Raw genomic sequence first — 55,791 nt, 5'->3', positions numbered from 1 at the left:
TTCGCGGCACGGCGTGCACTGTCCGCAGCTTTCATGCTTGAAGAACGCCGCCAGACGGGCAATCGCCTTGATGATGTCGGTGGACTTGTCCATGACGATCAGGCCGCCTGTGCCGAACGACGATTTCTTGTCGCGCATGCCGTCGAAATCCATGATGGCGTCCATCATGTCCTCGCCCTTGATGACCGGGCACGACGCACCGCCGGGAATGACCGCCAGCAGATTGTCCCAGCCGCCGCGAATGCCGCCGCCGTGCTTTTCGATCAGTTCGCGGAACGGAATGCCGAGGCCTTCTTCCACGACGCAAGGCGTGTTCACGTGACCGGAAATCTGGAACAGCTTGGTGCCGACATTGTTCGGCCGTCCGATTGACGAGAACCACGCCGCGCCACGACGCAGGATCGTCGGCGCAACGGCGATCGATTCCACGTTGTTCACGGTCGTCGGGCAGCCATAGAGGCCCATATTCGCAGGGAACGGCGGCTTGAGGCGCGGCTGGCCCTTCTTGCCTTCGAGGCTTTCGAGCAGAGCCGTTTCTTCACCGCAGATATAAGCGCCAGCGCCGTGGGTGACGAAAATGTCCATGTCCCAGCCGCACTTGTTGCCCTTGCCCAGCAGACCGGCTTCGTAGCATTCGTCGATTGCCGCCTGGAGGGCTTCACGCTCACGCATGAATTCGCCACGGATGTAGATATAAGCCGTGTGGGCGCCCATGGCGCAACCGGCGATCACGCAGCCTTCGATCAGGGTATGCGGATCGTGGCGCAGGATTTCGCGGTCCTTGCAGGTGCCGGGCTCGGATTCGTCGGCGTTGACGACCAGATAATGCGGGCGACCGTCGCTCTGCTTGGGCATGAACGACCACTTGAGACCCGTCGGGAAGCCAGCGCCGCCGCGGCCGCGCAGGCCCGACGCCTTCATCTCCTCGATGATCCAGTCACGGCCCTTTTCGATCAGCCCGCTGGTGTTGTCCCAATGGCCGCGCGCCATTGCACCCTTCAGGGAGCGATCCTTGAAGCCGTAGATATTGGTGAAGATGCGATCTTTATCAGCCAGCATGTCTCACCTGTTTCCGTTCGTGTTTGCCAATATCGAAGTCATCATACCGGCTTCTTTCCGAATACCTTGATGTATTCCTCGACGCCGCCCTTGGCCAAAGCCTTGGCCTGCTTCATCCAGTCTTCGCGGTCGATGCGACCGTGGAAGCTGAGATAGCCGTCGACCCAATCGCGCTCGGCCTTCTTCCACGCAGCGACCTGCTTGAAGGTGAAAATGCCAAGCTCGTGCAGGGTCTGCTCGATCTTCGGACCGACGCCCGAGATCAGCTTGAGGTCGTCGACCACTTCCGGCCGCTCCATGGGCTGCGGACGGTTCTTGTCGTCGAGTTTGTATTCCTGCGTGGTTTCGACGGAAGCGGCCTTTTCGGCTGCATTCGAAACCTTGACCTCCGAAGGCGACTTGAGCGCCGGAGCGGTTTCAGGCGCGTTGGTCACGGGCTTTGCCGCGTTGGACGGCGGAACATTCGCGGCTTCTGCCTTTGCCTTGGCTTCGGCTTCCGCCTTTGCCCTGGCAGCGGCGGCATCGGATGCCTTGCGGGTTTCGAGGCCGATCTTCTTGTAGTCCAGTTCTTCCGTCAGCGACGTCAGGCCATTGAGCGGATTGGACGTTTCACGGTCGATCTGCGGACCCGGCTTGACGGTGTCGCCCTTGCCGGCTTCAAACGCGTCGATGATTTCGGCAAGGCGTTCCGGCGTCAGATCTTCATAGGCGTCCTTGAAGATCATGACCATCGGTGCATTGGCGCAGGCGCCCTGGCATTCCACCTCTTCCCACGACAGCGTGCCGTCGGCATTGAGCTCGAACGGGTCGTGGTTGATCTTGTGGCGGCAGACATCCATCAGCGCTTCCGAACCGCGCAGCATGCAAGGCGTGGTGCCGCAAACCTGGATGTGGGCGCGCGTGCCGACCGGCTTGAGCTGGAACTGCGTATAGAAGGTCGCAACTTCCAGAACGCGGATCAGCGGCATTTCGAGCATGGCTGCAACGTGTTCAATGGCAGCTTTCGTGACCCAGCCATCCTGCTCCTGCGCACGCATGAGCAACGGAATGACGGCCGACTGCTGACGGCCTTCGGGGAATTTTGCAATCGTCTTGAGCGCCCAGACCTGATTTTCCGCGTTGAACGCGAAAGCGGCAGGCTGGACGGCATCATCTGCGAGACGGCGAACGGACATCAGCGGTCAACCTCACCAAACACGATATCGAGCGAGCCAAGAATTGCCGACACGTCAGCCAGCATATGGCCGCGGCACAGGAAATCCATGGCTTGAAGATGGGCAAAGCCCGGAGCGCGCAGCTTGCAGCGATAAGGCTTGTTGGAGCCATCCGATACGAGGAAGACGCCAAATTCACCCTTCGGCGCCTCAACTGCTGCGTAAACTTCACCGGCAGGCACGTGGTAGCCTTCCGTGTAAAGCTTGAAGTGATGGATGAGCGCTTCCATCGAGCGCTTCATCTCGCCGCGCTTCGGCGGCACGATCTTGTTGTCGGCGTTGGAAACCGGACCGACGCGTTCCTTGCCGAGGAGCAGGTCAACGCACTGGCGCATGATCTTAGCCGACTGGCGCATTTCTTCCATGCGGATCAGGTAGCGGTCATAGCAGTCGCCGTTCTTGCCGACAGGAATGTCGAATTCCATCTCGTTGTAGCACTCATATGGCTGCGACTTGCGCAGATCCCATGCTGCACCCGAACCGCGAACCATGACGCCCGAGAAGCCCCATGCCCAAGCGTCTTCCAGCTTCACGACGCCGATATCGACGTTACGCTGCTTGAAAATACGGTTCGGCGTGATGAGATCGTCGAGATTGTTGAGCGTCTTGAAGAATGGATCGATCCATTTGCCGATGTCTTCGACGAGTTGGTCCGGCAGGTCCTGATGGACGCCGCCCGGACGGAAATAGGCTGCGTGCATGCGCGCGCCGCAGGCGCGTTCATAGAACACCATCAGCTTTTCGCGTTCCTCGAAGCCCCAGAGCGGCGGCGTCAGCGCGCCAACGTCCATGGCCTGCGTGGTGACGTTGAGAAGGTGGTTCAGGATACGGCCGATTTCCGAATAGAGAACGCGGATGAGCTGGCCGCGCTTCGGCACGTCGATGCCCAGCAGGCGTTCGACGGCGAGCGCATAGGCGTGTTCCTGGTTCATCGGCGCCACGTAGTCGAGGCGGTCGAGATAAGGCAGGGCCTGAAGATAGGTCTTGGCTTCCATCAGCTTTTCGGTGCCGCGATGCAGCAGACCGATATGCGGATCGACGCGCTCGACCACTTCGCCGTCGAGCTCAAGCACCAGACGCAGCACGCCGTGCGCGGCAGGGTGCTGCGGACCGAAGTTGATATTGAAATTGCGGACCTGAGTCTCAGCCATGTTCAGCTTCCTGTTTGGCTGCAAGAGCCGCCAAGAACTCCTCGCCGGTCATCCGGTGGGTGTCGTTGGCAAAATCGTAATTCGCAGGCTTGTTATCGATGAAGATTTCTTCGGCAAAATGAAAACGTTCCGGCTCGGCAAAAGCCTGCATCGAAACGACCGTCATTCCATCATGGACACCGCGCCAGAACAGCGACGAACCGCACTTCGAGCAGAAGCGGCGTTCGCCCCATTCCGAAGACGAATAGGTCGAGAGGGCAGCTTCGTCTTCGATTTCGACCGAAGTGCCGCAGTTGACGGCCATGAAAGCACCGCCGGACCAACGCCGGCACATGCTGCAATGGCAGACATCCATTTCCATCTTTGCCGGAACAGCGGTGAACTTCACCGCTCCGCAAAGACATTGACCGTTCAATCTCTCGCCTGCGCCCATGAGTATGTCCTCAGTTCGCCTTGGCTTTCTCGTCGCCCGGCAGAACGTAGTCCGTTCCTTCCCATGGCGAGAGGAAGTCGAAGTTGCGGAACTCCTGACGCAGCTGCACAGGCTCGTAGGCGACGCGCTTCAGCTCGTTGTTGTAACGAACTTCAACGAAACCGGTGAGCGGGAAGTCCTTGCGCAGCGGATGGCCTTCGAAACCGTAGTCGGTCAGGATGCGGCGCAGGTCCGGATGGCCGGAGAACAGCACGCCGTACATGTCGTAGGTTTCGCGTTCGAACCATTCGGCGCCGACAAAGACCGGAACCGCGGAAGGCACCAGCGTGTCCTCGTCAGCCTGAACCTTGACGCGGATGCGCTGGTTCTGGCGCGGAGACATGAGCTGGTAGACGACATCGAAGCGCTTGGCGCGCTGCGGATAGTCGACGCCCGAAATATCCGTCAGGTTGACGAACTGGCACTGCACATCGTCGCGCAGGAAGGTCAGAACGCTGATGATGCTGGCAACCGGAACCGACAGGGTCAGCTCGCCATAGGCAAGCTTCGCCTCTTCGATCGCATCGCCGAGACGTTCCTTGATGTAGCCGGAAAGTTCACCGAGAGCTTCTTCGCTCATGATCAAATGTCCTTTTCTTCGGCCTTAGCGTTCAATGGTGCCGGTGCGGCGGATCTTCTTCTGCAGCATAAGAATGCCGTAGAGCAGAGCCTCAGCGGTCGGAGGGCAACCCGGAACGTAGATATCGACCGGAACCACGCGATCGCAGCCGCGCACCACCGAATAGGAATAGTGGTAGTAGCCGCCGCCATTGGCGCAGGAACCCATCGAGATGACGTAACGCGGCTCCGGCATCTGGTCGTAGACCTTGCGCAGGGCGGGCGCCATCTTGTTGGTCAGCGTGCCGGCGACGATCATCACGTCGGACTGACGCGGTGATGCGCGGGGAGCGATACCGAAACGTTCGGCGTCGTAGCGCGGCATGGAAATGTGCATCATTTCCACGGCGCAGCATGCCAGACCGAAGGTCATCCACATCAGCGAGCCGGTGCGCGCCCAGGTAATCAGAGCGTCAGCGGAGGTGACGATGAATCCCTTGTCGGAAAGCTCGCTGTTCAGATCGTTGAAGAATGCATCGTCGGAACCGACAGGCTTGCCCGTGCGCGGGTCAAGAATGCCCTTCGGCTGCGGAGCCACGAGCGTTGTGTTGGCTGAGGTCAATCCCATTCCAGCGCTCCCTTCTTCCATTCATAAATGAAGCCGATGGTCAGAACGCCAAGGAACACCATCATCGACGCGAAGCCGAACCAGCCGATTTCACCGAAGGACACGGCCCACGGGAAAAGGAAGGCGACTTCCAGATCGAAGATGATGAAGAGAATCGACACCAGATAGAAACGGATGTCGAACTTCATACGGGCGTCATCGAAGGCATTGAAGCCGCACTCGTAAGCAGAAAGCTTTTCGGGGTCGGGCTGTCTGTAAGCGACAAGAAACGGCGCAACCAGAAGGGCTACGCCAATTACCATCGCGATGCCGAGGAAGATGACGATCGGCAGGTAGGAACTTAAAAGCTCGTTCATGGTCCTTTATCCGGCTTGAATACGAGGCTGCGCCGCCTGTCATAAGCTTTTTGGAGCTGACGACCATGCGACACATTGCATCTGTTGCAACCCCGTCGCCCCAAGCAGCTTCAAAAGGCATGCCGTGCGAACTAAGCGCTTTTCGCCGGGACGGTTATCGCAGCGCGTGCGCAAGCGCAACCCCTCCGGCACGATCTATTGGGCAAAGTCGAACCAAGATGCTTAACAAGCCATGCATCCGGCCCGCTTATCCCCCTTAAAACCCCTATAACATGAAAAGATCATAATTTCGTGAGGAAAAGTCGCCCGGTCCGCGCTGTCCGGCAATCCTCCGCGAGAATCAATTGCCCACGACTTCGTGGGTGGAAACCGGCGATCCAGTCCCCCGCCTGAAAATGCGCTTACGGACCAGCGGAGGCCGCCGCCCCCACCAGTCGGCCCGGCAGATAGAGCACGAGCGACGCGGCTCCCTTGATCGCCGAAGCGCCGTCCGCCAGCACCGCCTGCCCCGTCGTCCGGGTCTCGCGCCCGTTCAGGGCGTTAAGCGAGAGCGTGCCGTCGCTGACCAGAGCCATGAGCGACGGAGAGGATGCAAAGACATTATGCGCGCCGCCATCCAGATCGGTCGCGTCGATCACCGCGATCCCGTATTTCTGCAGTATCGGAATGCTGGTGCCGTCCCCTACCCGCGCATGGCCACCGGTGATGAAGGACGAGACGCCGAGCGCCCGATCGCTGCGCGATGTCATCACCGCTGTCGGACGCGGCATTGGGTCGATGTCCCTGATCTGCTTTTCAAAGACGTCGAGATCGATATCCGGCGCCGCGAGCAACAGCGCGGTGATGCGGCGCAGCACATACTTTTCGCCACGCAGGGACAGGGTTCTCAAAGCCTCCATGGTGACGAAGCCGCCCATCGAGTGGCCGACGAGCACAATGCGCTCGGCCTTGCTGCGGGCGACAAGTTCGAGCAACCGGGCCAGACCATCCCGCGCAAAGTCCGCGCTGTCTCGATCATAGACATAAAGGCCCAGATCGCCGCCGGACGGCCAGGCATATTCGACCGCGACCGACTTCATCTTGTAATCATGGACGAACTGCGCGGTGCGGAATGTGCTGTCGGCAAAATTATTGTTGTAGCCATGCACGAAGATCAGGATTTCCCTGTCCTTCGGCCCCTGCTTCGCAAGGGCGGCATTCAATTGTGCGAGAAACTGCTCCGCATCCTCGTATGGCTGGAATGCGGTTGCCGCGAAATTTTTGGCCGGGTCGGGCTTGTAGCCGGTCGACTCGACCTGCCCTTTCACGTGGGCCGCCGGAATGCCGACATCGACCTGCGCGAAATTGAGCGTCTTGGAGCGATTTGAATTGTAGGGCTGCGAGAAATCGTCGGAGCGCTGGCGGCTCGTCGCAACATAGATGGGCACCACAGCCGCCGGTTTCGCCGGTTTGACGATGGCGGCTTGCGCCGCCGCCACCGATTGCGGGCTCGAATTGGGACCGTGCCACAACACGGCGCGCGGCGTGTCACAGCCGGCAAGAATCAAAAACGTTGCAAGCACACCAAGAAGAGCGTGTCGGGTCATCGTCGCAGCGATCCGTTCCTGTCATCCGGTTCCGCGCGATTGAAAACAGGAAATCGGGTCCTTGGCAATGCATGGTCAGGTGGCTGATTTTCCGCCGCCGCGATTTAAGGCGGAGGACGGCTTGCGTGAACGATGGAAAATTCCGTTCGCGTTTGCGGTGAAAGTTGGAATGGAAACATGCCTGATGGCGATGGCTTTGCGAAGCAATGCCTTCAGATCGCATTCGCACCGGCTATCATGGATGCATTGTCGGCCATAGCAGCGAAAGGAGATCACGCATGAGCCACTATCTGCTCGCCAGCGGCGATCTTCTTGTCATTGCGGCGATCATCCTGTCGGTTGCCTATCTGTCCTGGAAACAATTTTCCAAGTAGCAGGCTCACGGTTCGGCAATTCCATGATTTTCCTGAAGAAGGCGGTCCGGCGCCACTTTCGTGTCAACGTTCAATCTATCGATCTGTTGAGAGGAAAGTGGCGCGAGTGACGGGGCTCGAACCCGCGACCTCCGGCGTGACAGGCCGGCACTCTAACCAACTGAGCTACACCCGCGCATTTCTCGGCAGCCCTGAGGCTGCGTCGCACCGGCGTTTCCGTCCGGTGTGAGCGGTCGTTTAAGGGGTTCTCGGACAAGTGTCAAGCGCGTGTTTGGAGAAGATTTGCGATATTGGAAAAATCATTCACAGGACGTTTCAACGCCCGTTCAATTGCTGGAAATGCATGCTCTTTTTTTACGCATTATCCTGCGCAAAACCGCTTCGCATTTTTTGCTGGAAATGCTTGCTCTTTTTCTGCGCATTGTCCCACGCAAAACCGCTTCGCATTTTTTGCTGGAAATGCTTGCTCTTTTTCTACGCATTATCCCGCGCAAAACCGCTTCTCACTTTTGCTGGAAATGCTGGATGAAAAGAAGTGAAACGGCGGTGGGCGCCACTTTCGTGTCAACGTTCAATCTATCGATTTGTTGAGAGGAAAGTGGCGCGAGTGACGGGGCTCGAACCCGCGACCTCCGGCGTGACAGGCCGGCACTCTAACCAACTGAGCTACACCCGCGCATTTCTCGGCAGCCTTGCGGCTGCGTCGCACCGGCGTTTCCGTCCGGTGTGAGCGGTCGTTTAAGGGGTTCTCGGACAAGTGTCAAGCAAGGGTCATGAAGAAAGGATAAGAATTTTCGATTTTGCTGCGGAACGCCTGTTTTGCGGGCATTTTCAATGACATCAAACTTATCCACAAGCGCCGCCATGGCCCCGGAATCAGTCCGGTTTCCAGAATCATCGCCACCCGCGACGGAGCGTGCCGGTTTCTCCGCTACTAAAGCGCTAGAATCTCGTTGCTTGCTTTCAGGCAAGTGACGTAGTTCCCTGAAACCGGACCGGAGTTCAATAAAAAGACAATCATACCGACAATCGATCCCGGTCATATCCAGATGCCCGGCCCGGAAACTACTTCGACGGGCGCTTTATCTCTCTGTTTGTATGCATCGCATTTTTCCGAAGCAGGTTTCTACTTTCGGACATTTCAATTGAGTTTCGACATTGGGAGGAGAATATATGTCGGCTTATCGGATCACACGGCGCGCGGGCCTCGCGCTCGGCCTTTCCATCCTGTCAGCATTCGCACTTGGCAGCCCTGCCCGTTCACAGACATTTCCAGACCGGGTGGTGACCATGGTCGTGCCGTTTGCGGCTGGCGGCTCGACGGACGTGGTTGCCCGCGTCATCGCGGCAAAAATGTCGGAGATTCTCGGCCAGCAGGTTATTATCCAGAATGTCGGCGGCGGCGGGGGCAGCCTTGGCGCTGCGAATGTCGCGCGGGCCGACCCGGACGGCTATACGATTCTGATGGGCACCGTGGCGACGCACGCGCTCAATCCGCTGATTCTGAAGACCAAGCCCTATGACGCGGAAAAGGACTTCGCTCCGATCTCGCTTCTAGTGATCGTTCCCAATGTGCTAGTGGTCAATCCGGACCTTCCGGTGAACTCCGTCAAGGAACTTGTCGACCTGCTGAAAGCCGAGCCGGAAAAATACAGCTATGCCTCATCCGGCAACGGCACGCCGCTGCATCTATCCGGCGAGCTTTTCAAGAAGATGGCTGGCGTTTCGATGCAGCATATACCCTACAAGGGGTCCGGCCCCGCTCTCAATGACGTCATCGGCAATCAGGTTCCGATCATGTTCGACAACCTGCCCTCCTCCTCGTCACATATGAAGGGCGGTACACTGAAGGCCCTCGGTGTCACCACCAAGGAGCGCGCGCCGTCCTTCCCCGATGTGCCGACGATCGCAGAGACGATCCCCGGTTATGAGACCTATACATGGAACGCGCTGTTCGCACCCGCCGGAACCCCGCCCGAGGTCGTGGCCAAGCTCAATGAAGCCGCGAACAAGGCCATGGAAGATCCAACCGTGAAGGAGCGCATGAAGGAATTCAGCGCCACCATCGTCGGCTCGACACCGGAAGAACTCGCCGCGCATGTGAAGGCCGAAATCGCCAAATGGACGCCGGTCGTCAAGGATGCCAACGTCCAGATCGACTGACCGCCCGCGCCTATTCGCTGCCGGTAATGCGCCACGGGTGCAATACCGGCAGTTCATTCCACCTCCCAGATCCTGCCCGCTTCCAGAGCACCGAAGGACCAGATTCGTTCTCCCCTTGATTTAATACCGACCAGTTGGTATGATATAGTAAGGGAGCACGAAAATGGCACGCAAACAGAATCCATCGACCCGGTCCAATCTGCTTGATGCAGCGCTCGGCGTTATTCGCACCAAGGGTTATGCCGCAACGTCGGTCGATGACATCTGCGCCAGGGCATCGCTGTCGAAAGGCGCTTTCTTTCACCATTTCTCCAGCAAGGAAGATCTGGCCGTTGCCGCCGCCAATTACTGGTCGGAAACAACGGGCGCGCTTTTTGCGGATGCCGCCTATCACGCTCCCGAAGACCCGCTTGAGCGCGTGCTGGCCTATGTCGAGTTACGCAAGCAGCTCGTTCAAGGCGAACTACCTGACTTCACCTGCCTCGTCGGCACCATGACGCAGGAGGTCTATGAGACCAATTCCGTCATCAGGGATGCCTGCTGGGCCAGCATTTCAGGCCATGCGGACACGCTTGTCCCCGACATTGCAGCCGCGATGGAGCGCTATCCGGTTGCCGGTGATTTCACCGCCGAAAGCCTCGCGCTTCATACGCAGGCGGTTATTCAGGGTGCCTTCATCATCGCCAAGGCAAGCGGCGATCCGCAGCGTGCGGTCGAAAGCATCGATCATCTCAAGCGATATATAAGCCTGCTTTTCAAACAACCCGCCAACACCCGCTGAAAGCGACAATGGGAGGAAACCATGCCCAGCACTATCCGCCTGCACCGCGTATTCGCCACCAAGCCGGAAAAGGTCTATCGCGCATTCATCGAGCCGGATGCCATGGCAAGCTGGCTGCCGCCCTATGGCTTTGTCTGCTCCGTCCATGAGCTGGAGGCAAAGGTCGGCGGCAAGCACAAAATGTCTTTCCGGAACTTTACGACGGGCGAAAGCCATTCATTCGGCGGCACATATGTCGAACTCGTTCCGGGAGAAAGGCTCGTCTATACGGACAGTTTCGACGATCCGAACCTGCCGGGCGAAATGAAAGTCACGATCACGCTGAAAGCCGTATCGGTCGGCACCGAAATCAACATCGAACAGCAGGGCGTGCCGGATATAATTCCGGCTGAAGCCTGCTATCTCGGCTGGCAGGAATCCCTCGAAAAGCTGAAGAAGCTGGTCGAGCCTGAAATCACCCAGTAATCCCGTTTCAGGGATCACGCGCGGGGCTGGCGGCAGAGGCCGCCTGCCCCGCATCACCGAACGAATGAAATATCGGACAGAAAATTTCCCGTCTTCTTTGAGATACAACAAATCCGGTTCGCGCCTGTCACTCTAGAATGGCTCCAATGATGATGCGGCTGTCGTCATCATGCTTCGAAGCCTGACAGCCACGGAACAACAAGATGTCGGCAGAACCTGTTTCCCTCTCCCCCGTAATCGATGTCCGCACCATACCGCCCATTTCGCGACATGCGACGATCTTCGCGATGATCGACGCGCTCGAGCCCGGCGAAGCGCTGGAAATCGTCAACGATCACGATCCGGTGCCGCTGCGCCGCCAGCTCGAAAACCGCAATCCGGGCGCCTTCTCCTGGGTCTACAAGGAAACCGGCCCGCTATGGCGCGTCGAGATCGGCCGCCGGAAAATCCATCATGGCGCAGACCATGAATGCAGCTGCGGCAATCACTGAAGTCTTGCAGACCCATGTCCGGGACGAATTGAGATGATCGGCGCGACGCTTTCCCGTTGGACCCTGTCTTATTTTACTGCTTCGCTGGCTTTCCTCGTCTTCGGGCTTGGATTGATGGCGGGCGGTTTCGGCTTTCCGGTTCATGGGATTCGCGCCGCCGAAACGCTCATCGTCGTGCATGCCGTTTCCATCGGCTGGCTGGCCCTGCTGATGAGCGGCGCACTGCTGCAATTCGTCCCGGTTCTGGTGAACCGCCCCTTATGGGGAAGCGGTGCAAGCCTCCCCGCCTTGCTTCTGCTGGTGACGGGCCTTTCCGGCCTGCTTGTCGGCTTTGCGGGCATGGCGGGCCTGACGGAAAGTCCGGCATGGCTGCTGCCGGCCTCGGGCATGTTGCTGACCTGCGGATTTTCCCTCATTTTCGCAGTATTGGGCATGACGCTCTGGCTTGCCCGCCCGATCGCCCTGCCTGCGCGGTTCGTCGCGGCAGGCATCTGTTGTCTTCTGATAACGGCACTGCTTGGCAGTATTTTCACCTTCGCGCTGTCCGGCTTCACGGAGCAGGCCGTCCTGCTCGATATTGCGGGATCGGCATTGCCGGTTCACGCCGCGCTTGGTCTTGGCGGCTGGATGACCTTTACCGCCATGGGCGTCAGCTACAGGCTTTTGACAATGTTCATGCTGTCGCCCGACGCCGTGCGGCAAACAACCAGAATCATATGGTGGGAGGGCACTGCCGCCCTGACCATCCTTGCAGCCGGGATCGTCATTGCAGCGCTGGAAATGGGATCGACCGAGATTGCCGTCACGGCGGCTCTCGTTCCCGGCATTGCCTGCATCGCGCTTTATATCGTCGATATCCGCGCGATCTACCGGCAGCGCAAACGCAAGACGATTGAGCTGAACAGCGCGGCCAGCATTCCGGCCTTCATCGCGCTGGGGCTTTCGCTGCTGCTGGCCGTCGCCCTGTTCTGGACAGGCGTCTCCGACCGCATGATTGCCGGTCTCGTCTATCTGTTCACCTTTGGCTGGCTTTCCGGCCTGAGCCTTGCCCAGCTCTACAAGATCATACCGTTCCTGACCTGGCTCGAATGCTATGGTCCGGTGATGGGACGCGCACCGACGCCGCGCGTGCAGGATATGGTCAGCGAGGCGCGCGCACGCCAATGGTTCGCTCTTTATTATAGCGGCGTTGCGGTTGCGACGCTGGCCCTCATTGCCGGTTATCCGGCGGTGTTTCGCCTTGCCGTAGCCTTAAGTCTCGTCGCCATACTCGCATTGACCGTGCAATTCTTTCGCGCCCGGCGGCTTCTGGATGTACCGCATGGCCTGCGTCTGCCAAAAGGGGCAACCCTGCCGCATCTGATCTATGCCGGTGAACCAATCTTCAGGAGATCGAAATGACACTCTCAGTTCAGGACATCGCACACCATGTGCTGGACGTGCGCCCGCTGATCAAGGGCGGCGTGGAACCGTTCAACGCCATCATGGAAGCAGTCGATGGCCTTGCGCCGGGACAAGGCCTCCTGCTGATCGCGCCGTTCAAACCGGCACCGCTTTTCAGCGTCATGGAGCGGAAAGGCTTTTCCGCAAAGGCCGAGCCTCTGGAAAACGGCGACTGGCAGGTGCTTTTCAGCCCGGCGGCGGATGCTGCGCCGGAGTTGCAGTTTTCCGACAATGTCGTTTCGCCGGATGTCTGGCCGGAGCCATCGCGCTATCTCGACTGCTCGGACATGCAGCCGCCGGAACCCATGGTGCGCATTCTGGCCGAAGTGGAGGATATGCCCGCTGGTGCGGTTCTGTTCGCCCTCCTGCACCGGGAGCCTTTGTTCCTGTTTCCCGAGCTTGAAAAACGCGGCCATGCATGGGTCGGCAATTTCGATGAAACCGGCAATGCCTATCGCATCATGATCCGCGTCGGAGAACCGGGGTAGATGCCATGCAGCACATAGCCCATGCCCGAATGGAGCAGCAGATCATCGACAATCTGCGTCTGGTGCTCGATCCCGAACTCGGTTTCAACCTGATCGATCTCGGCATGATCTACAGCATCGACATAGATGATGGCGGCAAGGTCGATATCAGCATGACGACAACGACGCCCGGTTGCCCCGCAGCCGGTTTTCTGACCGATGCCGTGCGCGCCAGCGTCGAATCTGTCGAAGGCATTCGGGCGGTGAATGTCGAGCTGACCTATGAACCGGAGTGGATGCCCGAGATGGCGGCGCCTGAAGTACAGGCCCGATTTGGCGAGTAATCCAGGGTCACGCAACCCCTCATCGAGACCAGCGAATGGCGCCAGACTGTTCGCTGGTTTCTTTTTGGGCGGAACCCTTTGCCAAAAAGCCTTTGCGCCAGCGCAAACAAGGCGGAACATAAATCAAGAACTGAAGATAAGCTATTGATATTGCCGGGTTAATATTACCCGATTTTCTGCATCACCTTGATCGCAGTCAAGGACCATCCACACGGCCTTTTCTATAGTCGGCAAGACAGAGCAGGAAATGCTCGGTCCTATCGTAAAGGAGAGTATCGATGGTCGACCAGATGCAAATCAGCCGCCGCAGCATATTGGCGGGAGCCGCCCTCGCAGGGGCGCTTGCGCCGGTGCTGGCAACCACATCGGCCTGGGGACAGGGTGCGGTGAGAAAGGCAAGTGCTGCGGAGATTGCGGCGCTGCCGCGCCAGAAGGTGGAGTTGGTGGACCCTCCCTTCGTGCACGCCCACACCCAGGTTGCCGAGGGTGGCCCAAAGGTGATCGAATTCACCATGGTGATCGAGGAAAAGAAGATCGTCATCGATGACGCGGGAACCGAAGTTCACGCCATGGCATTCAACGGCACGGTTCCGGGGCCGCTGATGGTGGTGCATCAGGACGATTATGTCGAGCTGACGCTCATCAACCCCGAAACCAACACGCTGATGCACAATATCGATTTCCACGCCGCAACGGGTGCGCTTGGCGGCGGCGGGCTGACGGAAATCAATCCGGGGGAAAAGACCATCCTGCGCTTCAAGGCGACCAAGCCCGGCGTCTTCGTCTATCACTGCGCACCTCCCGGAATGGTTCCATGGCATGTCGTCTCGGGCATGAACGGCGCGATCATGGTGCTGCCGCGCGAGGGACTGCATGACGGCAAGGGCAAGGCCCTGACCTACGACAAGATCTATTATGTCGGAGAGCAGGATTTCTATGTGCCGCGTGACGAGAACGGGAAATTCAAGAAGTACGATGCGCCGGGCGACGCATATGAAGACACCGTCAAAGTCATGCGCACCCTCACCCCGACCCATGTCGTGTTCAACGGCGCCGTCGGCGCACTGACGGGCGACAAGGCAATGACGGCGGCGGTTGGCGAGAAGGTCCTGATCGTCCATTCGCAGGCCAATCGCGATACCAGACCGCACCTCATCGGAGGTCACGGAGATTATGTCTGGTCGACCGGCAAGTTCAACACGCCGCCCGATGTCGATCAGGAAACCTGGTTCATTCCGGGCGGTGCAGCCGGAGCAGCTTTCTATACGTTCCAGCAGCCCGGCATCTATGCCTATGTGAACCACAACCTGATCGAGGCCTTTGAACTTGGCGCAGCAGCCCACTTCAAGGTCACGGGTGAATGGAACGACGACCTGATGACATCGGTTCTGGCCCCGTCGGGCACATAAGGCCAATGCACGAAGGCGCTTCGCCTCCCGGAGCGCCTTTGGCAAACCTTCCCTAACTGTTGCTTTGCGAAGAAAGGCTCGGGGCTGCATCCGCCTGCCTCCCGGATGGATGCGGTCCCCTGTTATCCGATGAACAAATGCAAAGGAAAGAAGTGCCTGCGAGAGCTTGCGGTGGCCGTTCCGGCGGTTCTGCTGGCAGTTGTGGCGGGGCTGTTGGTCGTTGGCGCCGTGGGACGTCCGGGTCAATCGCTGCCGGGCGCGTCTGCGCTGCGTCCCGAAACGGTTGTCATTACGCCCCGCACCATGACCTATCGGGCCGATGGCGACTTCCAGAAGAACAATTATCCCGTCGATGCGCCGCTGACGACGCGCAGGCTGTCACGGCCATTCGAGATCATGAAATATCAGGTCGGCACGGCCGACTACGAACTCTGCGTGGAGGATGGCGCATGCCAGCCTGCCGAGGCCCTGCCGCACAATCACGATGCATCGGCTGCCGAGGCGCCGGTCGTCGGCGTGAATTACGATGATGCACTGGCCTATGCCGACTGGCTGTCGCGCAAGACCGGCGAAAACTGGCACCTGCCGACAGACGAGCAGTGGGCTTTCGCCGCAGGGTCGCGCTTTCCCGACGATGCGCTTGGTATCGAGGACGATGCCGCAAGTAATCCTGCAATCCGCTGGCTGAGGGATTATGAGAAACAAAGCGCCCGCAAGCTGGACAGAAACCCCGCGCGACGCCCCGCCGGTGCCTTCGGCGTCAACGAACTGGGAGTAGCCGACATTGCAGGCAATGTGTGGGAATGGACGCAGACCTGCCACCGCCGCGTCAATATCGATGCCTATGGCAAGCAGGTTGCGGAAGTGCCGTCGTGCGGCGTTTACGTGGTCAATGGCAAGCACCGCGCGGCGATGAGCTCGTTCATCCGCAACCCGAAAACCGGAGGATGCAGCGTCGGCGTCCCGCCCGACAATCTCGGTTTCAGGCTTGTGCGTGACAACCGCTGGTATGCCGTGGTGTGGAAGCGTATCCAGAACATAGGTGCATGAGCTGTGAATGCCCGGTCCCCGGCTGCGAAAACAATTCCAAGCCCGCTGTGCTGTGCTAAGGTGAACATGGGTCTTGGAGTGTGAGAAAATGCAATGTCCATGATAGATCGCGGACTTGTCAGGAAACTGTCCCTGTTCGCCAAAATGAGTGATGGCGAACTCGATAAGCTTGTTTCATATGCAACCACAAAGCGCGTTCTGCCGGGAGAGGCGATTTTTGAACAGGGCGACGATGCCGTCCTGTTCTATCTGCTCCTGCACGGGCGATTGAAGGTCAATCAGGTGACGCCGGACGGACAGCAGATCATCGTCCGCATGGTGCATCCGGGCGACCTTTTCGGCTTTGCGCGCGCCTTGCAGAGAAGCGATTATCCCGGCACGGCGGTCGCCGTGGCGGAAAGCATCGTTCTCGCCTGGCCAACCGAGCTTTGGGACTATTTCGTCGAACAGAATCCCGGTCTGGCGATGAATGCGATCCAGACCATCGGCAAGCGACTGGAAGAAGCCCATACGCGCATCCGCGAAATGTCGACGGAAGAAGTCGAGCGGCGTGTCGCGCACACGGTTCTGCGCCTTGCGCGTCAGGCTGGACGGAAAGAGGAAGACGGTATTCGCATCGATTTCCCGATCACGAAGCAGGATATCGCCGAAATGACCGGGACGACGCTGCATACGGTGTCGCGCATTCTCACCGGCTGGGAAGGACAGGGATTTGTTCGCGGCGGACGCCAGAAACTGACCGTTCTCAATATGTCGGGCATCAGGCGGCTGGCCGATGGCGAGCGATAGGGCGGCGGAAAACGCCTGAAAATCGAGCGAAAACAGCCGCCGAAATCCAAGCAAAACTCAATTAAAACAAATATTTAAAGAGATTTCTTTTCAAAGAGATTCGGGACGACGGGCAGCGCATGCGCGGCTCCCGTCTCCCTCGCCTATTGACCGAGGAAAAGGACGGCGGCAATCACGATGGAAGCCGCAACGGCGGACAGGGTGCCAGCGCCCTGCAAGGCTCCCATACGATAGAGAACCAGTGAAAAGCCGATGATCGCCGGTGTCGCGACCATGAGCCCGATCTGTGCGTCGGTCATTGAAATTTCCTTTGCTATGGTGGCGATACACTGGCCCGGTCAGTGCGTTTGTTCTTTGCCAAAACGCAAAGAAGCTCCCGATTGCGGGCGCTAGGCATGTTCCATGTCTGGAACCGAAGATTTGACCTTAGTTGCAACGGGTTCGGAGGATCGCCTCGAAGACGATCTCCTGCTCTGGATCCTGGTGTGGAGCGAGCTTGCCGCCTTCGCAATCCTGCTGACCGCTTTCATGGTGATGTCGATCATCGACGTGGAAGGGGTGACGCAGCTGCGTTCGCATCTGAGCCCCGCCCTCGCCGCAACCAACACCGTCGTGCTTTTGATGAGCGGCTGGCAGGCGGCAATTGCCGTGCGCAGACGCAACGATTTGAGCGGGGCTCGCCGTCCGCTTTTATATGCCGCATTTTTCGGTCTCATTTTCGTGGCGATCAAGCTCGTGGAATATTCGCATGAAATCGAGTTCGCGGGCGATGATGCCGCCGGTTCCTTTTTCGAGCTTTATTTTCTGCTGACCGGCTTTCACCTGATGCATGTGCTGTTCGGCTCGGTGGTGCTGGCGCTGGTCGCATGGCGGCCGACACGATCCAATGTCCTGCTGATCACGACGCTCTGGCACGCCATCGACCTCGTATGGCTTGTGATGTTTCCTGTCCTTTATCTTGCCTGAGGCCCACAGTGTCCGATCGCGCTCATTCGCTCACCCGAACATTCATTGTCCTCGTTGTCCTTGCCCTGAGCGGCGCATTCATCGCAGCCACCAGCGCAGGAATGCTCGCAGCCGTGGTCATCGTGCTGATCCTGGCCTTCGCGAAAGGCTGGTTCGTCATCCTCGACTTCATGGAGATGCGCGAGACGGACGGCCTTTTGAGGCCTGCCTTGCTGGCCTGGCCTGCGCTCCTGCTGGCGCTTGCGCTCGGACGTTCCACCCTTGTCCGCATCCTCTTCTAAACAACTGTTCCATCTCCCGTTCTGCGCTTTGCTGGAAACGCTCCAGTCTTTGCCAAATCGCAAAGAAGGCTTTCGCCCGACCGATAGAACGGTCCTGTCCCGTGATGCTGGCGAGGGGAATGACCAGCCACATTATCGACGGGGGAATTTGCCGGGCTTTGACCCCGGCCAATGAAAGGACGAAGGGATGGCAGAACGCCTAACCAAGACCGGCGCTCGAAACGTCTTCTACGGCGGGTCTATTTTCTTTTTCGCGATCTTCGTGGGGCTGACGGCGCACAGCCACTACTACATGAAAACGACATCCACGGATGAATCGACGCTGACGGCATCGGTTGCCCGCGGCAAGCACATCTGGGAGAAAAACTCCTGCATCAACTGCCACACGCTGCTGGGTGAAGGCGCCTATTTCGCGCCCGAGCTCGGCAATGTCTGGAAGCGCTGGGGCGGGGAAGAAGACCCGGAAGGCGCACGCGAGACGATGAAAGCGTGGATGCAGGCACAACCCACCGGGATCGAAGGGCGTCGCCAGATGCCCCAGTTCAACCTGAGCGAACAGGAACTCAACGATCTGGCTGATTTCCTTGAATGGACCAGCCGCATCAAGACGCAGGACTGGCCGCCCAACGAGGCAGGCTGAGCGCGGGATGAACGGAGTTACACACTATGAAATATGAAAGCCAAAAGGTTGCGATGCTCTATTTCTATGGAGCGCTCGTACTGTTCATCGCGCAGGTCGCATTCGGCGTTCTCGCCGGTACGATCTATGTCCTGCCCAACACTCTCTCCGAGCTGCTCCCCTTCAACATCGTCCGCATGATCCACACCAATGCGCTGGTGGTCTGGCTGCTGATGGGCTTCATGGGTTCAACCTATTATCTGCTGCCTGAGGAGACAGAAACCGAGCTTTACAGCACCAGGCTCGCCGTCATCCAGTTCTGGCTTTTCTTCGTCGCGGCAGGCATCGCCGTTGTCGGTTACCTGTTCCATATTCACGAGGGGCGGGAATTTCTCGAACAGCCATTCATCATCAAGGTCGGCATTGTCGTCGTCTGCCTGATCTTCCTGTTCAACATCACGCTGACGGCGCTCAAGGGCCGCAAGACGACCGTAACAAACATCCTTCTGTTCGGCCTGTGGGGCCTTGCCCTTTTCTTCCTCTTCGCCTTCTACAACCCGATCAATCTCGCGCTCGACAAGCTTTACTGGTGGTACGTCATCCATCTGTGGGTTGAAGGCGTGTGGGAACTGATCATGGCGTCGATTCTCGCCTTCCTGATGATCAAGCTCAACGGCATCGACCGCGAAGTCGTCGAAAAATGGCTCTATGTCATTGTCGGACTGGCCCTGTTTTCCGGTATTCTCGGCACCGGTCACCATTATTACTGGATCGGCGCGCCCGGTTACTGGCAGTGGATCGGTTCGCTGTTCTCTACGCTCGAAGTCGCCCCGTTCTTCACCATGGTCATCTTCACCTTCGTGATGACATGGAAAGCTGGTCGCAAACATCCAAACCGCGCGGCTCTTCTTTGGTCCATCGGCTGTTCGGTGATGGCCTTCTTCGGAGCGGGCGTATGGGGTTTCCTGCACACGCTGTCCTCGGTCAACTATTACACCCACGGCACACAGTTGACGGCAGCCCATGGCCATCTCGCCTTCTTCGGTGCCTATGTCATGCTCAACCTCGCGGTCATGGCCTATGCGATCCCTGAACTGCGTGGACGGGCGCCATATAACCAGATGCTCTCCATGGTGAGCTTCTGGGCGATGTGCACGGCCATGTCCGTGATGACATTCGCGCTGACCTTTGCGGGCGTCGTGCAGACCCACCTTCAGCGCGTGCTCGGAGAAGCATTCATGACTGTGCAGGATCAGCTGGCCGAATTCTACTGGATACGCCTCGGCTCCGGCGTCGTGGTGGTGATCTCGGCCTTCATGTTCATCTGGGCCGTGCTGGTTCCGGGCAAGGAACGCCGCGAAAACACTTCCGGCTTCGTACAGCCCGCCGAATGATCGACGCCAGGCCCCGCCATCAGGCGGGACTTCACCGCTTGATGCAAAGGAAAACGGCCATGAACTCCATTCTCAGAAATGTCGACAATACCGGCGTCTCAATCCCTGCCTACAGCGCAACGGGCAATGAATGCGCGCTTTTTGAAATGGCATGGACGCGCAAGCTGCCATTACTCCTGAAAGGCCCGACCGGCTGCGGCAAGACGCGGTTTGTAAGCCATATGGCCGCAAAGCTCGGCCTGCCGCTCTCGACAGTTTCCTGCCATGACGATCTGGCAGCCGCCGACCTGACGGGGCGTTATCTGCTCAAGGGCGGCGATACCATATGGGTTGACGGCCCGCTGACCCGCGCCGTGCGCGAAGGCGGCATCTGCTATCTCGACGAGATCGTCGAAGCGCGCAAGGACGTGGCCGTGGTCCTGCATCCGCTGACCGATGACCGCCGCCTTCTGCCATTGGAACGCACCGGGGAGCTGCTCGAAGCGCCCGACCGCTTCATGCTCGTCGTATCCTACAATCCGGGTTACCAAAACCTGCTGAAATCCCTGAAGCCCAGTACGCGACAGCGCTTCGTCGCCATCGAGTTCGACTTTCTGCCGAAAGAGCAGGAAATCGCGGTGGTGAGTGAAGAAAGCGGACTTGCTGCGCAGAAGGTCGCGCCGCTGGTGGCGCTGGCGCACCGGCTGCGCGGGTTGAAAGGCCACGATCTGGAAGAAGGTGTTTCGACCCGCCTGCTGGTCTACTGCGCCACGCTGATCGAGGCGGGCATGCCGCAACGCGAAGCGGCGCGCGCCGCAATGATCGAGCCCTTGACCGACGAGCCGGACGTGAAGGCCGCGCTGATTGAAGTTGCCGATGCAATGCTGAAATAGGCGGGCGCACCATGCTGGATTTTCTGGAACTGGAGGAAACCGTCGGCCGGGCGTGGCATCGCCTGATCGGCAAGACGGGATCATGGCCGCATTATCCCGAGCAAGCCGTGCAGCTTGGCGATATTCGCCAGAAACTTGCCATCTGCTTTCGCGGTTTTGGCGGCGACGTGGCCGTGCAGATCGCTCCCGCCCGCGCGCGAACCTCCGGGCACAGGCTGGGCTTGCGGCAGCGAATGGCCCTGGGTGAAGAAAAACTCAGCCAGCCATTGCGGGATGAAGCGACATTGATGCTGCCGCCAGAGATCGCGCTTTTTCCCGACCGCACGCTCAATTACGATCTTTACGTCTGGCTTGCCGGTTACATGGCGGTGATGCCGGTTGAGGTGAACGAGCTTCCCACCGATCCGCTGCGCCGCAATCTTGCCTCGCTTGCTGTCGCATCGGAAACGGTTGCGAAGACTTGCCGGGTATTTCCCGGCTTGCAGAAACGTTATGCGCGGTTGTGCGAAGCAGTGCTGGCTGCACGCCCCAAACGCCCGCTCCATGGGCTGGAGCGACAGGTGGAAGAACGGATTCTGGTGCTTCTGAAACAGGGCGCGGGACTGCCCGACGACAGCATCCCCACGATCTTTCCGCATTGCGCGCCCGCGAGCTATCTGCCTGCCCTGCCCGTCCCGCTATGGCCGGAATTGATAAGGCGCGAGGAAACCGCGCCGCGCGACAGCGACGACCACCCGGTGCCCGGCAGCAAGGTCGATGGCGTCGAAACCGGACGGCAAATCGCCAATCGCGAGAAGCAGGACCCGAGACTGGCCGACAGAAGCCCGTTCATTCTCAACCGCTTCGAAAAAATCCTGGCCATGGCCGAAATGGTGAGCGTCGACCGGCCAACCGACGATAGCGACGAGCAGAACGCCAAATCCGCCGATGAGCTTGACGATCTGACACTGGGTGAGCGCAAGGGCAGGCCTGCTGCCCGTTTCCGGTTCGACCTCGACCTGCCGCCGGAAGCCATCGACCGAACGGCTCTCACCGCCGGATTGACCTATCCGGAATGGGACTACCGTAAGGCAAGCTATCTTCAGGATCATTGCCACGTTCTGGCTGCCCCCGCGCAAGCTCGTGACGTGCCAATGGAACTCGATGATGAAGCAATGAGCCTTGTGCGACGCGTGCGCCGCCAGTTTGAGATCCTGCGTCCGGGCCGCGAATTGATGCGGGCGCAACTTGACGGCAATGATCTCGATCTTGATGCCGTGGTCCGTTCGCGATGCGACTTTGCCGCCGGTGGTCAGGGGAGCGACCGTGTGCACCTTATGAGCCGCCCCAAGGCAAACGACCTTGCGGTTACCATTCTGGTCGACGTGTCGCTGTCCACCGATGCTTGGATCGACAATCGACGCGTGCTGGATGTGGAAAAGGAGGCGCTTCTGGTTCTGGCCAATGGCATTGCAGCCTGCGGCGACCGCTGTTCCATCCAGACCTTCACCTCGCGCCGCCGTTCATGGGTGCGGGTCGAAACGGCGAAGGACTTTGACGAAGCCTTCGGACCGGCGGTCGAACACCGCATTGCGGCGCTGAAACCCGGCTTCTATACGCGAATGGGAGCAGCCATCCGCCATTCAACGGCAAAGCTTGCCGAACAGCCCAACCGCAAGAAGCTCCTGCTGGTGCTGACGGATGGCAAGCCGAACGATGTCGATCACTATGAAGGCCGGTTCGCCCTTGAGGACAGCCGCAGGGCAGTCCAAGAAGCGCGCGCCAGAGGCGTCAACGTCTTTGCCGTGACGGTCGACCGCGAGGCCAGCAGCTATCTCCCCGCACTTTTCGGCCGCAGAAACTATGCGCTCGTGGCCAGACTGTCGAAACTGCCATTCGCTCTGCCCGCGATTTACCGGATAATGACGGCATAGCGGGATTGATCGGCTTGCGCGATAGCGCGACGCCTATCCCCGCTCCGCATTGTGGGTTTCTTCCGAAGGCTTCCAGATTCTATAGCGGATTTCGAAACCGTCCTTCGCATAGATGACAATCGGGAGGCGGCTATTGTAGCGCAGCATGAAATTCTCGCCGCGCACCGGCACGAAATCGGTTCGCTTGCTGTCTTCCGGGCAGGCCATCAGCGTGCCGGACATGCGGTCGCTTGCCGTGAGGGTGAAATAGTCGAAGCCCCAGCCTTCAACGGTACTCGGGGTCAGACTTCCGCCAAACCAGCTTATATTGCAGTCCACTGTTGCGTTGCGCCCCGCGATGATTTCCACTTTTGCATCCTGTTCCTTTTCAAGCGGCGGAAGATGGATGACATAGCGGTAGGAACCGGACGGCGCGGCCGGAAAAGCCTGCAGGTTCCTTTCAGATTCAGTCTTTCCCTCGGCGCTTGCGACATGGGGAACGGCGAAACTGGCTGCGATCAGCCCTATCTGCAAGAATTGTCTGGCTTTCATGGTCATGCTCTCGTTTTCTGTTGCGTTCCCACTATCGCAATAATGAAGCGGAAGCTGTGGGAAATCTCACTCTTGCACGGTTTCAGAAACTGAATCCTTTTTCTCATCGGGCCGCCCGCCCAGGCGCTCGGGCAGATGCTCGGCCAGTCGCTGAATGACGAAGTAGAGACCGGGGGTGAGAAGCAATCCCAGACTTGTGGCGGCCACCATCCCGCCAAAGATCGTGACGCCGACAGCCTGTCTCGCGCCAGCGCCTGCGCCCGACGACAGGATGAGGGGCAGAATGCCGAGGATAAAGGAAACGGCTGTCATCATGACGGCACGAAAACGCTGTTCGGCACCGGCACGGGCAGCCTCCCCCGCCGTCAGACCGGCCTCGCGTTGTTCCTTGGCGAACTCCACAATCAGGATGGCGTTCTTTGCGGCAAGCCCGATCAGCAACACCATCGCGATCTGCACATAGAGGCTGTTCTGCAACCCGAAGAATGTGAGGCCCGCGACGGCCCCCAAAAGCGCAGCGCCCAGCGACAGGATCACGACTGCCGGCAAGGCCCAGCTTTCGTATTGGGCGACAAGGAAGAGATAGGCGAAGAGGAAGGCAAGCGCGAAGATGAGCGTCTCCTGACCGCTGCTTCTTCTTTCCTGGAAGGATAGTCCCGACCATTCGTAGCCATAGCCTTCCGGCAGGACTTCCGAAGCGACCTGTTCCATCGCCGCCATGGCCTGCCCGCTGCTGGAACCCGGAGCGGTTACGGCGTTGACCTGCGCCGAAGCTGCAAGATTGTAGCGGGTGATGACGAAGGGCGCCAAAACCGTGGTCAGCGACACCACGCTCCGCAGCGGGACCATGGCTCCGCTGCGGTTGCGGACATGGAGCTTGAGGATATCCTCGCTATGCGCGCGGAAGTCGGAATCGGCCTGCAGGTTGACCTGGAAAACGCGCCCGTTCAGCGTGAAATCATTGACGTAGCGCGAGCCGAAATTCGCACCGATCGCCGCATATATATCCGACACGCTGAGGCCAAGGGCTTCGGCGCGGGAACGGTCGACATCGACATAGATCTGCGGGACATTCGCGTTGAAAGTGGTTGCCGCACCAGCGATTTCGGGACGCTGATTGATGGAACCCAGCAAGGAGGCAACCACCTGCGCGATCTCCTGCGGAGGCTGGCCCTGCAAGGCCTGCAGCCGGAAATCGAGACCGCCAACCGCTCCCATGCCCGCGATTGCGGGCGGCGCGAATACGGCAACATTTGCGCCGGGAACCTGCGAGAATTTCGCGCGCAGGCCGTTGACGATGCTGTTGAGCTGCAATGCCCTCGTCTCGCGGTCCGCCCATGGCGTAAGCGCGGCAACGGCCATGGCGCTGTTGGGCGTGCTCGTTGACTGCAGGATGCTGAACCCGCCACCGTTATGACATCCTGAACGCCTTCGGTTTCGCTCAGCGTCTTGCGCACATTCTCGACGATCAGGTTCGTGCGGTCGAGCGAAGCCGCGCTCGGCAGCTGTATGTCGACAAAGAGAGCGCCCTGATCTTCATCGGGCAGGAAGGTTGCGGGAAGATTGACAAAGACGAAATAGGCCAGTGCAAAACAGGCGACGACGCCTGCAACCGGTATGACCCAGTGCTTCACCAGAACACCGACGATCTTGCCGTAGCCTTCGCGGGTTTTCTCCATGGAGCTTGAGAACCACGCCAGTGGACCCCTGCGGTAACCGCGCTGCCCGTGCCTGAGCAGAAACGCTGCAAGCGCTGGACTGAGCGTCAGGGCCACGAATGAGGAAAGTACCAGCGCCGACGAGATCGTGACTGCGAACTGCCTGTAAAGCTGTCCGCCGATGCCCTCCAGAAAAGCGGTGGGCGTGACCACCGCCAGCAGGACGAGCGTCGTGGAAATGATCGGCCCGGTGATCTGGTGCATCGCCTTGCGCGTCGCATCGATGACCGGAATGTCCGGCTCGTCTTCCAGCACATGTTTGACGTTTTCCACGACCAGGATTGCATCGTCCACCACAAGCCCGATGGCAAGGACGAGAGCCAGCAGCGAGATCATGTTCAGCGAATAGCCGACCGCAAACAGCACCGCCACCGCACCCAGCATGGAGACCGGTATGGCCAGCGCCGAGATCAGCGTCGCCCGCCAGTCCTGAAGGAAGATGAATGTGACCGCGAGCACGATCACGAAAGCCTCGAACAATGTTCGAGTGGTCAGTTGCAGGCTCGCCTCGACGAACCGTGTCGCATCATAGACGACATGATATTGCAGCCCCGCCGGAAATCTCGACGACAGGCGTTCAAGCTCTGCCTCCACGGCTGTCGCGGTCTGGATCGCATTGGCGCCGGGCGACTGGTTGATCTGCAGCATAGCCGATTCATGACCGGCAAAACTTGCTCTCGAAGCATAGTTGCGTGCGCCCAGTTCCAGACGCGCGATGTCGCGCAGGAACACTTTCGCACCGTCGGCCCCGGTACGAACGACGATGTTTCCAAACTCCTCCGTATCGCGAAGCCGCCCCTCGGCCACCAGCGTATATTGAAGCTCGGTCCCCACGCGCATGGGCGGCGCGCCAGCCTGACCGAGCGTCGCCTGGATATTCTGGCGCTGGATCGCGGCCGAAACCTCATCGACCGTTATGCCGAGCGCGTCCATGCGCTGCGGATTGAGCCAGACGCGCATCGAATATTCGGACGCGCCCACGACATTCATCTCGCCGACGCCGGGTACGCGGGCCAGCGCATCGACAATCGTGGTCGTGGCGAAATTTGTGATTTCAAGGGCGTTCAGGCTGTCGTCCGGTGAGTAGAACGCTATGGCCAACACGAAATCCGGCGAACGGGACCGGACCGACACGCCTTGCTGCGCCACCGCTGCGGGCAGACGGGAGATCGCCAGCTGCGCGCGGTTCTGGACATTGATCTGCGCCAGTTCAGGGTCGGTCCCCACTTCAAAAGTGACGGACAGCGAATACTGCCCGGCATTGGAACTGGTGGACGACATATACATCATGCCATCGACACCGTTGATTGCCGTTTCCAGCGGTCCGCCGACGACATCGGCGAGCACCTCCGCGCTCGCGCCCGGATAGGAGGCCGATACATTGACCGTCGGCGGCGTGATCTGCGGATATTGCTGGATAGGCAATGAAAAGATCGCAATCGCACCGGCGATGGAAATGATGATCGAGATGACGATTGCGAGGCGGGTTCGCCTTATGAATAGCTCGGAAATCATTGCCCCACCCCTGCACTGCCGGGGATCGGGTCAAGAGGAGATACGGCCTGCCCGTCTGCGATGCGCTGCAAGCCCTCGACGACAATCGTTTCACCGGCCTTGAGGCCATCCGTGACCGACCACCCATTGTCAATGCGTGTGCCCGTCACGATGGGTCGTCGGGAAACCGTGTTTCCTTCGTTGAGAACATAGACATATTTGCCCTGCCGGTCCTGCAACACGGACCCCATGGGGACCACCGGCAATTCACCGGCCGTTTCATCCATGAGATTGACGGCAACCACCTGCCCGGGAACCAGAATATGGTTCGGATTGGCAAACAGCGCCCGCACCGCCACTGTGCCGGTCTGCGCGCTCACCTCATTGTCGATGAACTGGATGGTCCCGCGTTCGCCATATTGCGTACCATTGGCAAGCGTCAGGCTCACCTTGAAGCTTTCCGGGCTGACCGTGCCACCTCCCGCTTCCTTCTGGCGAATGGCGATCAGCGCGCGGTCCGGGATGGAAAACACAACCCGCACGGGATCAAGCTGCACGATGCGTGCAAGCGGCCCCATGCTCGGGCCGACCAGATTGCCCACTGTGAAGAGCGAACGTCCTATCGTCCCGTCAATCGGCGATCTGACCTGCGTATAGGAGAGATTGAGCCGGGCATTGTTGAGCGCGGCTTCGGCGTTCCGCACATCCGCCGTGGCAATGTCGAACGCGGCCTGCGCATCATCGAGAGCGGCTTGCGAAACAGTATTCCGGTTGGCGAGGGTCCGCGTTCGGGAGAGTGTTTGCCGTGCGGCATTCTGGGCGGCTTCCGCCCGCGCAACCTGTGCTTCCGCGGACATGACCGCCGCCTGCATCTGATCCGGCTCGATTTCGAAAAGGAGGTCGCCTGCCTTGACCGCCGATCCCTGTTCAAACGCCTTTTCCTTCAGGAAACCCGTGATCCGGGCCTGAATATCGACCGCTTCAATCGCCTCCACCTGCCCGTTGAAACGAAACGGCGCGGTTGCGGGCGCCAATTCCACTTTGCGCACGACCACGGGAGGCGCTCCGCCAGCCGGAGCCTGCTGGGCGAGACCGGGCTGCACGGGCAAGGCCCAGAGCACCGTTACAAGGACAGCGGTAACAGAACGACGAACGAGAGACTTCTTCAATTGCGTGTCCTCCCTCCGGGACGGCATCGGTCGATCACTCACGCATTTCGGGTACTCAGGGCTATTCCGATATAGGCAACACCTGCGATCATCAGCGCAATTCCAGCGATTGATCCGGACGGCAGGTCACGCGTCAAAGGCCATTTCGCCACCAGTGCCGCACTGGCGGACCAGGCAATGAGACCGGACAGTGTAAACCACCACCAGCCGCCTGCGGGCCTGATTTTCCAGGATAGCGCCAGTTGAAGGAAACCATGGACGAACACGACGATTGCAATCAGCAAGGTGATGGCGAGCGCGCCCTTGAGGGGGTTCAGATAGATCATGATCCCGCCTATAAGCTCCACCACGCCGGACAGTTCCTGCCAGACGAAACCTGCCCAGCTTTTGATCCAGAGCGACTGGATTATCTTGACGATACCGATGGCCATCAGCACCAGCCCGAACATGGTGCTGGCTGCAAAGTCCGAGATTGCGGGCAAGAACAGGCAGAGTATTCCACCCGCAAAAAGCAGAATGCCGATACCGAGAAAACCTTTCCATTTTCTCTGTTCGACAGTCTTTCGTTCCATTAATTGCAGTTGCTGGATGTCCATTGCGGACCCCTCAATGTCAACAGGAGGACGTTACTGCGAATGTGAAAGTATGTGCATGTTTCGATATAATAGTATAGTCCGCTTGCAATAAAACCAGAGCGTGGTTCACCAATCGCCGTCTTCCAGTTTCAGCCAGCTCGTCGAGGTAATGCCGGAACGCAGGCTCATCTGCGCTACCAGCGCTTCGACCAGCCGGTCATCTTCCTTGCCCGCGAACAGCGTCGCCTCTATTTCGGTCTCGTTGCTTCCTTCGATGTGGTGACTCCGGATCGCGTGGAAGCGGAGTTTCTTCAGATCGAGCGTCTGGATCAGCAGCGCCCTGACCGGAATTTCGCTTTCCGAAGGACACCGGAATTTCACGAGATAAAACTGCTCGTTCTCGGGTTCGACGAAGGAATAGCGGTTCACGAGCACCGCGATCCTTGGCAGCGAAATGTTAAGGCAGACGATGAAAAAGGCCGTTTCGATGGCGAGCAGCCACATCCCGTAACCGGTCAGAACGCCAACCGCGCCGGTACTCCAGACCGTGGCTGCGGTACTCAGCCCCTTGATGCTCGCACCGTCCTTGATAATCAGCCCCGCGCCGAGAAAGCCGATGCCTGTCACAACCTGCGACCCCATTCGGAGGTCACTACCAAGGCCGAGCGAATAGGGCAGCGAAGCATAGGCCGCAGCGCCCAGCGCCACCAGGCCGTGCGTCACAAGGCCGGAATGGCGTTGTTTGATCTGGCGCTCCAGACCAATCACGCAACCGAGCAGAAGCGCCAGCCCGAGATTGATCATGATAGACGGGATTGCGACGACTTCCGTCATGCAGGTCCTTTATGCCTCGGGCGATCAGGCAGGCAATTGCCTCCATGAAGCAGAGATGTCCGCCCTTGCACCAGACATCCGCATTACAGCTGATTGTGCGCAGCCAGGGCCGCTCAACTGAACAGGAGGCAGTATAGGCATTCTTTGTGCAGATTAGGAAGACTTGTCATCTGTGCGATATCATATTTTTATTATAGTGCTTGAATTATTTCATCTAAAGTAGTTTCATCGAAAAATTCCGGACGCATTCTTTCCAAAATCGACTGAGGGGTCAGATTGCATGGGTTTGCTTGGAATACTACTCGGACTAGCCCTGCTCATGTGGTTTGCCTATCGCGGCTGGAGCGTCATTCTGCTTTCGCCGGTGGCGGCGCTGCTCGTCGCGCTTCTCTCCGGCGAGCCCCTTCTGGCCAACTGGACATCGAATTTCATGGGCGGAACGGCAAGCTTCGTCAGCCGATGGTTTCCGCTTTTCCTGCTTGGCGGCATTTTCGGAAAGCTGATGGATGACAGCGGCTCCATTACATCCATTGCAAGATATCTGACGGAGAAACTGGGTGTGAAGCGCACGATGCTTTCCGTCGTGCTTGCATCGGCAGTCGTCACCTATGGCGGCGTCAGCGTGTTCGTCGCCTTCTTCGTTCTCGTGCCCATGGCGCGGGAAATGTTCAAGGCGGCCAACATACCGGCGCGTCTGATGCCTGCGGCCATCGGGCTTGGCGCCTTTACGTTCACCATGTCGGCCATGCCGGGCACGCCCTCCACGAACAACGCCATTCCGATGCCCTATTTCGAAACCACGACATTCGCGGCGCCGGGACTGGGCATCATCGCCTCCATCATTACGCTGGTCTTCGGCATGTGGTGGCTGCAGCGCGCGGAAGCCAAGGCGCGGGCTGCGGGCGAAAACTATGTCGATGACACGGGCGATGTCGAAATCACAGAGAAACTCAGGGAACAATCGACCCTCTCGGGTGACTTCGACCCGGCCGAGTTCGAACACGGAGCGCGCGCGGCGGCGCTGCCACCCTTCTTCTTCGCCCTCCTGCCCTTGCTCGTTGTCATCGTCGTCAATTTCCTGATGGCGCTGATTATCCTGCCCCGTGTCGATTTCTCGTTTCTCGAGCAGGAGCCATGGAATATCGACGTCGGTTCTTCGATCGGCTTGTGGGCTGTCCTTATTGCACTGGCAGCGGCCATCGTTACGTTGCTGGTGGTCAATTTCAACCGGCTCCGGGCAATCCGGGAAAGCCTCGACGCCGGGGCCAACTCCTCGGTCCTGCCGATCCTCACCATAGCAAGCCTCGTCGGCTTTGGTGCGGTTGTGGCCGCCATGCCCGCCTTTACCGTGGTTCGGGATGCGGCGCTTGAGGTGCCGGGCGGTCCTCTCGTCTCATTGATTGTCGCCATGAATGCTCTCGCGGCTCTCACCGGGACCGCATCCGGCGGCATGGCCATAGCGCTCAACGCGCTGGGCGATGAATATATGCGACTTGCGATCCAGTATGGGATAAGCCCCGACCTCATGCACCGCCTCACCGTGCTCAGCGCTGGCACGCTGGACGCTCTGCCTCATAACGGTACGGTGCTTCTGCTCCTGCAGATCAGCAAGCAGACCCACGCATCAAGCTATTTCGACATGGTCATGACCGTGATTGTCGGTGTGATCATATCGCTTGCTGTCGTCTTCGTGCTCGGGTCTGTGTTTGGTTCCTTCTAAGCATAACCATTGTTGTTGAAAGGAAGCGAAAATGAAAAGGACATTTCTTCTTGCCGCCGCACTGTTTTCAGTGATGGCAAGCCCAGCATTCGCGCATCTCAACCCCGCCGAACACGGTTCGTTTGCGGCGGGCTTTACCCATCCCCTGTCCGGTGCCGATCATATACTTGCCATGGTCGCCGTCGGTCTTTGGGCCTCCATGCTTGGCGGGCGCGCACTCATCGCCGTTCCGTTAAGTTTCGTGGGCGTTATGCTGCTGGGCTTCGTAGCCGCCCTCGGCGGTCTGCCGATCCCCTATGTGGAGCCCGTCATCCTCGCATCCGTTATCGTGCTCGGCCTTCTCGTGGCCGTGGCATTCCGTGCATCGACGCCAGTTGCTGCACTTATCGTCGGGTTCTTCGCATTTTTCCATGGCTATGCGCATGGCGGAGAAATCGGCGGCGCTGCGTTTCTTTCCTATGGTGCCGGTTTTGCGCTTGCGACCGCTTTGCTTCACGCGGCGGGCATTGGCGTAGGGCTTGCAGCCGGACGCGCGCTGCAGGGATCCGGCGGACAGATGGCTATGCGAGTGGCTGGCGGCTTTGCGGCCCTCAGCGGACTTTACCTGATGGCAGGATGATGTGAGCGTCATCTTGCTGGATCATTCGAAGAGAAATACTGAACCTGAAATGCCAAACGATGGGCCGGTGCCGGAAATGCCCGCGCATTCTCCGGCGCTGCCCATGCTGCATCTCATGCGGCTGGTCAGTCCCAGCCAGCCGGTGGGTGCTTTTTCCTATTCACGCGGCCTCGAATGGGCCGTCCATTCGGGAACGGTTACGAATGAGGAAAGCTGTGCCGGATGGGTATTCGGCCTTCTGGAGCACAGCTACGCCGCACTTGACGGCGCTATTTTCTGGCGAATGGTTTCGGCGCTGATGCAGTACAATGAGGCCGAATTCCATCGTCTGAACGACTGGCTTGGAGCAAGCCGCGAAAGCAGTGAACTTGAACTGGAGGACCGCCGGATGGGCGAGTCCCTGCTCACATTGCTGTCGGAACTTGGTGTCGAGCGGGCCCGCAGCTTCGCTTCGGACCAGCGCGCGACCTATCCGGCGGCCTTTGCGATTGCAGCGTGTCACTGGAATATCGCGCCCGTCGATGCCCTGCGCGGCCTTATGTGGAGCGTGGTTGAAAGCCAGATCATGGCCGCAATCCGTCTCGTGCCGCTCGGTCATACGGCAGGCCAGAGGATACTTATCGCCGGCGCAGCGAAGATCGAGCGCGCCGTCGAAAAGGCCCGCACGCTCAATGACGATGAAATCGGCAACACGGCACCCGCGCTGGCCATGGCCAGCGCCTGGCACGAAACACAATACAGCCGCCTATTCCGGTCGTGACCGGAGCGTATGCCTGTATCGTTCGAGATTTTCTTCCGCCGTGGTCGCATCCGCCGGAGCAACTGGCACCAGAGCCTTGAAAGCATACTGGCCGATCAGCATGATCCAGGTCACAATCACGAATGTCGAGGTCAGCACCGGCATTCCGATCGGTTTCAGGAATATCGCGACCGAGGCCCAGACCCAGGTGGACACGACGGCGCCGAAGACGGCGTAGAGGAAGCTGCTCCAGCTGAAAACAAGGAAGAAGCCGCCCAGCGCCATTGCCGTCAACGCCGCGTTATAACCGAAAAGCCCGTCACGAATGGCCCCTTCCGGACCGCCGAAGGTGGCGGCGATCACCGCTCCTATTATCGCCCCCAGAAGGCCCATGAAGGCGCTTACCCGGGAGTGGATCGCGATGCCGACAAGCATGATGTAGCCGGTGATCCAGTTATCCTGAAAGAATATCTGCCCGATGGCCGTGCCGATCCCCATGTACCAGGTCGGAAGGTCATAAGGAATGGCGTAGGAAAACTGCTCCGGTGAAACCGGCTTCGCCATCGGCCCCGCATCTATGGCATCGAATTTGAGAATGGCGAACAGAAACAGCCAGCCGACCAGCACGAAGGGCATTGTCAGGGGCGCCACCTTGTGCGGTCCCAACAATGCGGCGATGCTGGTGAAGGCCATGGTGGTCAAGGCAGCGGCACAAATGACGTAAATCGTCATTGCGGGTGACGGCACTGCGCCGCTGCGGAAATCCTCACTGGTGAAGGCGACCAGCGCAAGGGCGACCAGAACGCCGTTGAACCCGAAAAGGCCGTCGCGGATGAGGCCCTTGTCAGCCTTGAGGATGATTGCCGTCAGCGTGCTGGACACAACCCCGAGCAGGCAGACAAGCGCGTAAATCCAGGAGTTCACCAGAATGGCGAACAGAATGACCAATCCGGATAGCGGGTTGTTCTGGAACACCACCTGCCCGATGCCGCGCAGCGTCCAGTCGATAAATCCCAGAGAAGGATGATCCCGCATTGCATTGAGCTGCATGGACGTATTCCCTTCTATATTGATCCAGAGCATTTCCCCGTTCAATCGAAGCGTCGGAAATGCTCCATCCGTTTGTTTCTACGCATTTCCTTACCCCGAAACCGGTTTCCACCTTCGGGAGACATGCTCTATTTCCTCCGCTACGGCATCGGCTCCCGAAATCGAAATCGATTTTCGGAAACACGATGCGCAGCTTCGACAGGTAGAGCTTCCTTGCGCAGTCCCGAGGGACACGAGGGCGCTCTAGAACAGGAAATAGCGTTGTGCCATCGGCAGGACGTCAGCCGGTTCACACGTGATCAATTCACCGTCCACCCGCACCTGATAGTTCTGCGGATCGACCTCCAGTTTGGGCGTCAGCCCGTTGTGGATCATGTCTTTCTTGCGGATATTCCGGATGCCCTTCACGGCAACGAGCTGCTTGTTCAGCTTCAGCTTTTCGCCGATGCCGTCATCCAGCGCCGATTTCGAGACGAAAGTCACGCCGGTGGAACCGAGCGCGCGCCCCAGGACCCCATACATCGGCCGGTAATGGACCGGCTGCGGCGTTGAGATCGATGCATTGGGATCGCCCATCGGGGCCGTTGCAATCATGCCGCCGATCATGACGAGGCTTGGCTTCACGCCGAAGAATTCCGTTTTCCACAATACGAGATCGGCCCGCTTTCCAACTTCAATCGAGCCTATCTCATGCGCAAAACCGTGCGTGATCGCCGGGTTGATCGTATATTTGGCGACATAGCGCTTGGCGCGGAAATTATCGTTCCGGCTGCTGTCTTCGCCGAGCGGGCCGCGCTGCACTTTCATCTTGTGGGCCGTCTGCCAGCAGCGCAGGGTGGTTTCCCCGATGCGGCCCATGGCCTGCGAATCCGACGACATCATCGAGAAGACGCCCAGATCATGGAGAATGTCTTCCGCCGCGATGGTTTCACGCCGGATCCGGGATTCAGCGAAAGCCACGTCCTCGGGAATTTTCGGGCTGAGGTGGTGACAGACCATCAGCATGTCGAGATGTTCGTCGACTGTATTGATGGTGTAGGGACGCGTCGGATTTGTTGAAGACGGCAGGATGTTTTCTTCGCCCGCCGCCGTGATGATATCGGGCGCATGACCGCCACCGGCGCCTTCCGTATGGAAGCTGTGGATGGTCCTGCCCTTCATCGCGGCAAAGGTATCCTTGACGAACCCGCTTTCGTTCAGCGTATCCGTATGGATGGCGACCTGGATGTCCTCCTCGTCGGCCACGTTCAGGCAATTATCGATGGCGGCGGGCGTCGTTCCCCAGTCCTCGTGGAGCTTCAGCCCGACAGCTCCGGCCCTTATCTGCTCGCGGAGGGGTTCGGGCTTGCTGGCATTGCCTTTGCCCAGCAGTCCCACATTGATGGGGAGCGCCTCCACGGCTTCCAGCATGCGGTGGATGGCCCATGGCCCCGGTGTAACCGTGGTTGCGAGCGTGCCGACCGTCGGCCCTGTTCCGCCGCCGACCAGCGTCGTGGTGCCGCTCGCCAGCGCTTCCTCGGCCTGCTGCGGCGCAATGAAGTGAATATGCGTGTCTATCCCGCCGGCGGTGAGGATCTTGCCCTCGCCCGCGATGACATCTGTGGCGGGACCGACGACTATATCGACGCCCGGCTGGATATCGGGATTTCCGGCCTTGCCGATCCCCGAAATACGACCGTTCTTGATGCCGACATCGGCTTTGATGATGCCCCAGTAGTCGAGGATGATGACATTGGTGATGACGAGATCGGCTGTTTCGGCCGCAGGTCTCTGTCCCTGCCCCATCCCATCGCGGATAACCTTGCCGCCGCCGAAGGTCACTTCCTCGCCATAGATGCAGCGGTCGTCCTCGATCTCGATGATAAGTTCCGTATCGGCCAGCCGCAGACGGTCGCCCTTTGTCGGGCCATAGAGTTCTGCATAGGCTTGTCTTGAGATGGTCCCCATCTCCCCCTCCTACAGCTTCCCGTTGATTTTTGCATTGAAGCCGTAGACCTCGCGGTCACCAGCCAGCGCGACCAGTTCGACTTCACGGTCCTGCCCGGGCTCGAACCGCACGGCGGTCCCAGCCGGAATATTGAGGCGGAAGCCCCTCGCCCGTTCCCGGTCGAAGTCAAGAGCCTCGTTCGTCTCGTAGAAATGATAATGCGACCCGACCTGTATCGGCCTGTCGCCAGTGTTCGCCACGGCGATGACGCGGGTTTCACGACCGTCATTGAGTTCGATCGTCCCGTCTTCGATGAAATATTCACCCGGTATCATGATCGTCTCCTCAAGCGCATCCCGATATGTTCAAGATGCGCGTTAAAGCAAAAGCCCAAACGTTCCCGGCAGTGCGGGAGATGTTCTACGGAATTGGATTGTGAACGGTCACAAGCTTGGTACCGTCCGGAAAGGTGGCTTCCACCTGAATGTCATGGATCATTTCGGGCACCCCCTCCATCACCTCATCGCGGGTGAGCAGGGTGGCTCCGTAGGACATGAGTTCCGCAACCGTCTTGCCGTCGCGGGCTCCCTCCAGAATTTCGGCGGAGATGAAAGCCACGACTTCGGGATAATTGAGTTTCAGCCCTCTGGCCCTTCGTCGTTCCGCAACCAGTGCTGCGGTGAAAATCAGAAGTTTGTCCTTTTCACGTGGCAATAGTTCCATTTGTAGGCCCTCTCAAAGTCATTATGTTGCCCATATGCGTGGTGCAGCCGCCGGTTTTCCCAATCCGGTTTCGCGGATGACTTCCCAGGCTTTGCGAAACAGTGCTTTGGCTTCCGACATGCGTCCACCGAGATAGCGACAGACGATCACCCGCTCGAGCTGCGATACCGAAAAGAGATTTTTTCCTGCATCGCCGAGTGCTTCGCGAATGCGCTGAAGTGTGTTTTCATGCGCCGGACCGGCATAAACCATCGTTGCGACGATGGGACTGGCGCAGAATGCAAAGGCCGCATTCATTGCCTGGTCGGCACCTTGAAGGCGAAACTGCTCGAACCAGATCGGCCTTCCGTCCCGAAATATTTCGACCCTCTGGCGAAGCTCGCCCGCATCGAAATTCTCCCGACAGGCGGGCCGTCCGAGACTGACAATGTCCCACCCAAGATAAACTGCGTCTCCGCTCAGGGAGACATGCGTGCTTATGGAAGCCTTCGCGCCATCAAAAACGATTGTTTCCTGCGGGAGATATTCGCATACGCCACCCTCACCCACATTGATCCGCGTGGTCTGGATACTGCGGCCCCGGTCGCTGCGATAGAACTTGGTAGCGCCCGGCGTCGTCAGGACGGCTTTGGAGCCCGGCCCGAGAAAACAGGAAATATCAAGGACATCCTCACCCGCAACACCACCGGGCGGATGAAGAAGATAGACATGTGCGCTTCCGTCTTTCTCGGGATAGAAGGGTTGCTGCACCGCGAGCGGCCCAACGTGGCGACGCCGCATCAGGCGCGTCACTTCATGACTATGCTCGAACCCCAGTTCAAGCTCGGCATGCCAACCCTTGCTCATGAATGCTTGCCACCTCTGCGTTCCCGTAGATTTCGATGCGTTATCGATGTCGAGCAATAAAACGAAGGCAGAATGCAATATTGAGGCAGGATAACCCCACACATCACCGTAGACAAGCTTAATTAGAGACTTGATTGATACGTCCGTCAACTTGATTCAATAGAACACCGCAAAATAACCCATAGTCGAGTTTATATGGATAAAGGGTCATGACGGATGCGAGCGTGTTCATTTTTTGAGCAATCCGCATTTTCGCTGGACAATAGAACGCTCTAACTATTTGTTTCCCCGCATTATCTTCTCTAGCGGATAGCCAATCGGTCAATCACACGTGCAGGCAGGTGAAGAGCCAGCGAGGCCTGCTCGAAAGTACCCTGGCCTGCTGCGAGGAATGTATCGTCCATGCCTGCATATTCGTCCGTGATAAGCCTGCGCAGCAGATGGCCCGAGCCCAGAAACTTGATCAGCGTATTTGAACTTGCAAACAGGCTGTGGCCGCCGCTGTCGACTTCGGAAATATCAAGAACCTGAATATTCTTGTTCTGCAGGAAAGCAATGTCGAAACCACTGCCGACCCGCGGCGCTCCACCGGCCAGCCTCCGGGAGATGTCCAGCGCCCGGTCGCGTCGGGATACGATGATGGTAAAGGGCTGGGGCAGATAATCGATATCGTCAATCTGGCTGCGGAAAAGATCGGGATCGAGATCGGGGGCAGCAAGAAGCACACCCTTGATGCGTTTCAGCACGTCGCGGCGCTTGTCGCCAGACAGCGTTCGCAAGGCTTCCATTACGACCACCGCGCCCATGGAATGGCCGACGATGACGATGCCGTTGGCTTTGGTCTGCGCCGCCAGCGCTAACGTTTCCGCCAATCCCCTGCGCGCGATGATGGCGCTGTCGCGGTCATACAGGTATCGCGTAAACGACGCGGCGGATGCCCACGAAAAATGAACCGGCACCGATGTGACGCCATAGTCGTGAACGATCTGCCCATTGCGAAACAGTCCTTCGGCAAAGTTGTTGTTATAGCCGTGGACGAAAATGAATATTTCGCGTTGCGCGGCGGGGCGGTTCGCCAGACGCCGGTTCAGCTCGGCGACCATTGCGCGCCGGTCCGGCAACGGCACATAGTTTGACGCCATGAAATGTCGGCGGGGATCGGGGTTCACCGATGATGTTTCAACATTTCCCGGACGGTGCATTTCAGGAATATGGACGTCTATGGTCGAGAGTTTCAGCGTTTGGGATCTGTCGCGGGAATAGGCAATAGCTGGATCGTCTATACGCTCCCGAACCGTCGCAACAGCGAAGGGAACCACCGCGCCGGAATGGGTCTCGCCCGCCACATCCCTTCCCAGCCCGGTGACAGCCCTGTTACCGGCGCATCCCGCGGTGGCAAGCAAAACAAGTGCGAGGATGAAAACCTGCTTCAATTCACGCCCTCGCTCGATAGAACCGAATGCGCTCACATGGGTTCGCCCTTCCGCTCTACCTGATTGTCTTTTCGCATTTCTTCCGCGTCGGGCGTTTCCACCTGACTGCAAAATGCTGTCAAGACGGGTCTCGGCAGCGCCATGTTACGAGGTTGCCGGCAACGCTCCTTCCAGCGCTTCCTTCAGGCGTTTTTCCTGCTCAACAGACAAGGATGTTTTCAACACCCTGCCCCGCAGGTCAGGGAAATCCGCCATGACCCTGTCCCACTGAATCTTGCGCAGGAGGACAAACAGGGCCGACGAGTTTTCCGGAATTGTCTCACCAAGCGACACGATGAACTTGTCATCGATCCCGTAGTCGGCGAGCGAACCCGACAAGGCTCCTGCCCCGGCTCCCACCGCCCCGCCAAGAGCCATGCCGGCAAGCGGGTTGAGGAATATAAGCCCGACCAGTCCGCCCCATATCGCACCGGAAAGCAATCCCGACCCTGCGCCCATGGCGAGCATATTGTACTTCTGTTTGAGATGAACCTTGCCTTGTTCGTCACGAACGACGATCACAGCGTCTTCGAGATCGACGAGATATTCCTTTTGAAGCTGGTTGAGCTTCAAAAGCACGGCGTCCGCCTCTCCGACGGTATCAAACCCAATAACGACCAGTTCCGACACAGCAGTGTTCCTTTCTTGATAACCAAAAATGATGACGCCGCAAGGATCAGCGACGCCATCTCACAGGGCGAACATTGGTTATTCTGCCGTCTCTGGCCCGAACCGTGACGTCGTAGGTTCTGCGCTGCCTGTCACCCCGGTAAAGAAAGTGGCTGCCGCGGCAATCCAGGGCGCGAACGTTGCGGAAGCCGCGCATCCTGAGGAGTCTGACGCCATCGGAGCAACGTATTCTGTGACCGTTGTTGATCCGCACGCCTACGGTAGCCGAGCGGCTCTGGCTGAATGCGGGAACAGTCTCGGCAACGGTTGCGACGGAAAAGAAGGCGGTGAATGCAAGAATAGCGGTTAATGAATGCAGTTTCATGTTTCCCTCCAAGTAACAAAGAACCACAAACTCACAAGCCAAACCGCTTCGCCAATGTCTGTCTGGCGGTCCATGCGGACACCACAAGATCAGGCGACACGGTTCGGGAAAAAATGCCATTCAAACAGTCTTTTGGAGCGCCTTTTGATGCAATCGGATCAAGAGGCGCTCCATAACGGATGCACGGTGCCGGAGCGACCGCGCAGCATCCTTGTCCCCTCAAGGGCGGATCCGGAAATCAGTGTTTCATAGCGTTCTGGAGTATTTCCGGTTCCCGCTTTCGGGAGATATGCTCTAGCGGCAGCGTGCTTCAAAAACGCGGCCGTGGCGATCGCGATAACGGCAGTACTGCACACCGTTGCGGGTCTGGGCGACGCCCACCAGCGTGCCTGCTGCTGCACCGATAGCTGCGCCGGTCAGCGCGCCGCGTGTATCGCCACCGATGGCCGCTCCGGCAAGACCGCCAATAGCGGCGCCGCCGAGACCATAGCCGGCTGTTCTTCGTTCATCTGTCGTGCACCCGCTGGCGGTGGCTCCTATTACGGCCATCGTCACGACGCTGTACAGGATCATTCTCATCGAAATATCCTTCCCATTTGGATGATGCGCTTTACCGCAGAATACATAGGCCGCATCTTGAAAGGTCAAGATATGGGACGGGTGCCGGATAGCAATTTCTATCCCACAACTTTCAAAGCTGCTCGCGAGAAAAGCCGAATATTTCCGCAAACCAGCTCGTGGCGGAGTATTGCGCGCAGAAAGTCAGGGCAACGATAGTGATCGGTACGCCGATGAACGCTCCGAAGACGCCCCACAGGGAACCCCATGCGAAAACGGAAAAGAGCGTTGCGAAGGGGGACAGGGAAATCGTCTTTCCCGTCAGCCGGGGCTCGATCACGCTTCCAATGACGGACTGCACGATGTTCAGACCGATAAAGACCATGAGCGCCATCTGCCAGTTGGCAAAATGCGTGAACGCAAAGGCGGTAATCAAGAGGGTGGCGACCAGCGGCCCGAGAAACGGGATGAAATTGAGAATGAACGCTACAAATCCCCACGTTTCGGCAAATGGCAGACCGACCAGCCAGGTCAGGAGCCAGACGAAGGAACCCGTCGCAATGCTCATCAGCGCCCTGAGCACCATGTAGAACCGGATTTTGGCTGCTGCCGACCGGCTGGCGCGCAGAAACGCGGTCGCAGCCGCCTGATCTTTCAACTGCCTGATCCGCGCCCCGAACTCCTCGGTTTCCGCCAGCCCCAACAGTACATAGACCAGCGCCACGATCCAGAAGCTGAACGTATTGTTGAGGCGGCTTCCTATCGTCTGGAGCGTTCGCAAAGTCCAGCTGACGCTGAAATTCTCCGACAACAGGACCGATGCGGCAATCCCATGCCCGTCGAGCCAGGTTCTGAGCTGTTCATAGAGCAACTGGTATCGCACTGCGTCGATCACTATCCGGCGTCCCACCTGCCCGACTGTCCAGGCGATCAGCCATCCAAAACCGAGCAGAAGACAGACGACCAGAAGAAAAGTGATCGCCAATGCAACATAGCGCGGCATGATCAACGAAAGTGCCCGCTGGATCGGCCAGACGAGCATGATGATGAACAGCGCGAAAACGACCGGCGCAAAGACCGCGCTGCCATAATGGAGCATTGCAATCAGCACGCATCCCGCGATCAGGATCAGGGCTGCATTGCCAGCTTTCAGCATAGGACCTCCCTGACCCGAGGACGAAACGAGCTTATGATTTCAGGGTATTCTTGTGAATCTGCCCATCCTTCATGATGATCGCCAGCGTTTCTTCCGGCTTTTCCAGCACATGAATGTCGTCGAGCGGATTCTCGTTCAGCACCAGAAGATCGGCAAAAGCACCGTGCTCTATAAGACCGAGCTTGCCGGGATAGGGATTGCGCAGATTGGAAAGCGCGAGAAGTTCGGCATTGACCGATGTGGCCGCACGAAGCACCTCTGCATTCGAGTACCAACGGCTCAAGTGAGTCAGCATGAAATTCTGGCGCGGGGTCAATTCGGGGGAAAACAGAACGTCGGAACCCCAGGCGGTCTTGATCCCGTATTTACGGATAAATTCATAAATTCGCGGCGTACCTGCGAAAAGCTGCTGAATTCGTTCGGCACCGGGGCCTGTCTGCGATGCAGCATCGTCCATCGTCAGGAAAGGCTGGGTGCTCAACCAGACATTTTTTTCCGCAATCATCCGCGCGGTTTCCTCGTCCATCAGATGCGCGTGTTCAACACAGGAAACACCCGCACGTATGGATCGCTGGACTGTATTCGGCGCATAGGCATGAACCGTGACATAGGTGTTCCAGTCCCTTGCCACATCGACCGCAGCGCGTATCTCGTCTTCGCTGAATGTGGACATATCCAGCGGACTGCGCGGCGAGGACACGCCGCCGCCAGCAACGATCTTGATCTGCGATGCGCCCTGCAACAATTGTTCGCGCACACGAAGTTTCAAGCTGCCTGCATCATCGACTATGGCCGAAGCGCCCATCAACTCGCTGGTGCTGAGCTTGCCGCCATCACGCGGTATTTCCGTGGGCAACCGGAGATCGCCGTGGCCACCGGTCGTCGTTATCATCGCGCCTGCCGGAAAGATACGCGGCCCGCTGATAATGCCGGTATCGATCGCGCGCTTGAACGAGAAAGTCGGCCCGCCCATATCGCGCACCGTCGTGAAGCCGCGCAGAAGCGTTCTTTCCGCCTCCGCCGTCGATGCGGCGAAAATAATACCAAGATCACCTTCCAGCAGAACCGGAAGCGGCACCGCCGCATATATGGCATGCCAGTGCGCATCGATCAGCCCCGGCATCAGCACACGGTCGCCGCAATCGATGACCGTCGCTCCATCGGGCGGAGCGCTGTTCGACATATCGACAGCCGCAATGCGATTGCCTTCGACCAGAACCTGTACCCCAGACTTCAGCGTATCCGCCTTGCCGTCGAAAAGCCTTGCCCGCGTCAGCAAAACCTTCGCTGATTGCGCGACGGAGCGATCCGCAACCATCGTTGCGCCGACTGCCGCTGCCACGCCCGTCAGGAAATGCCTTCGGGACAGCCGATCCAGCCGCCGGGAAACCTGCTGCAATATCGGGTTGGAGCAACCGCAGCCGTTGCCGTGAACAAAATGCTGATACTTCCCACCCATTCTAAACATGGCAGCTCCTGCATGAGGCACCGTTGAAGGCAGCTATTTGATGACCTTGAAATAAAATACGTCGATGAACCTGCCCCTGACGTCGTTTTCGACGCGGCCCCGGATTTCGATTACATTCCTTGTGCTTATTTCTCGTCCGCGCCAGACTTCCCGCTCAATCCGGACCCTCGTTCTTCCGGTGCGGTCCTGAAAAACATACTCGGCTCTTCGGACATTGCTTTTGATCGACCCCGTAAGCTCGACACGGGTGCCGACCGGCGTCCGGGTAATGACGTCTGCCGTTACTGTATTTCGCGGCCTGAAAGAGTCCAGGAACTGGGCATTTGAAACATCAATGGAGCCAAGGGAAACAAGCCCCAACATCAACGCGAATTGAATCATACGCTGCTTTATCGAGGTCATGAATATTCCCTCCTTATAGCAATGATTGAATTTCTTCTTCCGCAACCAAGAAACTCTGATGAAAATTAGCTTTATCGCAGAAATAAACAAGTCTCTTATTTAAAATATCAAGTACCGTTCGCCTTGAGAAAAACCCTGCCAATATCGATAAAAGCGGCAAATTACGGAACTTTCATACTTCTGCCGGGTTCATTGCATGAAGGAGCCCGCCATGGAACAGGTGCACTGGGATGACGCCGTCATCATCGAAATTGCCGACGGCATCACGCAGTCAGTACGAACGGTAGCGGATGCGGAGAACATATTGTTATCCCAATGGAACCGGTTTGAACTGAACAGCCTCGGGGCCGCTATCAAAGCCTGCCTTCTGTGCTCGCACGACATTACCAGTACAGAAGATGCAAGGCTCGCTTTCCAACGGGCAGCTTCAACGTCCGGCATTCTGGTTTGACGCCAGCCCGACGCGGCAGGCCGAGCGCGTCATGGATGTGCCTTCTCAAGGGAAAGCAGCCACTTCAAGGTGCGTCGTTCCGCACTGTTCAGTTCGGGAGCCATCAGCCGGATGGCCGAAGCCGCCTCTACCTCTGATGCCAACCCACCGGCCAGCCAGTGTTCGGGAACGGCGGGATGGATATAGGACTGCCTGCACACCGCCCTCGTATTGCCGAGCCGTTGCGCAACCTTGTCGATTTCACCGTTCAGCGTCCGCTTTTTTCCACTCTCACTGTCAGGCAGCTCAATGCAGCAAAGCGCCTCCAGCGCTGCTGCCGTTGCAGCCCATGTCCGGAAATGCTTGGACGTAAAGTCAGCCTGCATGATCGTTCGCAGGTAGTCGTTGATATCCTGCGAAGTAACCGCACAGCGGTTTCCTGCATCATCGACATATTGAAACAGCTGCTGTCCCGGCAGTTCCTGTATGGAGCGAACAATACGGGCGATCCGCTTGTCGGAAAGTTTCAGGCTCCACATTTTGCCCGACTTCCCGGTGAAGACCAGCCGCAGGCCCGTGCCATCATCGCGCAGATGCCGGTTGCGCAGCGTGGTTGCGCCGAAACTGTTGTTGCTGCGCGCATAGTCGGGATTTCCGACACGCAGCAGCAGCCGGTCCATCAGCCAGATGACGGTGGCGACAACTTTTTCACGACAGAGCGAGCGCCGTCGCATATCGGCATCGACAGCCTTGCGCAGCCGGCTGAGGGCGCGAGCGAAATCCGGCAGGCTCGAGAATTTCGTTTCGTCCTGCATCGCCATCCATGACGGATGATAACGATACTGCTTTCTTCCGCGCGCATCGCGGCCCGTGGCCTGAATATGTCCACGTTCATCGCAGCATATCCAGACATCGGTCCATGCCGGCGGAATGGCAAGCCGGACGATCCTGTCCCGATCCGCATCGGTGATCGTCTTTCTGTCAAAGCGGACGTATCGAAACCCCGTCCCGCAACGCAGGCGTTTGATACCCGGCGCGGCGTCGCTGATATGAAGCAACCCGTTCCGAGCGACCTCCGTTTCAACTCGCGGCATGGTGGGAGATTTTTCAAGCAATGGGAAACCCCGATCTTATTCTTCCAGCCGGATAACCACGATGAACCTCGACTGGTTCCCGGCTTGTACAAATCCGGTCCGGAACCATCTGGCCGCCAGCCGGTTATCCTGTTCTCCGGAGGATCAGATCGTGCCCCACAGTTTCTGGAAAGGTTATCTCAAACTTTCGCTCGTCACCTGTGCGGTGGAACTGACGCCTGCGACCAGCGAAAGCGAGAAAGTGCGCTTTCACACCCTCAATGCCGAGACCGGGAACCGGGTGATAAGCCGATATGTGGATTCGGTCACGCACAAGCCCGTGCGCGACGACGACGAGGTCAGGGGGTTCGAGAAGGACGATGGCAGCTATATCGTCCTTGAGGAGGATGAGCTTGAGGCCGTGGCGCTAGAGAGCACCAGAACGATCGACATCGACAAGTTCGTGCCGCGCGACAGCATCGGCTGGATCTGGTACGACAAGCCGCATTATCTCGCTCCTTCCGACAAGGTGGGCCAGGAAGCCTTTTCGGTCATTCGGGAGGCGATGGAAAAAAGCTCGGTCTCCGGTCTCGCCCGCCTCGTCATGTACCGGCGTGAGAGAGCCGTGCTGCTCGAACCGCGGGGTCCGGGAATTGTCCTGTGGACATTGCGTTTCGGCGATGAAGTGCGCAATGCCGACGACTATTTTTCAGCGATTGAGGAAGGCAAACTGGACACGAAGCTGCTTTCGATGGTCCGCAAGCTCATCAAGGACAAGACGGAAGACTGGAACCCGGACTTCCTTCAGGACCCTGTACAGAAAAACCTTCAGTCCATGATCACTGCCAAAAAGAAGAAGAAACCGGCAACAAGTCCGAAATCCCGGAAGACGGAACCGGCAAGCGGGGGGAATGTGATCAATATCATGGACGCGTTGCGCAAGAGTCTCGCCAAGGAAGGCAAGAAGTCGTAGGCAAAAAATCATAGGGCGGACGCGTTTCAGCTGTTAGTCGTCACCCGCCTTGCTTCTTCATTTTCGGCAGCGGCGTTTCGGCACTGCGAAAATCCTGCCAGGGATCGCTTTTCAGCGCAGCCAACCGGGTTGGCGTGTTGAGAATGGTAAAATGCGCAGGGCCTATGGCCGGAGTGACTTCCTCCCAGGCGAGCGGCATGGAAACTCCGGCACCGGGGCGCGCGCGGGGAGAATAAGGGGCTACGGCCGTCATACCGCGCTGATTGCGCAGATAATCGATAAGAATCTTGCCTTTGCGCTTGGCCTTGGAAATCGTGGATACATAACGATCCGGGCTGTCCGCAGCCATCTGGTCGGCGATGGCCTTGGTAAAGCCTTTCAGCGTGTCCCAGTCAGCTTTCGGCTTCAGCGGCACCACCACATGCAGACCCTTCCCGCCGGAAGTTTTGACAAAGGTCGTCAATCCCAGTTTTTCCAGACGTTCCCGGGTCTCGGTAGCGGCTTCAATCACGCGCGGCCAGGATACCCCTTCGCCCGGATCGAGATCCATCGTCAGCGTATCGGGCAGCTCCCAGTTCTTGAGCGTTGAACCCCAAGGGTGAATTTCCAGTGTCCCCGCTTGTACCAGACCGATCAGCCCATTGAAGTCCCGGATGCTGATATAGGGTTCCTCGTCCTTGTCCTTCGGGTCCTGAACTTCGACAATATACTCGTTCAACCCTTTCCATGCATGTTTCTGAAAGAAGAATTCTCCCTCGATACCGGTCGGACAGCGCAGCAACGCCAAAGGGCGATTGACGATGAAAGGCTCAATGCGAGGCCAGACCTCGGCATAATAATCGGCGAGCCCCTGTTTGGTGACGCCTTCGCCCGGCCAGTAGACCCGGTCGGGATGAGTAAGCTTCACATCGATCTTCTGGGTATCCTTGTCGGAAACACGAGCTGGCACGTTTTGCTCCTCCCATCTGACATCGCTGGCGGCCTTATCCTCGCGCAGCCCCCTGAAGGAAGCGTGGCGCAATCGCTTGTCGGCGGTCCAGGCGCGAAACTCGATCTCGGCCACCAGCTGCGGCTTGACGAACTTCGCGCCGCGCCTTTCATCTGCTGTCAACGGCACTGCGAAAGGGCTTTCGTCCAACCGCATGGCATACAGTCGTTTGTAGAGTTCCTTGGCGACCTTGACCGAAAAGCCCGTTCCAACCCGCCCCACCGGAACCAGCCCCTTTTTATCCTGGACGCCCAGGAGCAGCGAGCCAATCGCCCCTCTTGTTGCCGTTGAAGGAACATAGCCCGCAATTACAAATTCCTGCCGTCCAATGCATTTGGACTTGCGCCAGTCGTTGCTGCGTCCGCTTCTGTAGGCTGCATCCTTGAGCTTCGACACAATCCCCTCGAGACCAAGTCCGCACGCGTTCTCCCATACCGCCGCACCGTCAGCATCAAAGGCCTCGCTGAAACGCAGAGTGGACGACGCTTTGGAAAGCAGTTTTTCGAGCAGCTTTTTGCGCTCAACCAGCGGTGTCTGGCGTAGGTCGTTGCCGTCCACATGAAGAAGATCAAAGAGATAGTAGGTGAAACGATCTGACCGCCCCTCGCTCAAATCTTCCTGCAGGGCAGAAAAATCGGACAGTCCCGACTGATTTTCGACAACTATCTCGCCATCGAAAATGGCTTCGTCCACGCCTGTTCCTACAAGATCGGCGACGATCTGCTGACCGAATTTTTCGGTCCAATCCAGCCCGCCGCGCGAATAAAGCTTGACCTCGCCCTGCGCAACATGGGCCTGGACACGATAGCCGTCGAACTTTATCTCGTGGAGCCAGCGGTCTCCTTCAGGTGCAGCCGGTACGAGCGTAGCGAGTTCGGGTTCGATAAAATCCGGCATTGCTCGCTTCTGGCTGTTCGTGGGACGTGAGGCCGCAGGTTTCTTTGCGGGGGCTGGTTTCTTCTTGATGCGACCGGTTTTCGATGACCACCCCGGCTCTTCATCCTCAACATCGGCGATTACGCGACCGGTTTTTACCGATTCAGGCTTTTCCTCGAGAATGTCAGGCTCATCGGGTTCGCGGGCGAACTCATCCTCTCCCTTGATGAGAAGCCAGTTCTCCCGCTTCTCGCCCGGCTTTCCGTGCATGCGGACCAGATGCCATCGCCCTTTAAGTTTTTCTCCGGTGAGTTCAAACTCCAGATGCCCTTTCTTGTATTGCTTATGTGCATCGCCGGTGGATTTCCAACGCCCCGTATCCCAGACGATTACCGTGCCGCCGCCATATTCGCCCTTGGGTATCGTGCCTTCGAAGCCCGCATATTCGAGAGGATGATCCTCGACATGCACCGCGAGGCGCTTTTCGCCGGGAACGAGGCTTGGACCCCGCGTCACGGCCCAGCTTTTCAGGACGCCGTCCATTTCGAGGCGAAAGTCATAATGCAGCCTGCGCGCATCATGTTTCTGCACGACGAAGAGATCACCTTTCGCCCGTGCAGACTTGCCCCTCGGCTCGTTGGTCAGGGTGAAATCGCGTTTCTTGCGGTAGGTTTCGAGTGGCTGTCCCATGATCACCCTGCCCTCTTGCGAGACTTCACGCCAGATTCAGTTCGCGACTTCGGCTTGCCTTTTTTTGCTTTGGCTGGCGTTCGCCCGCCCCCGTCGAGGCCCGCGCTCTTGCGAAGAGCCTCCTTCAGATCGATAACGTCTGCGGTCTTCGGCGCAGCCGGTTTCCTGAGCGGCTTGCCTTCAATCTTTGCCTTGATCAAATCTGCCAGAGCGGCATCGTAACGGTCGTCGAAGCTTGCAGGGTCAAAGCTACCCATCTTGGTATCGATGATGTGTTTCGCCAGATCGAGCATTTCCCGATCGAACTTGAAGGAGCCAAGATCAGCGAATGCCTCCGCCGCAGCGCGTACCTCGTACTGGAAATTGAGCGTAGTGGCGATCAAGCCCTGATTGTCGGGACGGATGAGAATCTGTCGCGCGCGGCGAAAAAGGACAGCCTCTGCAATCGCCGCCACCTTTTCAGCTTTCATGCCCTCACGCACGAGCGTGAAACTTTCGTCATCTCCCGCAGGTGCCAGATAATATGGCCGGTCAAGATAAACATCGTCGATCTCGTCGCATTTGACGAAACGGGTGACATTGAGTGTCTTGTTGCTTTCGGGAATGGCCGAGGCGATTTCCTCTTCGTCGAAACTCAAATAGGAGCCGGACGAAACCTCGTAACCCTTGACCTGGTTATCGCGCGACACAGGCTTGCCCGTGTCGCTGTCCACGAACTCCCGGCTGAGCCGGTTTCCGGTCTTGCGATTGATAAGATGAAACGAAACGCGCTCTGAAGTCGATGCTGCCGTGTACAGTGCGACAGGGCACAAAAGCTGCTCGATCTTCAGTTGGCCTTTCCAATTTGCACGGGGTGCCATCGATTGTCTAGCTTCCCTCACGCGCCATCTTCATGCCGGGTCGTTCCCCCGGTACGCTTGAGATAGTGCGCATAGGCGAACCCGCCTGCGAGAAGTGCTGGCAGTCCGATCAAGACGATCCAAAACAAGAATCCACCCAATTTGCCCTCCTGCGCTCTCGGCTGGCGATGCCGGTCACGGCATCTGATTGCTAGGGAGGACAACTCATGAACGGCACGAATTGTTCCGACACCCTTCGCGGGCTCGGTCACTTCGCTCACCAAGGGCGGTCGCCGTGGTGAAGCGCGATGAGTTCAACTCACAGGGGCCTTGGGGCTTCTGTTTCCGTTGCCAGCTTTTCAATCCTATTATCGATATCGGCGTCGTCGTATGAGAAGCCGCTTTCCGTGGATGAGCAACCATATGTCCGCCTGGAAGCCTGAAACTCTCGCAAAGCGCGCTCCTTTTCACCGAGAGCTTCCAAGGTCGCTCCGCGCAAAGCCCTTATCTGACGGCATAAATTATACCGGTCAGTGGCACCGTCGAGGTAATACAGCGCCTGCTGCGGCAAACCCTTCTGCAGGCTATCATAGGCAAGATAGCTGTTGGCGAAACTTCTCAACTCAGCGCCCCAATATCCTTCCTCAGCGATTGCCAGTGCGTAATGCGCCGCTGTTCTGGCTTCGTCTGAGTTTCTTTCAGCGCTGAGATTTGAAATCTGCGCTTGGAGCCCGTCACGAGTTGTAGCACTAAGGGCAGCAGGCGCATAAGGCACGCGGCATGACGGGATATCAAACATCCGGTTCGAAGCACGGGCCCAATATCGCGACCTTTCTTGCTCATTAACGTTTTGAGCGGTCTCCAGGACCTCTGATATCCTCGTCCGAGCAACGTTACGGTCATCGGGTGCAACTGTATTCAGGCAACGAACAGCGTATTTCAGAAAGCCTTCCCAACCGACGACCTCTTCACTCCAGACAGGAAGTGGCTCATTAAATACAGCCAGACGCGGCGCATCGTCGGAGCGATCTGGTCTGCCCCCTGAAAAGTGATCCTTCATGAAGTATGGCTTATGAGCCGTAGAAGGACATTGAAATGGCAGCGAAAAGACATAAGGCAGAAGAGATTGTCACGAAGCTTCGTCAGGTTGACGTGCTGAATGCGCAAGGAAAATCGATGGCGGAAGCGATCCGGTCGATAGGTGTTACAGAAGTTACATATTACCGATGGCGTTCCGAATACGGTGGATTGAAGGGCGATCAGGTAAAGCGGCTAAAGGAACTGGAGGCAGAGAATGCCCGGCTGAGGCGGGCTGTTTCTGATCTCACGCTGGATAAGATGATCCTTGCCGAGGCCGCCAAGGGAAACTTCTGAGCCCCGCCCGTCGCCGCGCTTGCGTGGACCATGTGATCGATGAACTGAAGGTGTCCGAGAGACGGGCGTGCCGAGTCTTGGGTCAGCATCGTTCCACGCAGCGCAAGATCGCCAAGACCCCGGATGATGAAGCATCATTGACTGCGGACATCACAGCGCTCGCCCTCCAATATGGTCGCTATGGCTATCGTCGCATCACGGCGATGCTGCACCAGGCTGGCTGGATCGTGAACGTCAAGCGGGTTGAGCGCATCTGGCGACGGGAGGGGCTGAAAGTGCCGCACAAGCAACCGAAACGCAGCCGTTTGTGGCTGAACGACAGCTCGTGCATTCGGCTTCGACCGGAATACCCAAATCATGTCTGGTCCTACGACTTTGTCGAGGACCGGACGCACAACGGCAGGAAAATCCGCATGCTCAACGTGATTGATGAGTTCACGCGGGAATGCATCGCCATCAGGGTCGAGAGAAAGCTGAAGGCAGTCGATGTTATCGACGTGCTTTCCGACCTCTTCATCTTGCGCGGCATCCCCACCCATATTCGTTCGGACAATGGCCCGGAGTTCATCGCCAAAGCACTCCGGGAGTGGATCGCAGCAGTCGGTGCCAAAACCGCCTACATCATGCCGGGCAGTCCATGGGAAAACGGCTATTGCGAGAGCTTCAACTCGAAACTCCGTGACGAACTGCTCAACGGCGAAATCTTCTACACGCTCAAGGAAGCGAAGATCATCATCGAAAACTGGAGACAGCATTACAACACAGTGCGGCCACATTCATCACTGGGCTACAAACCACCGGCACCCGAAGCAGCCGTCTGGCCTCCACAAAATGGGCCAGCGTCAACACCAGCAGTGGCAAGCAGACCGATCATGCACTAACATTCCAAACGGATCACCTCGTGGGGGCAGGCCAGTCGGCAGGCTTGCCCATTCCAGAGCCAGATTGTTGATGAGCGTGTCTTCCTTCAGACGGCCTGCGAGGTACTTGTCGATCCCGCGAACGCCTAGAAGGTAACAGGCGCAACGGTCCTGCAACGCCTCATTGAACAGAAGATTGTTCGACAGTTGCAGGGTGCGCTTGATTGTCCGAAGCGTGGTGCGAACGATTTGATATCGACCGAGCGCCGAGCTATTCAGCTTGTTCTTCGGGTGCGCCAGCATCTTGCCTTGCAGATCGTCAATCTCTTTCAGGCTCATTTTCACCAGATCAACATCGCCGCCGGTATATGCGCCATAGCCGAGCGTTTCGTTGTACCCGTCGCCCTTGTCCGTCCCCTCGGTGAACCCGATCAGATCAAGCAGCGGGCGGTAGACGTAATGTGAGCGTCCGGCGAACGCATTTCCGGGTGTGGAGAGATGGGTGCTATAGGCCGCGTTTCATCTCATTGACCATGATGCGGTCGGTTATTTCAGGATCGCATTGTGTCTCGACGAGGAACTCGCGGATACCGCCGTCCCACGTCCTGATGTCGGCAAGTAGGCTTTGAAGCTCTTCGATGCCGTTCGGGGTCAGACCCTCCGTGCCATCCTCACTGCCATCACTGACGTAAACCAGTTCGCCTTCGGAGATGTTGTCGAAGTTTGCGGTGATTTCCTCGATCAGTTCGAGGTTCTCGCTGATCATGCTGGCGACTTGGCTGAGTGTGTAGACAAACCTTGAGCGAGCCATCAGACAGCCTCGTGTCGAACTTTTGCCGACGCCCAGTTCCAGGGCAGCAGGTCTTCAAGTCGATCCTTGGGGTGATCCTGGAACCGGGTCAGGACGTCTGTCAGGTAGACCTCCGGATTATGGCCGTGCAGTTTGACCGTCTCGATGATGGTCAGAATGTTGGCGATGCGCTCACCGCCCTTATCCGAGCCGGCAAACAGCCAGTTCTTCCGGCCAATTCCAAGCGGTCTCATGGCTCTTTCGGCGATGTTGTTGTCGATTTCGACCCGGCCATCGTCGATGTAGACGCTCAAGGCTGCCCATCGCGACAGGGCGTATCGCATCGCCTCGGCAAGCTTCTGCTTCTGCGGCAAAGTTGAGAGTGTCGCCTCGATCCAGGCCTTGAGTTCGTCCAGAACAGGTCTCGCGTGGTGTTGGCGCAGGGCAAGACGCTCATCAGCCGACATGCCGCGGATCCGGTTCTCGATATCGTAGAGTGCTCCAATGCGTGACAGCGCTTCCTCCGCGATCGGTGACGGCTTCAGCTTGATCACATCATGGAACTTGCGGCGCACATGCGCCATGCAGGCAGCCTCAACGATCTGGTTGCCGTAGAGTTTTTTGTAGCCCCCATAGCCGTCGGCATGCATGACGCCGCTGAAGCTTGCCAGGTGGTCAGCCGGATGCGCCCCCTTGCGGTCAGGGCTATAGTAATAGGCGATGGCTGCGGGAATGGCGGATTGATAGCCACTGCCGTCGAAGACGTAGACCCAGACCCTGCCGGTTTTTGTCTTGCCCCGTCCGGGGTCGAGAACATCGACCGGAGTATCGTCCGTATGTATTCGGTCAAGCGCGGCGATGTGGGCCCTGATCAACAAGATGATGGGTGTCAGCAAAGCGGATACGCGGCCGACCCAGTCGGCCATCACGGAGCGCGATATGTCTATTCGCAGCCGATCATACATCTCTGAGAGACGGTAAAGCGGAATGTGATCATCGAACTTGGAGACCATGATATGGGCGAGCAGTCCCGGCCCGGGTTTGCCGCGCTCGATCGGCAAGGTCGGCATCTCGCCAGCTACCGTCGTATCGCATTCCCGGCAAATCATGCGCTTTTCCACGTGCCGGACAATTTTGACCGATGCCGGCACGTGTTCCAGCACCTGAACCACCCTGTCGGGCGCCTTCAGGAACGAGGTGCCACCGCAGGTCGGGCAATTACAGGGAGCCGCATAGATCAGTTCTTCGGTGGCGAGACCATCGGGCAATGGTTTGCGCTTCGGCTTGTCCGGCGCGTCGTCCAAATCCGGCAAGGGTGTTTTCCCGGCGCGCAGTTCAGCCTCGGCACGGGAAGCCTCAATCTCCTCCAGCATCAGTTCGAACTGCTCTATCTTCCGGTCGATCTTTTCCGAAGAGGCGCCATGCTGCCGATGTCGGAGAAGCTCCAGTTGCGCGCGAAGAAGCGCTATGATGGAGTCTCGCTTGATGACCTCGGCTTCCTGGCTCTCAAGCTTTGCCGCCTGTTCGGCGACCAGTGCGCGCAAAGCAGTGAGTTCGTCCTGACTGTCCAGCGGCGCTGTTTCCATATCCGCAAATCTAGCCGATTTGCCTCTGACGCGCCAGCGTTAAGCCTCGGATGCCCTTGCAAAATATAGCTTTTATCCCATTCGGCCAGGAGCGGACGTCCATGCCGGGCGGCGCCAATCAATCCCCTCGACGAGCATGGAAAGCTGCGCCTGCGTCAGGTGCGCGACACCTTCTTTCGCTGTCGGCCAGGGAAAGTATCCACGCTCCAAAATCTTGTAGAACAGGCAGAACCCCTGGCCGTCCCACCAGAGAAGCTTGATCCGGTCAGCGCGCTTTCCGCGGAAGCCGAAGATCGCGCCCGAGCCCGGCGCCTCCTTCACCACCGTCTCGACCAGCGCGGACAGACCATCAATGCCACGCCGCATATCGGTCACTCCGCAGGCCAGATAGACCCTTACATTGCCCGATGGCCCGATCATGCCGCCTCCACGCAAGCGACCAGCGGACCGAGCAGCTTCAACTCAACCTCAGCAGGAACCTTCAGGCACCGACCGTTCCGCAGCAATATCTCAACGATCGCCGGCCTCGCTACGGTGGTAGACGCCTGACTTACGCCAGCCTCCTCCATGATTTCCACTGGAAGGAACACCGTCGGTCGATCAACATAGTTGAACGACTTCCGCCACAAGCGGATCTGGCCTGGATGAATGTCGTGCCGACGCGCCACATCGCCAATGCGAGCACCGGGTTCATCAGCTTGCGCCAGTATCCTCAGCTTCGCCTCGTCCGACCAGCGCCGCCTGCGCTCGGTACCGGACATGATCTCCATGCGAGCCATGAAACCTCTTTGTTCTGGTATTAATGTCAGCACTAATGCTGGTTCGAATGCCAGAACATCGCCCGATTTGCCCAATCAGCAAAAATAGCTCACCGGACGCTCACGACGTAATACAGGTCTGGCGTTGAGACATGCGGCATCGCTTTGGCAAAGGTTCCCTTGGCCATTTGGTGGTTTCCTTATTTTGTGAGATAATTGGTGTGCGCTGCTGAAGTTACCCTCTCCTTACAGCGCAACCTCGGATGCGACCTTCCCCGCGCCGAGGTTTTTTTTGGCATTAAAAAACCGCCTCAAGGGCGGTTAAATTTCACCTCAATTGATTGAAGATAGTAGCGGGACAAGGACTGAGTATTCTCGCCGCGCTTTATCGGCATACATTGCCTCACTGGGATGGACGCAATCTGCTAGCTGGTTTTGCCAATCTTTTTCTTTCTGAGTAGCATAGAAGTGATCGACCAAAGAAACCTGTTCAGAAGTGGCGACATTTTTAATGCGCTCAACATAGTACGGCAGAACTGAAAGACGTGGTTCCTTGCAAACTGGGTTGGGCGTCAATAGCACCACAGTCTTGCCATGCACTTGAGCCGTCTTCACCAATGTTCTCAAGATGTATTCGAACTCTTTTGGCCCTTCTGACACCATTCCCGGTGTTGGAACTTGGTTGAAATACGCATCATTCAATGAAAAGTTTATCATAACCACCGACGCATCCGATTGAGACATTTCCACATCCCAAGCTTCATTCCGCCCGTCTACGCCCAACAGAATTTGCGATGCTTGTGTCCCGCCAACACCTTTGTTGTAAACAACGGCATTTGGATCAATATCTCGCCGGATCATTTCCTGCAAAAGAGCCGGTACGTTCTTTCTGGTTAGGAAAGCACCACCATCAGTGGAAACCCAGCCTTCTGTAGTGCTATCTCCGTACACCGCAATTTTCAGACCACTCTCTGCCCATGAGTTCGCTGTGCTAATTGCCAACATTAATATTGTGACAAAAATTCTGAACAATCCGGACCTCTTCGATTACCTCAGAATGTTATAGTTTTTGTCTTATAATCTCTGCAACAGTTGAGAACTCTCTTTTCGCTTTTGCTATGTACATTTCATCGCCCGGGTGTACGCCATCGCTTAAACCAGCTTCCCATTTATCTAGAGAAGTGATCACTGCGAAGTGTTTCACAATCCTAACGCCTTCTAGAACGGCAGCATTATTGAGTGCTTCGACATAGTATGGCAACACAGCTTGTCGCGGTGGTTTGCTGACTGGGTTCGGCTCAAGAAGAACAGTCTGCTTTCCTTGATCCCTTGCAATGGAAACCATTTCTCGAATGATCTGTTGATATCGAGAAGGCGTCTCTCGTTCATACCCTGTGGTTGGGACCTCATGATAATATGCATCATTCAGACAGAAATTGACGAGAATGACTGATGCCGGTGTCTCTATCATCTCTTGAGACCAAGTCTTATTCCGTCCATCTGTACCATTCAGGATTTGCGAAGCCTGTGTGCTTCCGACACCTTTATTTATTACGACTGCAGAAGAACTAAATTCCTGCCTCATGTACGACTGGTAATCCCCCCGTTTTTAACGGGGCTCGTCAGTAGAATTCACGCGGCCATTTTCAGTTTCTGTGCGGGCGTTACGCCGCCGATGCCCATATTGGGACGTTCGTTGTTGTAGGTCCATAGC

The 55,791-nt window shown here is 57.9% G+C and carries 59 protein-coding genes, 2 tRNA genes and 1 pseudogene (1 of these 62 only partly in view); 23 read left to right on the top strand and 39 right to left on the bottom strand.

The annotated features are described in order from the left end of the window. From nuoF to ACS5UA_RS10945, 9 genes are all read right to left on the bottom strand, one after another. Positions 1-1,059 carry the 5' portion of an NADH-quinone oxidoreductase subunit NuoF gene (gene nuoF, locus ACS5UA_RS10985; protein ID WP_006466593.1) on the bottom strand. 249 nt of this gene lie to the left of the window's left edge, so the window shows 1,059 of its 1,308 coding nt (coding positions 1-1,059); the start codon lies at positions 1,057-1,059; its stop codon lies off the left edge, out of view. Between the two features lie 41 nt (positions 1,060-1,100). After that, positions 1,101-2,234, bottom strand: a complete 1,134-nt coding sequence (locus ACS5UA_RS10980) for an NADH-quinone oxidoreductase subunit E (RefSeq protein ID WP_128006095.1) — start codon at positions 2,232-2,234, stop codon at positions 1,101-1,103. Continuing rightward, entirely contained in the window at positions 2,234-3,424 is a 1,191-nt protein-coding gene (locus ACS5UA_RS10975; RefSeq protein WP_006471808.1) for an NADH-quinone oxidoreductase subunit D, read from the bottom strand. Before ACS5UA_RS10975 ends, ACS5UA_RS10980 begins: the two co-directional genes overlap by 1 nt. Then, positions 3,417-3,857: a GFA family protein gene (locus ACS5UA_RS10970; RefSeq protein ID WP_112702310.1), complete on the bottom strand. Its 441-nt coding sequence runs from the start codon at positions 3,855-3,857 to the stop codon at positions 3,417-3,419. The genes ACS5UA_RS10975 and ACS5UA_RS10970 overlap by 8 nt, the downstream gene beginning before the upstream one ends. Before the next feature lie 10 nt (positions 3,858-3,867). Further along, positions 3,868-4,476 (bottom strand): NADH-quinone oxidoreductase subunit C, encoded by a 609-nt coding sequence (locus tag ACS5UA_RS10965; protein WP_006471810.1) that lies wholly within the window; start codon positions 4,474-4,476, stop codon positions 3,868-3,870. A gap of 24 nt (positions 4,477-4,500) precedes the next feature. After that, positions 4,501-5,082, bottom strand: coding sequence for a NuoB/complex I 20 kDa subunit family protein (locus tag ACS5UA_RS10960; RefSeq protein WP_006466589.1), 582 nt, complete (start codon positions 5,080-5,082; stop codon positions 4,501-4,503). Beyond that, the gene (locus ACS5UA_RS10955) at positions 5,073-5,438 is read right to left on the bottom strand and encodes an NADH-quinone oxidoreductase subunit A (RefSeq protein ID WP_006466588.1); all 366 of its coding nucleotides are present in this window, start codon (positions 5,436-5,438) and stop codon (positions 5,073-5,075) included. Before ACS5UA_RS10955 ends, ACS5UA_RS10960 begins: the two co-directional genes overlap by 10 nt. A 401-nt stretch (positions 5,439-5,839) precedes the next feature. Continuing rightward, positions 5,840-7,024 carry an alpha/beta hydrolase gene (locus ACS5UA_RS10950; RefSeq protein WP_112702311.1) on the bottom strand — a complete coding sequence of 395 codons (1,185 nt, stop codon included), beginning with the start codon at positions 7,022-7,024 and terminating at the stop codon, positions 5,840-5,842. Between the two features lie 472 nt (positions 7,025-7,496). After that, positions 7,497-7,573, bottom strand: a tRNA-Asp gene (locus tag ACS5UA_RS10945). Between the two features lie 115 nt (positions 7,574-7,688). Here ACS5UA_RS10945 and ACS5UA_RS10940 point away from each other — a divergent pair. Beyond that, entirely contained in the window at positions 7,689-7,937 is a 249-nt protein-coding gene (locus ACS5UA_RS10940) for a hypothetical protein (protein WP_443101310.1), read from the top strand. Positions 7,938-7,997: 60 nt separating this feature from the next. Here ACS5UA_RS10940 and ACS5UA_RS10935 read toward each other — a convergent pair. Then, a tRNA-Asp gene (locus ACS5UA_RS10935) sits at positions 7,998-8,074 on the bottom strand. A 497-nt stretch (positions 8,075-8,571) separates the two neighbouring features. Between ACS5UA_RS10935 and ACS5UA_RS10930 the strand changes: the two genes are divergently transcribed. The 10 genes from ACS5UA_RS10930 (at position 8,572) to ACS5UA_RS10885 (ending at position 16,800) form a co-directional block, all read left to right on the top strand. Continuing rightward, complete coding sequence (locus tag ACS5UA_RS10930) at positions 8,572-9,561, top strand: Bug family tripartite tricarboxylate transporter substrate binding protein (protein WP_112702313.1); 990 nt, start codon at positions 8,572-8,574, stop codon at positions 9,559-9,561. 163 nt (positions 9,562-9,724) lie between these two features. Next, positions 9,725-10,342, top strand: a complete 618-nt coding sequence (locus ACS5UA_RS10925; RefSeq protein WP_112702314.1) for a TetR/AcrR family transcriptional regulator — start codon at positions 9,725-9,727, stop codon at positions 10,340-10,342. Positions 10,343-10,363: 21 nt separating this feature from the next. Next, on the top strand, positions 10,364-10,807 hold the full coding sequence (locus ACS5UA_RS10920) for an SRPBCC family protein (RefSeq protein ID WP_112702315.1): 444 nt from the start codon (positions 10,364-10,366) through the stop codon (positions 10,805-10,807). Between the two features lie 203 nt (positions 10,808-11,010). Next, a complete protein-coding gene (locus ACS5UA_RS10915) occupies positions 11,011-11,298 on the top strand; it encodes a DUF2249 domain-containing protein (RefSeq protein WP_112702316.1) in 288 nt (95 codons plus the stop codon). A 33-nt stretch (positions 11,299-11,331) separates the two neighbouring features. After that, the gene (locus ACS5UA_RS10910; protein ID WP_112702317.1) at positions 11,332-12,699 is read left to right on the top strand and encodes a hypothetical protein; all 1,368 of its coding nucleotides are present in this window, start codon (positions 11,332-11,334) and stop codon (positions 12,697-12,699) included. Beyond that, entirely contained in the window at positions 12,696-13,229 is a 534-nt protein-coding gene (locus tag ACS5UA_RS10905) for a DUF2249 domain-containing protein (protein WP_021584993.1), read from the top strand. The genes ACS5UA_RS10910 and ACS5UA_RS10905 overlap by 4 nt, the downstream gene beginning before the upstream one ends. A gap of 5 nt (positions 13,230-13,234) precedes the next feature. Next, a complete protein-coding gene (locus ACS5UA_RS10900; protein WP_112702318.1) occupies positions 13,235-13,552 on the top strand; it encodes a metal-sulfur cluster assembly factor in 318 nt (105 codons plus the stop codon). Positions 13,553-13,830: 278 nt separating this feature from the next. Next, positions 13,831-14,961, top strand: a complete 1,131-nt coding sequence (nirK, locus tag ACS5UA_RS10895) for a copper-containing nitrite reductase (protein ID WP_006466572.1) — start codon at positions 13,831-13,833, stop codon at positions 14,959-14,961. A gap of 129 nt (positions 14,962-15,090) precedes the next feature. Continuing rightward, positions 15,091-16,011 carry an SUMF1/EgtB/PvdO family nonheme iron enzyme gene (locus ACS5UA_RS10890; protein ID WP_176588663.1) on the top strand — a complete coding sequence of 307 codons (921 nt, stop codon included), beginning with the start codon at positions 15,091-15,093 and terminating at the stop codon, positions 16,009-16,011. 93 nt (positions 16,012-16,104) lie between these two features. Next, the gene (locus tag ACS5UA_RS10885) at positions 16,105-16,800 is read left to right on the top strand and encodes a Crp/Fnr family transcriptional regulator (RefSeq protein ID WP_006466568.1); all 696 of its coding nucleotides are present in this window, start codon (positions 16,105-16,107) and stop codon (positions 16,798-16,800) included. 143 nt (positions 16,801-16,943) lie between these two features. Here ACS5UA_RS10885 and ACS5UA_RS10880 read toward each other — a convergent pair whose 3' ends face one another. After that, the gene (locus tag ACS5UA_RS10880) at positions 16,944-17,099 is read right to left on the bottom strand and encodes a hypothetical protein (protein ID WP_010660610.1); all 156 of its coding nucleotides are present in this window, start codon (positions 17,097-17,099) and stop codon (positions 16,944-16,946) included. Between the two features lie 103 nt (positions 17,100-17,202). On the opposite strand from ACS5UA_RS10880, the gene ACS5UA_RS10875 reads away from it, so the two are divergent. From ACS5UA_RS10875 to ACS5UA_RS10850, 6 genes are all read left to right on the top strand, one after another. Then, complete coding sequence (locus tag ACS5UA_RS10875; protein WP_112702319.1) at positions 17,203-17,766, top strand: cytochrome c oxidase subunit 3; 564 nt, start codon at positions 17,203-17,205, stop codon at positions 17,764-17,766. 8 nt (positions 17,767-17,774) lie between these two features. Then, positions 17,775-18,047, top strand: a complete 273-nt coding sequence (locus ACS5UA_RS10870; RefSeq protein ID WP_112702320.1) for a cytochrome C oxidase subunit IV family protein — start codon at positions 17,775-17,777, stop codon at positions 18,045-18,047. Positions 18,048-18,234: 187 nt separating this feature from the next. Next, entirely contained in the window at positions 18,235-18,687 is a 453-nt protein-coding gene (locus ACS5UA_RS10865) for a c-type cytochrome (RefSeq protein ID WP_006466562.1), read from the top strand. A gap of 26 nt (positions 18,688-18,713) precedes the next feature. After that, on the top strand, positions 18,714-20,060 hold the full coding sequence (locus ACS5UA_RS10860) for a nitric-oxide reductase large subunit (protein WP_112702321.1): 1,347 nt from the start codon (positions 18,714-18,716) through the stop codon (positions 20,058-20,060). Positions 20,061-20,119: 59 nt separating this feature from the next. Further along, positions 20,120-20,932 carry a CbbQ/NirQ/NorQ/GpvN family protein gene (locus ACS5UA_RS10855; protein WP_112702322.1) on the top strand — a complete coding sequence of 271 codons (813 nt, stop codon included), beginning with the start codon at positions 20,120-20,122 and terminating at the stop codon, positions 20,930-20,932. A gap of 11 nt (positions 20,933-20,943) precedes the next feature. Continuing rightward, on the top strand, positions 20,944-22,845 hold the full coding sequence (locus ACS5UA_RS10850) for a nitric oxide reductase activation protein NorD (protein ID WP_112702323.1): 1,902 nt from the start codon (positions 20,944-20,946) through the stop codon (positions 22,843-22,845). Between the two features lie 33 nt (positions 22,846-22,878). On the opposite strand, the gene eco is transcribed toward ACS5UA_RS10850, so the two are convergent. The 5 genes and pseudogenes from eco to ACS5UA_RS10825 all read right to left on the bottom strand — a co-directional run bounded on the left by eco (position 22,879) and on the right by ACS5UA_RS10825 (position 29,166). After that, positions 22,879-23,376: a serine protease inhibitor ecotin gene (gene eco, locus ACS5UA_RS10845; RefSeq protein WP_244629942.1), complete on the bottom strand. Its 498-nt coding sequence runs from the start codon at positions 23,374-23,376 to the stop codon at positions 22,879-22,881. 66 nt (positions 23,377-23,442) lie between these two features. Then, positions 23,443-26,609 (bottom strand): annotated as a pseudogene (locus tag ACS5UA_RS10840) (efflux RND transporter permease subunit). After that, positions 26,606-27,757: an efflux RND transporter periplasmic adaptor subunit gene (locus tag ACS5UA_RS10835; RefSeq protein WP_112702326.1), complete on the bottom strand. Its 1,152-nt coding sequence runs from the start codon at positions 27,755-27,757 to the stop codon at positions 26,606-26,608. The pseudogene ACS5UA_RS10840 and the gene ACS5UA_RS10835 overlap by 4 nt, the downstream one beginning before the upstream one ends. Positions 27,758-27,795: 38 nt before the next feature. Then, entirely contained in the window at positions 27,796-28,329 is a 534-nt protein-coding gene (locus tag ACS5UA_RS10830) for an HdeD family acid-resistance protein (protein ID WP_247883459.1), read from the bottom strand. 129 nt (positions 28,330-28,458) lie between these two features. Further along, positions 28,459-29,166 (bottom strand): MgtC/SapB family protein, encoded by a 708-nt coding sequence (locus ACS5UA_RS10825; RefSeq protein ID WP_112702328.1) that lies wholly within the window; start codon positions 29,164-29,166, stop codon positions 28,459-28,461. Positions 29,167-29,446: 280 nt separating this feature from the next. Between ACS5UA_RS10825 and ACS5UA_RS10820 the strand changes: the two genes are divergently transcribed. Genes ACS5UA_RS10820 through ACS5UA_RS10810 form a run of 3 tightly spaced genes read left to right on the top strand, consistent with a single transcriptional unit; the run spans position 29,447 to position 32,265 of the window. Then, complete coding sequence (locus ACS5UA_RS10820) at positions 29,447-30,886, top strand: GntP family permease (RefSeq protein WP_112702329.1); 1,440 nt, start codon at positions 29,447-29,449, stop codon at positions 30,884-30,886. Between the two features lie 31 nt (positions 30,887-30,917). Further along, positions 30,918-31,505, top strand: coding sequence for a HupE/UreJ family protein (locus ACS5UA_RS10815; protein WP_112702330.1), 588 nt, complete (start codon positions 30,918-30,920; stop codon positions 31,503-31,505). Between the two features lie 49 nt (positions 31,506-31,554). Continuing rightward, entirely contained in the window at positions 31,555-32,265 is a 711-nt protein-coding gene (locus tag ACS5UA_RS10810; protein ID WP_244629941.1) for an urease accessory protein UreF, read from the top strand. Here ACS5UA_RS10810 and ACS5UA_RS10805 read toward each other — a convergent pair. From ACS5UA_RS10805 to ACS5UA_RS10755, 11 genes are all read right to left on the bottom strand, one after another. Next, positions 32,251-33,294, bottom strand: coding sequence for an urea transporter (locus tag ACS5UA_RS10805; RefSeq protein ID WP_112702332.1), 1,044 nt, complete (start codon positions 33,292-33,294; stop codon positions 32,251-32,253). The genes ACS5UA_RS10810 and ACS5UA_RS10805 overlap by 15 nt on opposite strands. Before the next feature lie 243 nt (positions 33,295-33,537). Beyond that, positions 33,538-35,241 (bottom strand): urease subunit alpha, encoded by a 1,704-nt coding sequence (gene ureC / locus ACS5UA_RS10800; protein WP_006466550.1) that lies wholly within the window; start codon positions 35,239-35,241, stop codon positions 33,538-33,540. A gap of 9 nt (positions 35,242-35,250) precedes the next feature. Next, positions 35,251-35,556, bottom strand: a complete 306-nt coding sequence (locus ACS5UA_RS10795; protein WP_006466549.1) for an urease subunit beta — start codon at positions 35,554-35,556, stop codon at positions 35,251-35,253. Positions 35,557-35,641: 85 nt separating this feature from the next. Further along, positions 35,642-35,944: an urease subunit gamma gene (gene ureA / locus ACS5UA_RS10790; protein WP_006466548.1), complete on the bottom strand. Its 303-nt coding sequence runs from the start codon at positions 35,942-35,944 to the stop codon at positions 35,642-35,644. 21 nt (positions 35,945-35,965) lie between these two features. Beyond that, positions 35,966-36,790 carry an urease accessory protein UreD gene (locus tag ACS5UA_RS10785; RefSeq protein WP_112702333.1) on the bottom strand — a complete coding sequence of 275 codons (825 nt, stop codon included), beginning with the start codon at positions 36,788-36,790 and terminating at the stop codon, positions 35,966-35,968. 302 nt (positions 36,791-37,092) lie between these two features. Beyond that, positions 37,093-38,259, bottom strand: a complete 1,167-nt coding sequence (locus ACS5UA_RS10780; RefSeq protein ID WP_353390541.1) for an alpha/beta hydrolase — start codon at positions 38,257-38,259, stop codon at positions 37,093-37,095. Between the two features lie 108 nt (positions 38,260-38,367). Continuing rightward, positions 38,368-38,892, bottom strand: a complete 525-nt coding sequence (locus ACS5UA_RS10775; protein WP_006466545.1) for a DUF1269 domain-containing protein — start codon at positions 38,890-38,892, stop codon at positions 38,368-38,370. Between the two features lie 658 nt (positions 38,893-39,550). After that, a complete protein-coding gene (locus tag ACS5UA_RS10770; RefSeq protein ID WP_006472829.1) occupies positions 39,551-39,835 on the bottom strand; it encodes a glycine zipper 2TM domain-containing protein in 285 nt (94 codons plus the stop codon). Positions 39,836-39,947: 112 nt separating this feature from the next. Further along, positions 39,948-40,970: an AI-2E family transporter gene (locus ACS5UA_RS10765; protein WP_006466543.1), complete on the bottom strand. Its 1,023-nt coding sequence runs from the start codon at positions 40,968-40,970 to the stop codon at positions 39,948-39,950. Between the two features lie 31 nt (positions 40,971-41,001). Continuing rightward, complete coding sequence (locus ACS5UA_RS10760) at positions 41,002-42,438, bottom strand: metal-dependent hydrolase family protein (protein ID WP_025091391.1); 1,437 nt, start codon at positions 42,436-42,438, stop codon at positions 41,002-41,004. A 33-nt stretch (positions 42,439-42,471) separates the two neighbouring features. Further along, complete coding sequence (locus ACS5UA_RS10755; protein ID WP_443101309.1) at positions 42,472-42,840, bottom strand: NirD/YgiW/YdeI family stress tolerance protein; 369 nt, start codon at positions 42,838-42,840, stop codon at positions 42,472-42,474. 211 nt (positions 42,841-43,051) lie between these two features. On the opposite strand from ACS5UA_RS10755, the gene ACS5UA_RS10750 reads away from it, so the two are divergent. Then, positions 43,052-43,291, top strand: a complete 240-nt coding sequence (locus tag ACS5UA_RS10750) for a DUF982 domain-containing protein (protein WP_006472826.1) — start codon at positions 43,052-43,054, stop codon at positions 43,289-43,291. A 29-nt stretch (positions 43,292-43,320) separates the two neighbouring features. Here the strand turns inward: ACS5UA_RS10750 and ACS5UA_RS10745 are convergent, their stop codons facing one another. Continuing rightward, positions 43,321-44,328, bottom strand: coding sequence for a DNA topoisomerase IB (locus ACS5UA_RS10745; RefSeq protein WP_235691657.1), 1,008 nt, complete (start codon positions 44,326-44,328; stop codon positions 43,321-43,323). 187 nt (positions 44,329-44,515) lie between these two features. Between ACS5UA_RS10745 and ku (ACS5UA_RS10740) the strand changes: the two genes are divergently transcribed. Continuing rightward, on the top strand, positions 44,516-45,316 hold the full coding sequence (ku, locus tag ACS5UA_RS10740; protein ID WP_353390545.1) for a non-homologous end joining protein Ku: 801 nt from the start codon (positions 44,516-44,518) through the stop codon (positions 45,314-45,316). Between the two features lie 40 nt (positions 45,317-45,356). Here ku (ACS5UA_RS10740) and ligD read toward each other — a convergent pair whose 3' ends face one another. The 4 genes from ligD to ACS5UA_RS10720 all read right to left on the bottom strand — a co-directional run bounded on the left by ligD (position 45,357) and on the right by ACS5UA_RS10720 (position 49,769). After that, a complete protein-coding gene (gene ligD / locus ACS5UA_RS10735) occupies positions 45,357-47,870 on the bottom strand; it encodes a DNA ligase D (RefSeq protein WP_443101308.1) in 2,514 nt (837 codons plus the stop codon). 2 nt (positions 47,871-47,872) lie between these two features. After that, positions 47,873-48,730, bottom strand: coding sequence for a non-homologous end joining protein Ku (gene ku / locus ACS5UA_RS10730; RefSeq protein WP_100651285.1), 858 nt, complete (start codon positions 48,728-48,730; stop codon positions 47,873-47,875). 17 nt (positions 48,731-48,747) lie between these two features. Next, positions 48,748-48,870: a hypothetical protein gene (locus tag ACS5UA_RS10725; RefSeq protein ID WP_021584956.1), complete on the bottom strand. Its 123-nt coding sequence runs from the start codon at positions 48,868-48,870 to the stop codon at positions 48,748-48,750. Between the two features lie 158 nt (positions 48,871-49,028). Then, on the bottom strand, positions 49,029-49,769 hold the full coding sequence (locus tag ACS5UA_RS10720) for a hypothetical protein (RefSeq protein ID WP_113465007.1): 741 nt from the start codon (positions 49,767-49,769) through the stop codon (positions 49,029-49,031). Between the two features lie 35 nt (positions 49,770-49,804). On the opposite strand from ACS5UA_RS10720, the gene ACS5UA_RS10715 reads away from it, so the two are divergent. Next, positions 49,805-50,964, top strand: a protein-coding gene (locus tag ACS5UA_RS10715) for an IS3 family transposase (RefSeq protein ID WP_196107997.1) whose coding sequence is annotated in 2 segments (ribosomal slippage) — positions 49,805-50,069 and positions 50,069-50,964 — 1,161 coding nt in all. Because the reading frame shifts where the segments join, the coding sequence is not laid out codon by codon here. Here ACS5UA_RS10715 and ACS5UA_RS10710 read toward each other — a convergent pair. The 7 genes from ACS5UA_RS10710 to ACS5UA_RS10680 all read right to left on the bottom strand — a co-directional run bounded on the left by ACS5UA_RS10710 (position 50,926) and on the right by ACS5UA_RS10680 (position 55,662). Then, positions 50,926-51,282 (bottom strand): hypothetical protein, encoded by a 357-nt coding sequence (locus ACS5UA_RS10710; RefSeq protein ID WP_443101307.1) that lies wholly within the window; start codon positions 51,280-51,282, stop codon positions 50,926-50,928. The genes ACS5UA_RS10715 and ACS5UA_RS10710 overlap by 39 nt on opposite strands. A 166-nt stretch (positions 51,283-51,448) precedes the next feature. Continuing rightward, positions 51,449-51,754 carry a hypothetical protein gene (locus tag ACS5UA_RS10705; protein WP_443101306.1) on the bottom strand — a complete coding sequence of 102 codons (306 nt, stop codon included), beginning with the start codon at positions 51,752-51,754 and terminating at the stop codon, positions 51,449-51,451. After that, complete coding sequence (gene tnpC / locus ACS5UA_RS10700) at positions 51,754-53,319, bottom strand: IS66 family transposase (protein WP_176588539.1); 1,566 nt, start codon at positions 53,317-53,319, stop codon at positions 51,754-51,756. The genes ACS5UA_RS10705 and tnpC overlap by 1 nt, the downstream gene beginning before the upstream one ends. A 72-nt stretch (positions 53,320-53,391) precedes the next feature. Then, positions 53,392-53,739, bottom strand: a complete 348-nt coding sequence (gene tnpB, locus ACS5UA_RS10695; protein WP_094513857.1) for an IS66 family insertion sequence element accessory protein TnpB — start codon at positions 53,737-53,739, stop codon at positions 53,392-53,394. Continuing rightward, a complete protein-coding gene (gene tnpA / locus ACS5UA_RS10690) occupies positions 53,736-54,098 on the bottom strand; it encodes an IS66-like element accessory protein TnpA (RefSeq protein WP_143851071.1) in 363 nt (120 codons plus the stop codon). Before tnpA ends, tnpB begins: the two co-directional genes overlap by 4 nt. A 312-nt stretch (positions 54,099-54,410) precedes the next feature. Continuing rightward, entirely contained in the window at positions 54,411-55,109 is a 699-nt protein-coding gene (locus ACS5UA_RS10685; RefSeq protein WP_112702595.1) for an SGNH/GDSL hydrolase family protein, read from the bottom strand. Between the two features lie 28 nt (positions 55,110-55,137). Then, positions 55,138-55,662, bottom strand: coding sequence for an SGNH/GDSL hydrolase family protein (locus ACS5UA_RS10680; protein ID WP_443101305.1), 525 nt, complete (start codon positions 55,660-55,662; stop codon positions 55,138-55,140). Positions 55,663-55,791 lie beyond the last annotated feature (129 nt).

This window comes from Brucella sp. RRSP16 (assembly GCF_052246815.1).
Classification (GTDB): domain Bacteria; phylum Pseudomonadota; class Alphaproteobacteria; order Rhizobiales; family Rhizobiaceae; genus Brucella; species Brucella intermedia.
This window is presented reverse-complemented; position numbering and strand designations above follow the sequence as displayed.

Coding starts and splice junctions, on each gene's coding strand:
- ACS5UA_RS10980 (WP_128006095.1), bottom strand. CDS start 2,234: ATGTCCGTTCGCCGTCTCGCAGATGATGCCGTCCAGCCTGCCGCTTTC.
- ACS5UA_RS10975 (WP_006471808.1), bottom strand. CDS start 3,424: ATGGCTGAGACTCAGGTCCGCAATTTCAATATCAACTTCGGTCCGCAG.
- ACS5UA_RS10970 (WP_112702310.1), bottom strand. CDS start 3,857: ATGGGCGCAGGCGAGAGATTGAACGGTCAATGTCTTTGCGGAGCGGTG.
- ACS5UA_RS10965 (WP_006471810.1), bottom strand. CDS start 4,476: ATGAGCGAAGAAGCTCTCGGTGAACTTTCCGGCTACATCAAGGAACGT.
- ACS5UA_RS10960 (WP_006466589.1), bottom strand. CDS start 5,082: ATGGGATTGACCTCAGCCAACACAACGCTCGTGGCTCCGCAGCCGAAG.
- ACS5UA_RS10955 (WP_006466588.1), bottom strand. CDS start 5,438: ATGAACGAGCTTTTAAGTTCCTACCTGCCGATCGTCATCTTCCTCGGC.
- ACS5UA_RS10950 (WP_112702311.1), bottom strand. CDS start 7,024: ATGACCCGACACGCTCTTCTTGGTGTGCTTGCAACGTTTTTGATTCTT.
- ACS5UA_RS10930 (WP_112702313.1), top strand. CDS start 8,572: ATGTCGGCTTATCGGATCACACGGCGCGCGGGCCTCGCGCTCGGCCTT.
- ACS5UA_RS10925 (WP_112702314.1), top strand. CDS start 9,725: ATGGCACGCAAACAGAATCCATCGACCCGGTCCAATCTGCTTGATGCA.
- ACS5UA_RS10920 (WP_112702315.1), top strand. CDS start 10,364: ATGCCCAGCACTATCCGCCTGCACCGCGTATTCGCCACCAAGCCGGAA.
- ACS5UA_RS10915 (WP_112702316.1), top strand. CDS start 11,011: ATGTCGGCAGAACCTGTTTCCCTCTCCCCCGTAATCGATGTCCGCACC.
- ACS5UA_RS10910 (WP_112702317.1), top strand. CDS start 11,332: ATGATCGGCGCGACGCTTTCCCGTTGGACCCTGTCTTATTTTACTGCT.
- ACS5UA_RS10905 (WP_021584993.1), top strand. CDS start 12,696: ATGACACTCTCAGTTCAGGACATCGCACACCATGTGCTGGACGTGCGC.
- ACS5UA_RS10900 (WP_112702318.1), top strand. CDS start 13,235: ATGCAGCACATAGCCCATGCCCGAATGGAGCAGCAGATCATCGACAAT.
- nirK (WP_006466572.1), top strand. CDS start 13,831: ATGGTCGACCAGATGCAAATCAGCCGCCGCAGCATATTGGCGGGAGCC.
- ACS5UA_RS10890 (WP_176588663.1), top strand. CDS start 15,091: ATGAACAAATGCAAAGGAAAGAAGTGCCTGCGAGAGCTTGCGGTGGCC.
- ACS5UA_RS10885 (WP_006466568.1), top strand. CDS start 16,105: ATGTCCATGATAGATCGCGGACTTGTCAGGAAACTGTCCCTGTTCGCC.
- ACS5UA_RS10880 (WP_010660610.1), bottom strand. CDS start 17,099: ATGACCGACGCACAGATCGGGCTCATGGTCGCGACACCGGCGATCATC.
- ACS5UA_RS10875 (WP_112702319.1), top strand. CDS start 17,203: ATGTCTGGAACCGAAGATTTGACCTTAGTTGCAACGGGTTCGGAGGAT.
- ACS5UA_RS10865 (WP_006466562.1), top strand. CDS start 18,235: ATGGCAGAACGCCTAACCAAGACCGGCGCTCGAAACGTCTTCTACGGC.
- ACS5UA_RS10860 (WP_112702321.1), top strand. CDS start 18,714: ATGAAATATGAAAGCCAAAAGGTTGCGATGCTCTATTTCTATGGAGCG.
- ACS5UA_RS10855 (WP_112702322.1), top strand. CDS start 20,120: ATGAACTCCATTCTCAGAAATGTCGACAATACCGGCGTCTCAATCCCT.
- ACS5UA_RS10850 (WP_112702323.1), top strand. CDS start 20,944: ATGCTGGATTTTCTGGAACTGGAGGAAACCGTCGGCCGGGCGTGGCAT.
- eco (WP_244629942.1), bottom strand. CDS start 23,376: ATGAAAGCCAGACAATTCTTGCAGATAGGGCTGATCGCAGCCAGTTTC.
- ACS5UA_RS10830 (WP_247883459.1), bottom strand. CDS start 28,329: ATGGAACGAAAGACTGTCGAACAGAGAAAATGGAAAGGTTTTCTCGGT.
- ACS5UA_RS10825 (WP_112702328.1), bottom strand. CDS start 29,166: ATGACGGAAGTCGTCGCAATCCCGTCTATCATGATCAATCTCGGGCTG.
- ACS5UA_RS10820 (WP_112702329.1), top strand. CDS start 29,447: ATGGGTTTGCTTGGAATACTACTCGGACTAGCCCTGCTCATGTGGTTT.
- ACS5UA_RS10815 (WP_112702330.1), top strand. CDS start 30,918: ATGAAAAGGACATTTCTTCTTGCCGCCGCACTGTTTTCAGTGATGGCA.
- ACS5UA_RS10810 (WP_244629941.1), top strand. CDS start 31,555: ATGCCAAACGATGGGCCGGTGCCGGAAATGCCCGCGCATTCTCCGGCG.
- ACS5UA_RS10805 (WP_112702332.1), bottom strand. CDS start 33,294: ATGCAGCTCAATGCAATGCGGGATCATCCTTCTCTGGGATTTATCGAC.
- ureC (WP_006466550.1), bottom strand. CDS start 35,241: ATGGGGACCATCTCAAGACAAGCCTATGCAGAACTCTATGGCCCGACA.
- ACS5UA_RS10795 (WP_006466549.1), bottom strand. CDS start 35,556: ATGATACCGGGTGAATATTTCATCGAAGACGGGACGATCGAACTCAAT.
- ureA (WP_006466548.1), bottom strand. CDS start 35,944: ATGGAACTATTGCCACGTGAAAAGGACAAACTTCTGATTTTCACCGCA.
- ACS5UA_RS10785 (WP_112702333.1), bottom strand. CDS start 36,790: ATGAGCAAGGGTTGGCATGCCGAGCTTGAACTGGGGTTCGAGCATAGT.
- ACS5UA_RS10770 (WP_006472829.1), bottom strand. CDS start 39,835: ATGAGAATGATCCTGTACAGCGTCGTGACGATGGCCGTAATAGGAGCC.
- ACS5UA_RS10765 (WP_006466543.1), bottom strand. CDS start 40,970: ATGCTGAAAGCTGGCAATGCAGCCCTGATCCTGATCGCGGGATGCGTG.
- ACS5UA_RS10760 (WP_025091391.1), bottom strand. CDS start 42,438: ATGTTTAGAATGGGTGGGAAGTATCAGCATTTTGTTCACGGCAACGGC.
- ACS5UA_RS10755 (WP_443101309.1), bottom strand. CDS start 42,840: ATGACCTCGATAAAGCAGCGTATGATTCAATTCGCGTTGATGTTGGGG.
- ACS5UA_RS10750 (WP_006472826.1), top strand. CDS start 43,052: ATGGAACAGGTGCACTGGGATGACGCCGTCATCATCGAAATTGCCGAC.
- ligD (WP_443101308.1), bottom strand. CDS start 47,870: ATGGGACAGCCACTCGAAACCTACCGCAAGAAACGCGATTTCACCCTG.
- ku (WP_100651285.1), bottom strand. CDS start 48,730: ATGGCACCCCGTGCAAATTGGAAAGGCCAACTGAAGATCGAGCAGCTT.
- ACS5UA_RS10720 (WP_113465007.1), bottom strand. CDS start 49,769: ATGAAGGATCACTTTTCAGGGGGCAGACCAGATCGCTCCGACGATGCG.
- ACS5UA_RS10710 (WP_443101307.1), bottom strand. CDS start 51,282: ATGAGCCTGAAAGAGATTGACGATCTGCAAGGCAAGATGCTGGCGCAC.
- ACS5UA_RS10705 (WP_443101306.1), bottom strand. CDS start 51,754: ATGGCTCGCTCAAGGTTTGTCTACACACTCAGCCAAGTCGCCAGCATG.
- tnpC (WP_176588539.1), bottom strand. CDS start 53,319: ATGGAAACAGCGCCGCTGGACAGTCAGGACGAACTCACTGCTTTGCGC.
- tnpB (WP_094513857.1), bottom strand. CDS start 53,739: ATGATCGGGCCATCGGGCAATGTAAGGGTCTATCTGGCCTGCGGAGTG.
- tnpA (WP_143851071.1), bottom strand. CDS start 54,098: ATGGCTCGCATGGAGATCATGTCCGGTACCGAGCGCAGGCGGCGCTGG.
- ACS5UA_RS10680 (WP_443101305.1), bottom strand. CDS start 55,662: ATGAGGCAGGAATTTAGTTCTTCTGCAGTCGTAATAAATAAAGGTGTC.